We start from the raw sequence: 57,671 nt of genomic DNA on the forward strand, positions 1-57,671 counted from the left end.
CATGATATTAATACACCCTTAACAGCGGTCAGATTACAATTATATTATTTAGAAGGTGAGTACAAGGAACAAGCACCAGTACTTGAATCAATGTATGAGCAGATACAATATATAAGTGATTTAACTAACGAATTTAATATTCAATCTACAGAGACCTTAGAGAATACTTATATTGTGAATGATGAAGTTAATATACAAAATTTAATAGAAAATATGATTAAAAAATGGAGCTATTTGTATAGCATTCATAAAATTGAATTAGTATATAATCCACAAGATAAAGAGTTGATATGGAATAGTAATGAGTTATGGATTCAAAGGTTATTTGATAATATTTTTCAAAATGTCCTTAAACATTCAAAAGCTAAAAAACTCAAAATTATTATAGATGAAGATATTGTTTCCTTTAGAGATGATGGGATTGGGTTTGATATAAATAGTAAAGGTACAGGACTTGGTTTGAAAAATATTGAAGATATATCAAAGATGTTCGATATAAAATACACTTTACAATCAAATAGTGGGGGTACTATGTTTTCATTTGAAAATACAAAAGTTTAGAGCAAATTACATAAAACCAACACCTCCCAACCATACTAAAAAATGTGTTGGAGGTGAATGTTATGGACAATAAAGACTTTGAAAAAGTTTATAATGATTACATACATCAAGGAGAAGAGCAAGCTCAATTTGAAGTAGACAATGAAGTCAATTCAGGAGCAGAACAAATTGTTGCTGTTCGTAAAAATGATGATGGTGATTTAATAGCGTTTAAAACAAGTAGCGGGAGAGAGTTAGATTATATGACTGCTCTTAGTGAAGCAAAATCAGGGAAGTTAGCTCATGTGGATGTATTTCATAAGTATGGCAGAGATATTATACGTAGTGAACCTGATGGAATAAAAGAAAATAATTTAGATAATTTACCTTCATTTTAAACGGGTAAACCTCAAGAAGAGAATGTTCATTTGGAGATTCTCTTCTTTGTTTTGCGAAGTTTTCCTTGCAAATAGACGATTCATTTTTAAAGTGCGATCATACTTTTAAAGAGCGCTCTAAATTTCTCTTTATCTTCTGCTGTAAATGGTTTCGGTCCCTTTGTACGTTTACCACTTTTTCGAACCATTGCACTTAAATATCGTGTTTGTAACAATTGTTCAATGTTATCATTCGTATACTTATAGCCTTTATGGTGTAGTACGATACAGCCTTTTGCTAAAGCGAGTGAAGCAAGACCATAATCTTGTGTTACGATTAAATCTTCTTTTTTTGCTAATTGCATAATTCGGTAATCTGCAGCATCTGCTCCAGAATCAACATAAATTGTTTCCACACCTTTTGGCTGCTCTGCATTAGAATAATGAGAAAAGCTAGTAACGAGTGTAACAGGAATTTCTGCCTTCGTAGCTTCAAAAATAATCACATCTTTTACAGGACAAGCATCTGCATCAACGTAAATTTTCATTGGTATCACTCCTATAAATAGGTTCGTGTTGATAATAATGGTAGATTTAGGTTTTGTCAAACGAGAAAGCTCTATCCTGCATTAACGAGCAGTATGATTCTAACCTCAAAAATAAGTGATTACGAGGAAGTTAGGTGGGAGATCAACTGCACATAAAGTCTGATTGGTGAAGGCTAATTATCAGTGAGTGATGGACAGAACCCTCGCTGATTAAAGTTATTTTTCACAAACTAAAATAGCTTCACGCAAACGAGAAATCCCTTCCTCAATTTGATTGATATTTACCTTCCCATAGGATAAACGTATATAACCATCTTTCGCACCGAAAATACTGCCTGGCATAAAGGCGATTTCTTGTTTTAAGCTTTGCATAATGAGTTGTTTTTCGTTTATCGGTTCGTTTAATTTTCCCCATATGTATATACCGCCGGTCGGGTTTGAAAAAGAGATTTTGTCGTGAAGTTGCTCATTTAAGGCGCGAACGATAACGTCTCTTTTTTCCGCTAATTGTTTTCGTAACGGTACGATATGAGACTGAAATGGTACAGTTTCGAAAAATTGTTGCATAAGCCACTGCGGGAAAATGCTCATACCTAATTCCATTTGATGCCTTGCGTCGGATAACCTTTCTACTACAGACTGCGGGGCGACGAGCCAGCCGACTCGTAATCCTGGTGCAATCATCTTTGATAAGGAATGTACATAAATGACTGTTCCATTTTCATCAATCGATTTCAAAGTAGGGCAAGGTTGTTTCTTTTCTAACGTAAGCAAGCTGGATGGATCATCTTCAACGATTGCAATTCGTAAATCTGCGCAAAGTGATAATAGTTTTTTTCTACGGTTTGGATGAAGCATCGTTCCCGTAGGGTTTTGGAAATTTGGATTTAAAAAGATCATTTTAATACGGTGTTTTCTATATAACTCCTGTACATCATCTGGGTTAATCCCATGTTCATCGACAGGTAATGGAAAAATACGAATACCTGCTGATTGGAATAGAGGTAGGGAATAACAGTGTGAAGGACTTTCGAAAGCAACCGCATCACCTGGATTTAATAAACATTGTACGATAAGATGAAGTGCTTGTTGAGCGCCGGATGTAATCATAATGGATTGTTCAGTCGCTTCCACTTTTAAATATTCCTTCATATATTTTACTACCGCTTGTCTTAATGGGAGATAACCTTGCGGGTGATCATAACTTAATGAATGCGTTAACGGTTGTTCTCGCAAAATCGCTTGTAGTTGATCATGAGGATAGAGATTACAACCGAGTTCTCCGTTTGCAAAATCTATAATATTTTCATTTTGTTGTACTTCTGCCCGAATATGGCGAAGTAACGGTAAGTTTGGTAAAAACGTACCACCTTCTACGAAGTTTCTCCAGTTTGGTGTTAATGTTGGAGAAACACCCCACATATGTGTACTTACACGTGTACCTTTACCAGTTGTACTTTCTACAATTCCCATAGCACGTAGTTCATTATAAGCAGTCGTTACTGTACTTCGGTTTACATTTAACTGTGTAGCTAATTTCCGTTCGGAAGGGAGGAAGCTACCTGGAGGAAGTTCTCCATATGTAATACGTTTTTCAATAAAGTCAACAACTTGCTGATAAATAGGGATTTTACTGTCACTATCTAGCTTCCATTCCATAAAAATGCCTCCGTATCTTTTATATAAACCCAGTATAGCAAATTGGCTGGGTAAAAAAACAGCCAATTGGACGGTGTTATATCCAGCCAATTTTACTATGCTAAATATGGAGGGGGAGATTCGGATGAAAAGATGGCAAATGGAATGGCTCCTAGTATCAGTAGCATTAGTATGGGGAGCAAATTATACAATTGGAAAGTATGGCGTGGCATTTATGTCATCCATTCAATTTAATAGTTTACGATTTTTAGTAGCATCACCGGTATTATTACTTATTACATTTTTAATGGAACGCTCATTACGTATTGAAAGAAATGATTGGTTACGATTAGTAGCAGTCGGCATCGTTGGAACGACAATGTATCAAACGATGTTTATGTTATCTGTGAAATATACTTCAGCAACGAACGCCTCATTATTAATTGCGATGTCACCTATTTTTACAGGGATATTAGCGGTATTACACAAACAAGAACGTTTTTCGATGAAAGTACAAATTGGTTCAATAGTAGCGTTTATTGGTGCAGCATTCGTTTTATTAACAGGGCATACAGGAGGAGCTACTTACGAGTATGCGTGGCTTGGAAATATAATTGGATTAGTCGCAGCAATTGCGTGGGGATGGTATCCAATTTTAGCACAACCTCTTATTACAAAATACTCTGCAATGAGAGTTACATCATGGTCTACATTAATTGGAATTGTACCTCTTGTTATATATTGTTTATTCAACGTAAACACATTAACGTGGCCAGTAGACATGCCAAGCTGGGGTTCACTAGCATATTCAATCATCTTTGCGACAATCTTCGGACTTGCGATGTGGTATGTCGGCATTAGTAAAATAGGCTCAACAAAAGTAATGGTTTATATGTATCTCGTACCATTATTCGCAGTGATCTTTGCAGCTGTAACAATTGGAGAGCAAATCAATATGATGCAACTAGTTGGCGGACTTATAATCTTTGTTGGTTTATATGTTGTAAAAAAAGGTGGAATCAAAAAGTCAGCTCTCAATTTGAAAAAGGTAAGCTAACAGTAAAAATGATCTCTTTCATATAGAAGGAGATCATTTTTTGTTTCGTACTAAAAGCGCTTGTTCAACAGCCCAATTTTGATGATCATGAAGTAAATATTCTATAGCAAGTAGTGGAGGTAACCACTTTAAAACATGATCTTTTTCAGAGGTTTCAGTATGTTTATGTACCATGTTCGCAATGTAAAAGAACCCATCGTTTAAATAATATGTCCCTTCTTTTTCTGCATAAAAATATCGCACTGCATTACCGATATATTGATCAATTTCAATTGCCCATCCTAATTCCTCTAGTATTTCACGCAAACATTCTTCTTTTGTTTCATTACCTTCCATACCGCCACCTGGTAAAAAATAACGGTCTCCTTTTTCGATGATAGCTATTTTTGAGCAAGTATTGTTAAAAATAACCGCATAGCAACTAGGCTGTAATACATAATGAACAGTGGGATTTTTAGAACCAAATGTAAGCTTTGAAATCATAAAACACGACCTTTCTCTATAAAATACATAAAAGGGATAATAAGGTAAATGACGAATTGTATTAAGGTAATCCTTGTTGATTGGAGTGATATCAAAATGATAAATCGAAAATGTTCAAGGTGTAAAGAAATAACGGGTACAATACATGGGGGTAAAAAAATTAAGGAAGAATTTTTGTGTGAAGATTGTCTTCAAAAAGGAATTGCGAGCGGGGAAATCGAATTATCACAAGTGGAGAAAGGACAAAATTCTTATCTTTCTATAAAAATATTAAAAATAATGAGTGTTATTTATTTAATCGTATCTATTATAACAGCTTTTTCTGCCGGAGGACTTATACAGGATCCAGGACTTGGCGGAATAACATTTTCAATAACAGGTGCAGTTGGTGTTATGATAATTGGATCGATATTCCAGTCTGTTCTTGTATTTTGCGGGATATGGGTATTCATCCTTTTAGTAGAAACAGTCATTAAAATTTATGAAAAAATGAAGTGAGTGAGAGGGAGAAACATATGCGAGTAAGAAACATCCAAGGGGAAGATTATATAAAGATTCATTTTGTTTTAAATGATTGGTGGGGCGGGAGAGATATGGCTGCCATGTTACCAAAATTGTTTTTCGTTCACTTTCAAGAAACGAGTTTTATTATTGAAGAAGAGGGAGAAACGTTAGGTTTCTTATGCGGATTCTTCTCACAAACGCATAAAGAGGAAGCGTACGTTCATTTTATTGGAGTAAATCCGAAGTATAGAAGAAGAGGAATTGCATCGACATTGTATTCTTATTTCTTTGATGCCGCTCGTGCAAATAACCGTAAAATTGTAAAAGCAATTACGTCACCAATTAATAAAAACTCGATACAGTTTCATCAAGAAATCGGTTTTCGAATCGAGGCTGGGGATGATGAAATAGAAGGTGTATCCGTACATACAAATTATGATGGGAATGGCGGGAGTAGAGTTTTATTTTTAAAACATGTGTAAAGTAGGCTAGCGCGAAGTTAGCCTTTTTGTTGTGAGGAGGAAAGTATATGGAGAGTGTTCAAAGTAAAGATGAGTACTTACATCGCATCTATAAAGTGCAAGATTATATAGAATTACATATAAATGATGCACTTTCAATTGAAGCGTTAGCCGATGTAGCAGGATTTTCAAAGTTTCATTTTCATAGAATTTTTAAAGGGATAGTAGATGAGCCGTTATCTCGGTATGTAAATCGCTTGAAACTAGAAAGGGCAACTCACCTTATTACATATCGTCCGGATATGACGATCACAGACATTGCGTATCACTTCGGTTTCACAGATTCAGCAGTTTTCTCCCGTACATTTAAAAATTATTACGGAGTAAGTCCATCTCAATATCGAAACTACAATAGCAAGAATTGCAAAGACGTAAGTGAACCTTCTCAATACAATGAATGTAAGAAGGTTCGAGGAAATGTTGAAATTGTAACAGCGGACGATAGAAACGTCGCATACATAAGACATATCGGTACATATGAAGAGTTAACTATAGTTTTTCCAAAAATGATAGAGAAATTATTTCGTTATGCAACGGAGCAAAACTATCATATATTTGGGGATACGAAAGTATTAACAATTTACCATGACCATCATGAATTTACTGAGGACTATCATTTAAGAACAAGTTTATGTATAACAATTCCAGATGAATCCGCAGTAGGAACGAGTGATATTGGAATAATGGTAATACCTTCAGGGAAATATGCGGTAGGCCATTTTGAAATACGTCAAGATGAATATAAAGGTGCATGGGACTTTTTATACGGCGAATGGCTCCCAAATAGCGGATATAAACCGAGAGATGCGTATCCTTTTGAAGTATATAGAAATGATCCAAGAAAGCATCCAGAACATAAACATATAGTGGATATATATGTACCGATCGAACCTTTTTAATCATAGATTAAGGGGGAAGAATGATGAAAACTTTTGAAGAGTTGGATTACAAGATAAAAGAAGACTATAAAAATATAAACGGTATGTTAGTAGTGCATAAAGGTAATGTTGTTTTTGAAAACTATTATAATGGTTACGGTCCAGATGATGCATACCATGTAGCGTCTGTCACAAAAACGGTAATCTCTGCGCTCATTGGGATATGTATAGATAAAGGCTATATAAAAAGTGTTTATCAAAAAGTAATAGAGTTTTTTCCTGAATATAACGTTAAGTCATCAGAAGTAACAGTGCGACACCTACTTACAATGACAGCTCCATATCCTTTTGTAGACTGGCAGGAACCGTTAGAAGAACTATGCACACAACAGAATTGGGTACAGTATACACTTAATAGAATGGGGAACGGCGGAGAAATTGGATCTTTTAAATATTCTTCTGCAGGAGCACATGTACTATCAGCAATTATTTCGAGTGCAACAGGAAAAAGTGCGCGTGAATTTGCGAATGAACAGCTATTTCAGCCACTCGGTATGAGAGAAATTCCAAACTACAATATGAAAGCATTTGGATTTGATGACTTATTCGGAAAAGATGTAAAAGGATGGGTTCACGATCCAAACGATATTACAACTGGCGGATGGGGACTGACGTTAACGGTTAGGGATATGGTTAAGTTTGGACGTTTGTATTTGAATGAAGGTACTTATAATAGAAAGCAAATTCTTTCAAAGTCGTGGATACAAGAATCAACGGCGATGAATCCAAATCGATATGGTTACTTATGGTGGTTACGAGAAGAGGGTGGTATCTTTTCATACTGTGCCATGGGCGATGGTGGAAATGTGATTTGTTGTGTACCGGAGAAGGAATTGGTTGTGGTGATTGCTTCTGAAGTCATACCGAATGCAGAGGATAGATGGAAGTTAATTAAAGAGTCCATATTTCCTTATTTAAAAGATTAATATGGTTATTTTTATAAAAATAAGAATAAAAGGTTAAGTTATACTTGTTATATTCTCCATGATTGAAATAAGTGTTGTGAGAACAAAGTTGTTCAACTATAGTTAGAAAACTTCAACACCTATACGATTATTGAATAATTGCAAGGTGTTGAAGTGCTTTATAATTTGTTTAGGTACTTTTAACTATTTTTTAACTTTTCGATGTATTAGATAAATCATGCAAAACACAATTGCCAGCAAGCTAAATTTAACTAATTCCATTAGGCTAATATCGCATTTTGTTTCTACTCCATCTGTTAAATAAAATACATTGAACATGCCATGTAAAATTGCAGGTGTTATCACAGAATGGCTATACTCTCTCGTATACGTCAAAATTATAGATAAAATAAATAATAACGAGAGATAGCTTAATATTCCTACAAACCATAATTCATAGTTTTTATAAAAGATTGATACTGGTAAATGCCATAAAGACCAAAGCGATGCAGTAATGATTGCTGTTTGTTTTAATGAATATTTTTTTCGTAAATGGTAATGAAAATTTCCGCGCCATATGATTTCTTCTAAAAATGCAGACAAAGCAGCAATTGTAAGACCAATGAGTAGGAGAAATCCCAATTCATTACAATGATTAAATAAGAATTTTATATTATAAATATAAAAATAGAAATGTAGACATAGCCCTAGAAGTAGTGGCAATAATATGGAGAAAATTAATGGTTTTATTTTTGGACGTGAAATTCCAAATGTATGAACCATTTTTTGTTTCTTATATAATTTCTGATATAAAATAGCAGCTAAAAGCGGAATAACCATCGTAAACCCTAAATAATTACGACCATTTTCTATGTTCAGTAAGATGATATATACAAACGATGTAAGAAAATAAATACATAGAGTTGAATGATAAACTATATTTCTATTTATATTTTTCACCTACTTACATGTATAAGTGATTAATCAAATATCCGATATTTTAATTATATATGAAATGGAAATTACATATGTTGAACTTGTGGGAAAAGTTAGACCAACCCCGTAACTTTTCACAACAAAAAATCGTTAAACAAAAGAATAGATTTTTAATCATGAATGGGGGAGAACCATGAAAATTCTAATACTAGGCGGTACACGATTTTTAGGAAGAGCATTTGTAGAAGAGGCGTTGAAAAGAGGGCATGAAGTTACATTATTTAATCGCGGATCAAATAAAGAACTATTTCCTGAAGTGAAACAGTTAATCGGTGACAGAAATAACGATGTATCAAGTTTAGAAAATCGAAAATGGGACGTTGTCATAGATACATGTGGATTTTCTCCGCACCATATTCGGAATGTTGGCGAAGTATTAAAAGATAATATAAAACATTATATATTCATCTCAAGCCTTTCCGTATATAAAGATTGGATCCCGCATGACATAAAAGAAGACTATATGTTACAACTTGAACCGACGGAAGAGCAAATAAAGGCTGTAGAGAATGGTGAAATATCACCTTATGAGCATTATGGTGCGCTGAAAGTATTATGTGAAAAAGAAGCAGAGAAGTATTGGCCGGGGCGTGTTTTACACGTAAGAGCGGGACTTCTTTCAGGAATGTTTGATTATACAGATCGACTTCCATACTGGATTCAGCGTGTAGCAAAAGGAGGAGAAGTGTTAGTTCCAGGAAGAAAAAAACGTCCAGTGCAGATAGTTGATATAAAAGACGTCGCAAACTGGGGACTAAACATGGCAGAAAACAATAAAGCAGGTATATTCAATGTAACAGGTCCAAATTATGAATTGACGATGGAAGAGCTATTAAATACGTGTAAAAAGGTTACGAATAGTGATGCTGAATTTATTTGGGTAGATGAAGCGTTTATGAAGGAACATAAAGTGCAGCCTTGGACAGAGATGCCTTTATGGCTTCCAGAAACTTTTTCATTAGAAGGTGAAACGAAGCCGTGGAAAGGTGGATTTTCTATTAGTATTGATAATGCTGTTGAAGCAGAGCTTGCTTTTAGAAGATTAGAAGATACTGTTATAGAAGTGCATGACTGGATGAAGAGTATGGACGAATGGGAATTAAAAGCAGGTATTTCAGTTGAAAGGGAGAAGAAGTTGTTAGAAAAGTGGAATGGATAGTTTTTATAGATAATAGGGATGGAGAGAAATATGATAGATCAATTAAAATGGGTTAGAAAAAGGACGATAATTTTAACGGTTATAATCCTCTTGCTAACAGTCATTCTCGTAAGAAATAGTACGTGGTATATCTCCCGTTCCTTTTCTTCTGAATTTTTCCGATTAGCGATGCCTTTGGATAGTAAGGTAATTAAAGATTATGAAGCGGATGAGAAAAATTGGATTGAAATAGGGAATGGTGGATATTGGGAAGTGGTAGCGAATCGAATTATAGAAACGAAGCAATCGAAGGCAGAAGTAATCTCATTTTATCAAAAAATAGGGAAGTTAAAGTATCCCAATTCTAACGTGACCGGTGTAGAAATTCAGCTCTATTTTAAAGATGATAGTAAGGTAGTAGAAAACGAAAAGGGGAATTATTACCGAGATAAGATGGGAGATATTCGTTATGTAAATGAATATGCTATTGAAGATATAAAGAAAGAAAAACAACCTAGTGATTCAGAGATGATAACATATGTGATACAAGTACATACCCAATTTGATTATTGGTATAAACTTGATTGAACATGAAGAACTATAGGAAGGATAAAAAGTTATGTGGAAAAACACTATTCACAGTATCTCATCAAACTTAAGCTTAAAAAATCCGGCTACGAAGGATGAGCTTACTGATATACAAAAATGTTTACATGTGGAATTACCAAATGTTTTATATCAATTATTACAAGAAACAAACGGTATAGCAGGGGAATACGGGGACTTTATATGGTCTGTTTCAAAAATTAAAACTGAAAATATGAATATGAGAAATATAGTTGATTTTAAGGATTTATACATGCCTTTTGACTGTTTATTATTTTTTGCTGATGGGGGAAATGGTGATTTGTTTGGCTATTCCATTTTGAATGGAAAAGTACAAAGAGATGATATATATGTATGGAACCATGAAAATGATAGTAGAACGTGGGTTGCTCCTTCTTTAAAGACTTTTATGGAGTGGTGGGAGAGTGGAAAGATAATAATTTAAATATAGTATCAAAAAAAGTGCCTTGTTACTAAAGAAACAAGGTACTTTTTCACGAATAATTAATCTACCACTCAATTGGTTCTTCCCCATACATCTCCCATAGCTTAGGAAATATCTTCTTCAAACCTTCTTCGTCATCTTCATTCCAGTCTAACTCGATGTCAACTTCCTCAAACTCTTCATTTGTTAAGACATGGTATAGTGTAAAGTATGTATCATCTTCATCCCCAGTCTTCTCCATGTAAACTTCTTGCCCGAAATATAGAGTAAGTTCTTCAATCTCTGGAACGTCATACTCACTCAAATTTTCTAATACAGGAATTAACCGTTCTGGATCTTCAATACACGCTTCGTAAGTTTCTTTTCCTTGATATAATAACCACCCGCGGAAGTAATCAAAACAATCATCCGAACAACCGCCTAAAATAATATAGGCTGCTGCCCATAAGCGAGATGTATAGAAAGCTTTTAATATATGATGCATATGCGTATCAAAAGCTACAATTTCATGTACTGTACGTTTAGCAAGGTGAGAAGTAAGCCATTCTATTTGTTCTTCTTGGTCCTCACCTTTCGTTTTTGCACGATTAAGTAGTTCCCAAAATTCTTCTTCTGTTATCGTTTTTTCTTTTATGTAATCTTCTCCAGGGCACGGGTCAGTATATCCTTTTTTACGTTTGGAAGCAACTAGTTTGTTTGCTTCTTTCATACATTCTTCTTCAGTTTCAAACTCTTTCGCTTTTATACTACCAGCTGTGCCAATTTTTCCGTAAAATACAACGTAGTCTTTTTCTTTCACAACGATTTTCCAAAACTTATTCGATTTCTCATTTTACTGGATTGATAACGTTTCCATTCGTACCCCAATCATGCTTTTCTAGTGTGCACTGTGATTGTAACATATGTATATACACTTGTAATGATGAAAAATAAGAGTTTAGAAAATTCAAAAACGATTGAATGAAGTGAATAAATTTAGTAACCTTATTTGTACAGTAATTACATAATTGTTTTGTAATAATTGGATATTTATATAAAGGGGCGTTACGGATGGATCTTACGTTTAAAGTAGAGGAAACATGTTTTAATTACCGCGTTGGAGCAATTTGTAAACAGGATAATAAAATACTTATTCTTCAAAACAAAGGGGAAGATTATTGGTATGTACCAGGCGGAAGAGTGAAAATGCTAGAAAATAGTGAAGATGCGTTAAAACGAGAACTTGCAGAAGAACTAGGCGTTCCTATTAAAGGGAAGAGATTAATATGGTCAGTAGAAAATTTCTTTACACTTTCTGGACGGAAGTTTCATGAGATTAGTTTTTATTACGAAGTAGAATTGCATGAATTACCCGCGAATGGAGTGGATCAATATATTTTGGAAGAAGAGGGTAGAACGTATTTGTTTAAGTGGGTGCCAGTAGAAGAATTACATGCATATAACGTACAGCCAGCGTTTATAAAAGAGAAAGTAAAGGATATAGCAGTTCATACAGAGCATATTGTTTTACAAAAATAAACCGTATTCGGAGGGGAAAACAGTGAAGGGGACTAAAAAAGAGATACATATAGACGGAACAGTAATTCCATATACACACATTGAAAACGGTTCTAATACAATGTGCTTTATGTTATCAGGCTCAGGTTACAATTATGATAAACCGTTATTTTATTATGCAACGATGCTTATGCTTGAAAATAAAATAGATGTAGTACATATTCATTATTCCTACGATGGACAATTATTGGAAAAACCAATGGAAGAAATAACGAAAGTAATGATGGATGATATAAATCCCGTAATAATTGAAGTGTTAAGAAGTGGGCAATATAGTAATTCAATGTTTTTAGGAAAGTCACTCGGAACAATTCCAATTGCAAATGATTTAATGAGGAGAGAAGAATTTTCACAGTCAAAAATGGTACTACTTACACCTTTACTAACTTTTGATTTCGTTTTTGATTCTATTTTACATAGTCGTCACGAAGGGCTTTTAGTAATTGGGGATAAAGATCACCAATACAATGCGGAGCAAATTGATCAGTTACAAAAAACGAATTTAACGATTGATGTTGTTAAAAACGCAAATCATTCTGTAAATGTTGGGGAATATGAAACAAAGAATTCAATTGAAGCGATAGCAAATATAATAGAAAAGCTTAAAGAAGTTGTTAGGAAAAACTAACTTATCAATACATGCAAAAAGAGGTGCGAATTGCACCTCTTTTACTTTAATAAGCCTTCAACACATGAAGTAAATAATCCTTACGATGCAGCGGATTATAATCAACACGTTTTCGAGTAGGGAAGGGAGCCATAAGCTTTGTGAAACCAGCTGGCTTCGTTGTAAATATGCCTTCTCCTTCTGTAAATGAATGTAGTATTCGTTTGAAACTCTCTGTTTTCGCAACAGGTAATGATCCTGTTAACTGATAAGAATTACTATTGAATATAGGCTCTGCAAAAGTTGCTGGAACGGCAGCGAGTTTATACATTGCAGTACTAATTGCGTACTCCGGTACAGTTAATTCAAACTCATTTACTGGTTCATATACATATGTTTCAGCTTTCTTTAAAGCGTCCATTAATACGAGTGGTGTTAAGTTTCTAAAGTCACTCGCTGTTGTAACAGGACTAGCATAACCAGTATGTGTTAACGTGACGATAATATCTGTAACTTCCCATCCATATAATCCTTGTTTTAACGTTTGAAATACCGTATCCTCAATCGCTTTATGAAATGCTAAAGGTAGTGAGCCGAGTTCAACGCCTAATGTATATGTTATGCCAGAATTAAGTTCACCACGTTCAACTTTGAATCCGACTGTTGCGTAAAATGGATTCGCTTTTTCATCCATTACTTCGACGGAATTTCCAATGCCAATTGGTTTTTCAATACATACAACTCGCGTATTTGAAAAAGTAACCTGCAAATTATATTTCTCATAAAGTGTTGTTTCAATTACTTCTTTTTGTACCTCACCGAAAAGGCGAATGTATAGTTCATTATGAACATCATCTTTCCACACTTTAATAAGTGGATCTTCTTCACATAGTTCCATAAGTGCAGTGTATAAATCATGAATTCTTTCTTTTGATACTGCATCAATGGCCGCTTCCATTTGTGGTTCGGCAAAGTGAATATCTTTTATATAATCCGTACGTTCACCAATAATATCACCAATTTTAATATCATTCAGTCCCCACACTTTACAAAATTCACCGCTAGGAACGGTAGAAGTTTGAACGGCATCTCCATTATGAAACAGGCACATTTTTTTTATCTTTTCTTTATGGGATAGAGACTTACTGCGCCGTATATCAACATATTTTCTAACATGTAAGCTACCTGAAAAAACTCTTATATAAGCAACCTTTTCTCCAGAAGGTTCACGTTCAATTTTAAAAACAACACCGGATAATAGTTCCTCTTGTGCCGATGTAAGAGCTGGCATTAGGGCCGGAAGTTTTTCAAGTAGTTCAGTTACTCCTATACCTGTCATTGCTGAACCGAAAAAGATTGGATACACATTTGCTTGCTGTATTTGCTGTTCTAGTTTTTCTCTTAATAGTGCGTCCGGTATTATTTCGTTATTTACATATGATTCAAGTAATGATTCATTAAATGGTGCTAACAGTTCCATACAATCGTCATATGATTTGTATTCAATGATCCGGGCTTCTTTCGTTCCTTCGTTTAGAACAGAGTAGAAGGGGAATGCTTCATTTGAAAGAACCTCTTTTATTTGTTTCATAACTTTTTCAGTGTTTGCGCCACTACGATCAATTTTATTAACGAATAAAATAGTCGGTATGTTTAGTTTCTGTAATGTTCGCATTAAAATTTTTGTTTGTGCTTGCACACCTTCAACGGCAGAGATAACTAAAATCGCACCGTCTAGAACGCGGAATGATCGCTCCACTTCAGCGATAAAATCAGCGTGTCCAGGTGTATCAATGACATTTACTTTTACATCATCAATAAAGAAAGAAACGACAGATGCTTTAATCGTAATTCCGCGTTGTCTTTCTAATTCCATTGAGTCAGTTTGTGTATTACCACTATCTACTCGGCCAATTTCTTTAATCACATTCGTTTCATAAAGAATACGCTCAGTCAAACTCGTCTTGCCAGCGTCTACGTGCGCGACAATCCCTATATTTATTGTTGTCATTTGTGAATATCCTCATTTCATTTTCCATTTTCATTTCCTCATTTCTATTTGTGTATTGCCGCATTACAATCACTCTCCAGTCATTTAAATTATTACTATTATAATGTAATTTACATTTTTTGTAACGCTACAAAGCGCCTTAATTTGGAAAAAATAAAATGAAAACAAAATGCTTGCATTCTAAATCGATATAGATTATATTAATTGACATATCAACTATTGATACATCAAATGTTTATATTTTGATTGTAAAGGAGGGTTAATTTGACAAGTTCATGCTCAAAAGAAGCGATTATTTTATATAAATTACACTTTCTAAATAAAGAAGTAAGTTCGAAATTTGAAGGGTGTACGGGTATGAGCCAGTCTCGATTAGAGCTTATACTTCAATTATTTGAAGTAGGTGAAATTAGTCAAAAAGCACTTCAGCAAGAAGTGAATATTGATAATGCTGCGATAACAAGGCATTTAAAGCAGCTTGAGGCCAATGAAATGATTGTAAGACGTAAAAATCCAGATGATAACAGAATTACGTTAGTTTCTCTTACTGAAGAGGGACGAAATAAAATTCAGGCGTTTCAAGAGGAAAAAGAACGTTTTGCAGCATCTGCATTTAAAGGATTAAGTGAGGAAGAACGCGATAATCTTTTAAATATGTTAAATCACATCCAAGAAAATATAAAAGAATTATAAAAAAGGGAGAATACAACTATGACTAACTCAGTAAAAACAAATGATTTTAACGAAATTTTAACAGGACGTCGTTCAATTCGTAAGTACGACCCTTCAGTGAAAATTAGCAAAGAAGAAATGACAGAAATTCTTACAGAAGCAACACTTGCACCATCTTCAGTAAACATGCAACCATGGAGATTTGTAGTGATTGAAAGTGACGAAGCGAAAGCAACACTTGCGCCACTTGCGAAATTTAATCAATCTCAAGTAGAAACGTCTTCAGCAATGATCGCTTTATTTGGTGACTTAAACAACTTTGATAACGCAGAAGAAATTTACGGTACAGCAGTAGAGCGTGGACTTATGCCAGCAGAAGTAAAAGAAGACCAAATGAAAAAACTTTCAGCTTATTTCTCAATGGTTACACCAGAAGTAATGAAAGATACAGTATTAATTGACGGTGGTCTTGTAGCGATGCAATTTATGCTAGCTGCTCGTGCTCACGGTTATGATACTTGTCCAATTGGTGGATTTGAAAAAGACCAAATTGCAGAAGCATTTGGACTAGATAAAGAACGCTACGTACCAGTAATGCTAATTTCAATCGGGAAAGCTGCTGACAGTGGTTACCAATCAGTACGTCTTCCAATTGAAAAAGTTGCTGAGTGGAAGTAAATTTAAAGAAATAAGTGGAATATGAGAGGGGAAGCACCATGATTATTATTCACGCAATATTTCAAGTAGATCCAGCAAAACAACAATCATTTTTAAAAGAAATTCAGCCACTCATTCACGGTTCAAGAGAAGAAAGTGGAAATGTATCTTATGACTTATATAAAGATACAGAAAAAGAAAGTGTTTATACGATGGTAGAAGTATGGAAAGATGAAGCAGCAGTTGCGAGCCATAATACGAGTGAACACTTCACATCTTTCGTTAGTAAAGCAGCACAATTTTTAACTGCTCCGCTTAATATAAAAGCTTATAATGGAGAATTAGTAAAATAAAAAGGTAGAAAAAGATGACTTTAGCATATGGCTGAAGTCATCTTTTTTGTATAAGTAGAATCCATTTTGGACTCAGTTATGTTGATAGATAAGTATTGCTCGTATCCTCAGTAACTGTGGTGAATTGTATGTTAAATTCGAACATTCGGCTTATTGGGATATTTTTCCGTGGTATAATTTTTTTGTAAATAAAAGGTAGAGGGGAGTAATTAATGGGAGAATTTCAAAGTAATTTGCATACGGCAACACAACTTGCAACGAAAATGAGAACTGCTTCAGATAGAATGCAAAGTGCTGCTAGTCGCTCTATAAATAAGGCAACGCGTACTACACTATCTGTGAACTTTAAAGCACAAGAAGCAAATCAACAAAATTTACAGATCACGAAACAATTTTGTACTGCTTTTCAACAAACAATTGATAATATCCATTCCGTAGCAAATGAATTTGAGAAAATGGATACAGGACTTCAAAAGACTTTTCAATAATGTAACAGCCTACGTAAAGGGGAAAAGGTAGGGAGAAAAGATGAGTCAAGAAATTGAAACGAGAATCAGTCAATGTAATAAAAAATTACGAATTATATTTGAAGAACAAAATAAAAACCGAATTGCGCTGCAAAATCAAGAACGAGCTGAGGCTAGTTTTCATGAATGGAAAAATAGAAGCAATCGTTTATTTAAGCGAATACTAGAAATTTGGCACGGCGACAAAGAAGTGTTTCACCTTTTTACGAATATGCGGCAAGAAATCGGACAGTATGAAAGAAAACTTACATTCGAATTAGAAAATGAAAAAGAGACGTTGCTTAAAGAAAAACGGCATCTCAGTGAGAAAGAAAACGACCTTTCCTATGAACAGCAGCAACTACAAAGGGAGGCCAATACATGAGTTTAAACATGTATTTGGGAGAAGTACAAAGTCAAACTCAAAGTATGAACGCTATATGTAATGCTACGATTGAAAGTATGGAACAAGCCATTCAATCTATCGATGCCTTTGCGGTAGATACAGTATTACAAGGACAAACATACAGTAGTGCAAAAGCCTACCTTGTCCAAACATTTCGACCATTAGCGCAAGGAATCATATGCTTATGTGAAGAATTAATTCGCCAAAACGAAGCATTTCCAAACGAGTTCCAAGCGAAAGTTGCTTCGACAGATGTGATTGAACAAGAAATAAGAGAACAAATAAGGGGAATTAATCAATCGATTACAAGTATAGAAGCAATAGAAGTACTAACACCAATGCCTGGAGTAGGTGCAATTGTAACGGTATTAGGTGCAATGAGAAAAAAACTGGAAGAAAAACTAGAGCATTTATATGAATTCAATCATTCATCCAGCAACAACTACAGCACCGCTCTCCAATTAGCAGCTAACATCACAGCCGGACTCGCTGAAGTGCAAAGCGGGAAAGGATTTAATCCTGTGAGTGGGACGTTTCATAGTGAAAAGTTAAATATGGAATGGGCAAAGCAAATTCAAATAATTATAGAAGAGAAAATACGGAAATCTGACAATGGTATTGGAAAAAGCGTAGACTTAGAGCACAATGTGTATAACGACATGGAAGGAATAAGTATCGAAAATATATCTATCAACAATAGATTTACAAAAGAAGAGATACAAGCGACACAAAAATATATTGAAGGAATTAAAAATGGTACAATAAAAGGGAATATAGGTGAGGATTTCCAAGTTGAAACCGATGATTATGAAATGGAGCATAACATTTTTGGCCAGCCAGTCGGTGGTAGAAGGCCAGTACTCGATCCTTTTTTAATCGGTGTGGCGAAGTTTGGATTCGATTTTCTCTTTGGTGATCTTTTCACACTTTTTGACTCAGAAGCTACCTATGGTGAAAAACTCCTAGCAGCTGGAATGATGTCCCCATATGGCAAGAGTGTAAAAATAGTTGATAAACTTCATGATTTAAAAAAGGTTGGAGATGTGAAGAAAGCAACGTCTGGGAGTGCGGGGGTTGCTAAGGGTACAGCTAACGGTAAACCTAGCAGTAGTAAAAATACAACTGTAGATAATTTTGATGCAAAAACAGCTACAAATAAGCAAAAAGGTAATTATGGTGAAATAAAATCAAGTGACAATTTATTGAATAATCAAAGTTTAAAAGATGCTGGATTTGATTTAAAGCCAGTCGGAAAAAGTGCACCATCAGGCATAAATGATAAAATAGTAAAAGGAATTGATGGATTATACGAAAATACAAATGCAGAATCAAAGATCAAATATGTTATTGATGAAGCTAAATTTGGCAGTTCACAATTAGGGAAAACTAAAGATGGACGACAAATGTCGGATGATTGGTTGACAGGTGTGAAGACTGAAAAAAGTAGAATATTGAAAGCTGTTGATGGAGATAAAAGATTAGCAGATAAGATTACGAAAGCATTGGAGAGAGATAAGGTAGAAAGAGTATTATCAAAAGTCGATAGTAGTGGAAAGGTTAAAACATTTAAGATAGATGCAAAGGGTAACATCGTTGGAGAGTGGCCATAATTTAGAAGCGAGGAGGAATTGAATGATATGAGAAATTATTTATGTATAGAAGAAAAATGTAGAGAAGGAATTAAATATAATAAAGAGTTTATAGAGGAAAATAGAGAAGATATTAAAAGTTTAGAAGAAGATACTAAAAATGGAATTCAAAGATATTCTAAAGATAATAAGAGTATTATAGAAGGGACCTATCTAGCCAATTTTAGATATGAGATGGAGGATATTAGGGCAAAGTATTCTTTAGGGGAAGAAATTAGTGTAATAGAAGAAGATTTTCATAATGCAATTTATGATTTAGAGAATACAGGGAGTAGGGAAATTGGATATTTAAGTCTAATTTGGATGATTTCCTTAGGAATTTTGTTAGAAACGGATAAAAAGAATATAGAAAGATTAAAAAAGATAGTTGATAAAAAAAATGTGAATGATGCAGTAATTGATTTCCTCTTATGCGCTAGTGATATCGGATACACAAAAATGACGAACAGATATTATAAAGAAAATCCATATGCAAAAACGAGAGAGATTATAGAACTTGCACAAACAGATAAAAAAGAAGCGTCTAAAAGATTACAAACGTATATGGGGAAAGAATGGTTTAAAGGCCATTATGATTATGAATGGAAAAATGCACATAAAGAACCTGGATATGTAGGGTACTGGAGCTTTGAGACAGCTGCACTAGTAAAGATACTCGAACTTGATGATACAAGTTTAAAAGATAATAACCATTATCCATATGATTTGGCACATTATAAAAATGAAATGAAATACAAGCATATAGACCTAAGTGAATATCACTATGAAGATGAGATAGAAGAAATCGAGGATATAGTAGAAGGAATTGAAAATAATCCTGCATTGGAAAACATTATTCCTCCAAAATGGCATTCATTGGTCAATGAATTGATCCATGACTATGAGAATATGGGTGATAGTAGTTTTTATGAAAAATACAAAAAAACGATAGGAATAGGTCAAGTGTGGTTCTTACCACAAGAGTATGAAGAAGAAAACGAGCAAAAAAATCTATTAGGAAGTTTAATTGTGTTTGCCCTGACATTAAGAGATTATATATTACAATTGGACTATAAAGAAGATTTAGAGGACTACATTGATAATCTTAAAAATTTCTGGAATGTTTCAGAAACAAAGTTAGTTCAATTTATGTTAGAAAATGATCAAAATTATTATGCATGGGTACCAAAAGAAGCAAACATCCCAAATATGTATGAAGTAAAGATAGAGAGTGTCGATGTAGAGGAAGTTCTATAACGATAAAATAGAAATGGTTTTCATTATATGTAATATTAGAATGCATTTTACTAGTTAATTGAAAACAATGCATGCGTGGGAGAAAAAAGGATGTATTGTTACTAAAAATTAGAGGGAAAGAAAGCTGTTGGATTGAGTTAAGCACCTCATTGTCAATATACGACAATAGGTGCTTTTTTGCGTGCAATGAAGAAAAAATAAAAGATTCATTTTCACTCTATTTCATCTTTGAAATACATGTTATAATTTGGGAAAAATATATTCTTAATTTTTAGATAATTAAAAGGTGGTAGATTACTATATGAGTACATTAAAGAAAATTACTAACAATATTTCGAAAGTTATTATAGGAAAAGACGAATCGATAGAACTAGCAGCCATTGCTCTAATAGCAAGAGGACACATTTTATTAGAAGATGTACCTGGGACAGGAAAAACAACGTTAGCGAAAAGTTTGGCTAAAAGTGTGAACGTTAAATTCCAAAGAATACAATTTACAGCGGATACTTTGCCTGGAGATGTTATTGGCCTTGAATATTTTGATGTGAAGGAATCGGATTTTAAAACGAGGTTAGGACCCATTTTTGCAAATATCGTATTAGTGGATGAAATTAATCGAGCCGTACCGAGAACACAATCTTCGTTACTTGAGGTTATGGAAGAGCGTACTGTTACAATTGCGAAACAGACACATTCATTACCAGAACCTTTTTTAGTTATAGCAACGCAAAATCCACTCGAATCAGCGGGCACATTTCCGTTACCAGATGCTCAGTTAGACCGGTTTTTACTCACAATACGCCAAGGTTATCCTACGAGAGAAGCTGAAAAGGAAATGATGAATCGGTTTCAAATGAATGATCCATTAGAAACGTTACATTCTATTATTTCAAGTGAAGAAATTATTACGATGCAAAAGCGTGCAAGAGAAGTGTTAGTAGGGAATGATGTGCAAGATTATCTCCTTGAAATTATTGAAGCAACTCGTAACCATGAGTTAATTGAAATTGGTGTAAGCCCTCGGGGAACGTTGGCATTTATGAGAGCAATTCAAGCACGGGCAATATTAAATGAAAGAGATTACTGTACGCCAGATGATATTAAGACGCTCGCTGCATCAGTTTGTGCTCATCGTTTAACGTTAACGATTGAGGGAGAGATGAAAACGACGAAAGAACAAATTATGAAAGAAATTCTTCATACGATTAGTGTGCCAGTGGAGAATGTACGATGAATCAACAGCTTGTGTATACACCTTTAGCGGAGCCTTTCGTAATGGGGGTTATGTCAGTTGTAGCCGTTATTTTAAGTATATTTTCAAGTAATCTACTGTTTTTATCTCTCGTATTTTTATATGTAATTTTAATAGGTGCTATGCATGTATATATACGTAAATTATCTCGTGTTGAATGGGAATACAGTCAAGGGAATTCGAACGTTTTTATAGGTGAAACGAATATGTGCAAAATGAAAATTTCAAACAAGTCGATATTTCCTATTCTTAATATCGTATTTCGATTTAAATGTGAAAATAAGCTAACTTGGAATCATGATGAAATAAACAAAAATCATAGTACAGGTTCAAATTATTATATGAATTTTAATTTAAAAGGAAAGGAGTCAGTTTCATTTGATTTGCAAGCTGTAGCGTTAAAAAGAGGCATCGCGAAATGGGAAGAAGTTGAAATTGTGATTACTGATCTCTTTGGATTTATAACGAACCATATAACATATAAACAAGTTGATACGCCGTCTTATTTAGTCTTACCAGCTGTTCCGAAAATACAAGTTCCTGAATTACAAGAATGGTCACGAGGATTTCGAAAAGCGATGTCTTCACCCTTATATGATGAAACGAAAGTAATGGGAGTAAAGTCTTATGAAAATGAAGATTTTCGTTCCATCCACTGGAGTGCAACCGCGAAAACAGGGACGATAACTGCGAAAAAGTATGAGCGAACACAATGTGATAAATACGCGATTTATCTCAACTTGCAAAATAAAAGTGGTGTTTCTTTGCGAAATGATACAGAGGAACTAATCGAATTAACGGCGGGTATATGTAAACAATTGCTCATACAAAACTGTTCATTTGAAGTATGGATCAATAGTGAAAAAGATAACGGTTTGCTACATATAAAAAATGGGGATAATCGGAAACATTTGCAAAATGTATTAAGGGTACTTGCCTCGATATCAGACCAAGATACGCCTATATCTTCTTCTTATTTTTACACAGCTGGTTTTCGTCGAAAGGAACTGGATGCGGTTCCTTTAATTATTGGTACTTCACCAAAGAAATACAGTAGAACGAATAAATGGATTGTAATGAAAGAATAAGAAGGGGCTTATGTCATGGTAAATAAAAAGCGGCATATGAAAGTGAAGTTATGGAGTGTAAGAACCTTAATCATACTTTTCTTTGCGATTAGTGCGATAACGTTATCACAAGGTGTTGTGTATGTACAAGATATAGTAAAAGAGCGTTTTTTTAGTGAAAAGAAACCTGAAAAAATTTATAAGGAAACTATAAACTACGGTGATACTGAAGGTTATGGAACACCTTTAGAAGAGAAAAAAGTAGGAGATAATGGTGAGAGAACGACAACGGGTAAAAAATTTAAAGGTTTTGAAAAGGAAAGTTCATGGAGAAACGTATTTTCGGTGCTTTCAAATTCATGGATTAGTATAGTTTTTTATATAGTTATTGCAGTGGTAATTATATATTTTCTCTACAAATCTATTAGGAAAAAGTTAACGAAATCAGAAATAGAACAGGAGAAACAATCGGTAACAAAAGAAGATACGGTAAGAACCGTAAAGAATGAAAAAGTCATTCATCGGTCAGAGCATTCGTTACCTACAGATAAAATAAGGAAAAGCTTAGTTAAATGGGAAAGAACTTTACCATTTCATGAACAGAGAAGGTCCTATGAAACGATGCAACAATGGCTAGAGAGAATTTGTAGATCGAGAGATATTATTCCGTTATATGAGTCAGTTCGGTATGGGGAAAAGGCGTATACGGAGTTAGATATAGAGAAGACTATACAGTGGATAGAACGGGATGGAAAAGGGCGGTATGAATAGCAGAATGTACTATTTCAAAATAAAAAAGATGGCGTAATTAATCTAAATATAACAATTATATAAGTAAATAAAATTAATTGTAAATTAATTTTATTTACTTATATTTAATTGCATGTTAATGTATACTTAATTTTTTATATCTCTACCAATGGAAGAATATATAAGCTATATGTAACTCTTTGTATAGTATTGCTTCTTAAATTATTTATGAGTGTATCTTTGTTTTATTAATATAAAATGAAAAAAAGATGCACTAAAACTAAACAATTAATGGGTAGCATGTTAATAAAAAATTACATGAGTTTAGTAAAAACTTACAATTTATTTTTAAGGATGTGAAAATATAATGAAACTGGTATTAAAAAGCATACTTATTTCCTTTATTTTTTCTGCAGTAGGTATGTGTTGGTTGATGTTCTTGTTATTTAGAGGTGGCGGGGACTGGTTATTGTCTTGGGTAGGTGTATTAATGGCATATTTATCTTTATTCACTTTAATAGATTTATATTGTAAAAATACATATGAAAAAACATTAAATAAATTGCTTATAAAATCAACAGTTACTACCTTTAGTTTTGGGGTATTAGGAATCATATTTGGTATAATACACGAGCTATTAACACCATGGAGTCTCAGTTTAATGGTTTGGTATTGGTTGCTAATTCTATTTTTATTTTTAACGACCATAATATTATTATTTATTATAGTATTGGTAAATCGTAAAAATAATAATTTTACCGTGGGATATAGAATACTTATACTTCTAAATATATTTCTTACGTTAGGGCCAGTACTGTGGCCATTATTTCTTACTATTATCGGAAATGGTATGAACGCCAGTGCAGGATGGTAAAAGTGAAAAAAGATTAGTTGTTTAAAGAATAGAATAAAAAGTTGATATAGAATTTTAAATAAAAAGAGAACGTGTTTACATGAAAAATGAAAATACGTTCTCTTTTTATTTGCATGCATAACTCTTCCTCAGTTTACCGTATTTAAATTTAAACGTAAGTATTTCGTAAGGAATGGATAAGAAAAAAGAGAGATTTATCATATAGGATGAAAGTATAGCTTGAATCAATCCGATATTAATGGAGGAGAGAAAGCCTTATGAAAAAATGTAATTCAATTAAGGTAGCAAGTTTTGCAGTTTTATTAGCGGGTACTACTCTATTCACGCCAGGTTTTACTGTGAAGGCAGAGTCAGCCCAAAATATTTCTAATGCGTCACAAGTACATGATCAAAAGAATCGGAATACATGGAAACAAGTAATGCAGGAAACAGTACAGCTTGGCGCTGTAGGAATATTAGCTAAGGCGTATAATAACGGAAAAACGAGTAGTTATACTGCTGGCGTAGCAGATTTAAGTACAAAGAAACCGGTGAAATCAGATTATCGATTTCGGATTGGTAGTGTGACGAAAACGTTTACTGCCACGACTGTTCTGCAATTAGTTGGAGAAAATCGCGTACAACTTGACGATTCAATTGAAAAGTGGCTACCGGGCCTCATTCAAGGAAATGGGTATGATGGTAATCAAATTACGATACGCCAACTTTTGAATCATACGAGTGGTATAGCTGAATATTTAAAGTCAAAAGATGCTGACATAATGAATTCGAAAAAAACGTATACAGCAGAAGAAATAGTGAAAATAGGACTTGCGCTGCCTCCGGATTTTTCGCCAGGTAAAGGCTGGTCGTATTCAAACACAGGATACGTAATACTAGGAATGCTTATTGAAAAAATAACTGGTAATAGTTATGCGGAAGAAATCGAAAAGCGAATTATTGAACCTTTGGACTTGTCAAATACGTTTTTACCAGGTAATTCACCTGTCATCCCAGGAAAGAATCATGCTCGTGGGTATGTGAAAACCGAAGGAACGAGCGAGTTGAAAGACATTACGTATTATAATCCGAGTTTAGCTAATTCAGCTGGAGATATGATTTCTAATGCGGATGATTTAAATAAATTCTTTTCATCTTTACTCAGTGGTAAGTTATTGAAGGAACGAGAGCTAAAAGAAATGCTTACTACAGTTCCTGTAGAAGGAAAAGCGGTTGGTGATGGGTATGGTCTTGGAATCTATGAGACTAAACTTCCGAATGGTGTTTCAGTTTGGGGTCACGGAGGAGGAATTCCCGGATTTACAACTTTTGCTGGCGGAGTAATTGGTGGTAAGCATACATTGGCTGTCAGTATTAACTCTTTAGATGAGGTCGATATTGTTTCGCAGTTTAATAAAATGATGCAAATTGAATTTAATAAATAGATGAAAAGAAAATGAATGGAATTTTGTTATAGTTGTATATAAAAGAGGTACTTTGTAAAATGCGCAACTATGGACAGTAGTAGCATTTATGATAGGGCATCAAGTGTATTTCAAAGTGAAAATCAATCATATAGCTTACGATAAAAATAAAAAGGATGTCAGTTACCTGATATTCTTTTTATTTTGGATAAAAGAGATATGTGTATGATTCTGAAAATTGTTATTTTTGGAATCATTCCATATAATGAAGGGTATAGGGGCATCAATAGGGGAGTTATGCATAGAAAATACTTTAGTTAGTTAAGTATTTCTCGTTTTAATCAAAATAATTATGAGTTGATTTGGAGTTGAATACAATGGAACAAAATCATTTTAAATGGACTAACAAGCAATTACGAGAACATGTTGAAGTATTAGATGGTAAAAGAAGTCCACACATTTTATTAAGGAATGCAACATATTTAAATTCGTATATGCGTGAGTGGATGAAAGCGAATATTTGGATCTATGATGACCGCATTGTATATGTAGGAGAAAAATTGCCAGAGCAACTAAGTGAATGTGAAGTGATTGATTGCGATGGAAAGCATGTAGTTCCTAGTTACATCGAACCGCATGCACATCCATATCAATTGTATAATCCAGAGACGTTAGCGAATCATGCGATGCAATTTGGGACGACAACTTTTATTAATGATAATTTAACTTTATTTTTCACATTACAACGTGAAGAAGCATTTCGTTTATTAGATGAATTTAAAAAGGTTCCGGCAAGTATGTATTGGTGGTGTCGTTTTGATGGGCAAACTGAGCTGCAAAATGGGGAATCTTTATTTAATAGTGAAGAAATAGTAGAGTGGCTAAAGCATGACGCAGTTCTTCAAGGCGGCGAGTTAACAGCATGGCCGAAACTATTACATGGCGATGATGAAATGTTAAATTGGGTGCAGGAAACGAAGCGGTTACAGAAAAAAGTAGAAGGACATTTTCCGGGGGCATCTGAAACGACTTTAGCGAAGTTAAAACTGTTAGGTACAGATTGTGATCATGAAGCGATGACAGGACAGGAAGCTTTCACGCGCCTTATGCAAGGCTACACTGTTTCTCTTAGAAATTCTTCGATTCGTCCAGATTTAGAAGTTTTATTGAAAGAATTACTAGAATTAGGTGTTAAGCAATTTGATAGATTCATTTTTACAACAGATGGTTCACATCCTTCGTTTTATGAAGATGGAATGACAAACGTTATGATTTCTACCGCGATAAAACAAGGAGTGCCAGTAATAGATGCATACGATATGGCAAGTTATAATATTGCTCGCTATTATAATATGGAACATGTACAGGGTTCAATTGCGACAGGTAGAATTGCTAATATCAATATTTTAGAAAGTAAAGAAAACCCAGTACCAATTAGTGTCCTTGCAAAGGGGAAATGGGTGAAGCGTGATGGTGTAAATACACATGAAGCATTACATATAGACTGGAGTAAATATAAAGTAACTCCATTATCATTAGATTGGTCAATAGAAAAAGAGGATATGATTTTCTCTAATAAAACGGGGATACACTTATTAAATAACGTTATTACAAAACCATATACTAGTGAAATCAATATAGACTGTGATGAATTATCCACAGATCATGATGAATGTTTCCTTATGATGATTGCTCGTGATGGCAGTTGGCGAGTGAATACAGCGGTGAAAGGTTTTGCGAAAGAACTAGGAGGTCTTGCAAGTTCTTATTCTGGTACAGGTGACATCATTCTTATCGGAAAAAGGAAAGAAGATATGCTTACAGCTTTTCGTAGAGTAAAAGAGCTCGGTGGTGGAATGGTCATAGCAGAAAACAATGAAGTGTTACACGAAATAGCATTACCATTGCTCGGGATTATGTCTAATTTAAAAATGAGTGAATTAATACAGGAAGAGAAAAAGATGGTGAAATTACTACAAGAGCGAGGCTATGCTTATAACGATCCGGCATTTACCATTTTATTCTTTTCTGCGACGCACTTGCCGTTTATACGAGTAACACCTATAGGATTATATGATGTGAAAAGTAGTAAGGTAGTTGCCCCGCCCGTGAATTTGATAAAGCAATATTAAAAGGAAAGATCCTATAAAAATTTTATTTTATAGGATTTTTCTTATTATTAGCATAAGAATATTGTAAGCCTCAAATGATATAGTATCTAAATCATTTGAGGTGATATGTAAATATGAAAAAAATATTTTACATTTTAAGCATATTTATTCTGTGTGTATCGATACAACACGTTGTACATTCCCAATCAGATGCACCAAGGTTATCTTCGGATTGTCTTGAAGAAAGAAAAGTTCGAGATGAAAAGTATGTGAAGAATATAATACAGGACATTAAATCCACATTTAATTTAAATATTAATGAACATAGTTTTTGGGAAGTAAGTAAAAGAGACTTGGAGGCTGCCCATTTGATGTATGGTGGAAAGGAAAATGATTCTTATTATAATTCGCTAACTAAAATTTATGATAGTGGTGGATTTAGCGAGCAGCCGAGCTTATTTGTAAGGGCGCAAGAGGCATTTTTACTTTATAAAGAAAACGATAATATCAATGTAATGAAACGCCTAAAACTAGACGTTGAAAAAGGGGAATGGCTCGTTATAAAAACGAAAAAGAAGAAAGGGAAAAAAGTGAAATTCAAACCGTTACAATGTGAAAAGGATTATATGAAAAAGAGAAATGAATAACAAAATACGTATTAATGCTGCTTTTATTCAACGATATCTTGCTGTTGATTTGAAATTGGAAAAGGTAAACAAACATATTAGCTTTATGGAATATGTTTGTTTACCTTTTTTGAGAGATTTAAAAATTTGCGATGTTGTTAGTTGAAAATTATGTATTTGCTAATGAACTTATAACATTCAATGAATTTGTTCTTCATAAAAATTAGATTTTGTGTCAAATGATTTATACATTGTCGAACCACCTATGTATATTTTATTCTACAGTATTTATAAAAGAATGTTGGCTATTCATAAGAAATATGATTGGCACAGTTTTTGCTTGTATTACATGTAAGGAAGGGAGATTGTATGTAAGGAATCTGTACTCGTAATAGTATAAAACAAGCTACTATTGCATTATTGATCATAGTTGTATTTATAGCGGAACTGTAAATACATACAAATAAGTGTTTTTTTGATTTTAAAATTCAGAATTTTCTTTTAAATTATTAGGGGGCAATGGTATGGTTAAATATTCGAAAATTTCTAAGTGGATTCTTGGTGTTGGACTAGTGACAATAACATGTAATGGTTTGCAAATTCAAGCAGAGACAAAAGAGAAAAATGTGAAGAACGTATTACAAATGGAGCCGGTAGGAATACAGAAATCTGTTGATGAATTGGCGCACCCTTCAAAAGTACAAGAAAATGCATCTTTTACAAAACGGTTAAAATTAGCGGATTTATCGCAGCGTCCACTAGCACCAACCGATAATATTAAACCGTTAGCTGAAGAAAAAAAATATTCGATGGCTGAGTTAAATCAATTAAATAACAAACAATTAACTGATCTTCTTGTGACAATTAAATGGTATCAAATTCCAGAATTATTTCAGTTTAATAGTGATAGTCTTAAATTCTATCAAGATGATAGTCGAATGCAAGCGATTATTAATAAACTAGTAGAACAAGGACAAGCTTATACGAAAGATGATTCAAAAGGGATTGAAACATTAGTAGAAGCTCTACGTGCAGCATTTTATTTAGGTTTTTACCATGATGAATTAAGCAAACTAAATGAGCGTAGCTACCATGATAAATGTTTACCGGCTTTAAAAACAATTGCAAAAAATCCAAATTTTAAACTTGGTACATCGGAACAAAATAAAGTTATTTCATCATATGGAAAATTAATTGGAAATGCATCGGCTGATGTTGAAACGGTTTTATATGCAGGTGAAATTTTTAAACAATATAACGATAATCTTGCAACTTTCATTGAAGACCGAACAAAAGGAGACGCAATATATGAGTTGATGAAGGGAATTGACTTTGATATTCAGACGGATATGTACACGACTGGAAAAGAGCCGAAAGATACGATGTGGTATCGAAATATCGATAACTTTATTAATGAAGTAAGTCGTTTCGCACTAATTGGTACTGTAACAGATAAAAATGGATGGTTAATTAATAACGGAATTTACTATGCTGGCCGATTGGGCAAGCTTCATAGTACGCCGACAAAAGGACAGCAAGTTGTTACAGACGCAATGCGAATTTATCCATATTTAGGAGAGCAATACTTTGTTGCGGCAGAACAAATTACTACAAATTACGGAGGAGTAGATGCGAACGGAAAAACAATAAATTTAGATCAAATTCGAGACGATGGTAAAAAGAAATATTTACCGAAAACATATACGTTTGATGATGGAGCAATTGTCTTTAAAGCTGGGGATAAGGTTAGTGAAGAGAAAATTAAGCGACTATACTGGGCAGCGAAAGAAGTACGTTCTCAATTTTATCGTACAGTTGGTAGCGATAAACCACTTGAAAATGGACATGCGGATGATGTGCTAACGATGGTTATTTATAATAGTCCAGATGAGTATCAATTTAATCGTCAACTGTACGGATATGAAACGAATAATGGTGGAATTTATATTGAAGGAACGGGAACTTTCTTTACATATGAACGTACACCAGAGCAAAGTATTTATAGTTTGGAAGAATTGTTCCGCCATGAATTTACACACTACTTACAAGGAAGGTACGAGGTTCAGGGATTATGGGGCCAAGGGGAAATGTATCAAAATGAACGTTTAACATGGTTTGAAGAAGGAAATGCAGAGTTCTTTGCAGGTTCAACGCGATTATATAGTGTAGTACCGCGAAAAAGTATAATTGGTGGGTTATCTAATGATCCTGCAAAACGCTATACAGCATCACAAACATTAAATGCGAAATATGGAACGTGGGATTTTTATAACTATTCGTTTGCATTGCAATCATATATGTATAATAAACGTCCTGAAATGTTCGATAAAGTGCATGATTTAATTCGTGCAAATGATGTTTCAAGTTACGACGCATACCGTTCTGCATTAAGCAAAGATAATAACTTAAATGAAGAATATCAATCTTATATGCAAATGCTTATAGATAATCGCGATAAGTATACAATCCCACAAGTATCAGATGAGTACTTAGCGCAGCATGATCCAAAATCGCTTTCGGACATTACTTCAGATATTACGAATGAAGCAAAGTTAAAAGATGTGAAAGTAACAAAGAATAAATCACAATTCTTTAATACATTTACACTACAGGGGACATATACTGGAAGTTCAGCAAAAGGAGAGATTGAGGATTGGAAAGTAATGAATGAAGCAACAAATGAAATATTGAAACGTATTTCAGGAAAAGAGTGGACTGGATATAAAACATTGACTGCTTATTTTATAAATTACCGTGTTAATCATGCTGGACAATTTGAATATGATGTTGTGTTTAGCGGAGTAAATACGGAAGAAGGTACGGCTGTAGAAAAAGAACCAAATAATTCATTTGAAACAGCAAACCCACTATCTTTGAATATTTTGTTAAGAGGAACCTTGAGCGATCAAGATCAGGGAGATAAATTTGTCATTGATGTAAAGGATCAAAAAGATTTACAAATTTCTGTTACGAACGAACAAAATCTTGGACTGAACTGGGTATTATATTCTGAATCAGATCTAAACAATTATGTAGCTTATGCAACAAAACGTGATGGAAACAAATTGCTTGGAAATTATAATGCAAAGCCAGGGAAATATTACTTAAGTGTATATAAGTATGGTGGTGGAACAGGGAATTATACGGTACAAGTAAAGTAGTTTACTATAGTTTGTTTTGAAAGGCTACTTATTGCATTTTTTAGCGAAATAAAGTATTTAATGTTAAACATTAAACTACTTCAATATATCCCTGTTCTAATTATAGAACAGGGATATATTGGCTTTACATTTTTTAATTAAATAAACTCATTGGATTTTGACAAGAAAATAATTAATATAGATTTGAATTCTCATTCGGAAAGTATGTTTTAATCTTCTTAATGCTCTTTCATTTTTGTCTCAATTTTTGTTTTCAAATCAGTGGATACTCGATTGAAATACTCCAAAACGATCTTCCTAATATCATCAGATATACCTTTCAAATCATTAGCTAAATTTTCAGCAAGATATTCTTTTTCTATTGGTTTTAACTGCGTATAAAATTCACCAGCCTGCGTAAAGTCATTCTGTTTCGTTATAGGAGCTCTTTCAAGTTTACCTTCAACATACCTTCCATCACCGCTTGTTATTTGATTAGCAGGTGTCCAATTTTGCTGTTGGTTAATCGCTAATTTTCGAAATTCGGGTCCAATTCTTCTTCTTTGAGAATCGCTATAAATGTTAGCACGCCCTTGCAACATTTTATCATCAGATAGTTCTGCACCATCTAGTAAATTAGAAGGGGAGAAGGCGACTTTTTCTACTTGTTCCATATAATTTTCAGGGTTTTTATTTAATACCATTTTACCGACTGGTATAAGAGGGTACATCTTTTCATCCCATACTTTTGTATCATCTAGCGGATCATAAGAAAGATGTACTTCATCTTTTGGATCCATGAGCTGGACATATAAACCATACTCCACTGATTTACCAGCCTCAATTGCATCATATAAATCTTTCCCACTATAATCTGGATTTTCAGCAGCTAGTTTAGTAGCTTCCTTACTAGTAATGAATTGTACACCTTCAAAAGGATACCAATGATACTTTACGTACTTTCGATTGCCTTCAGCATTTCTCCAAACGTATGTATTTACACTATGTCCTGGGATGTGACGAAGACTTTTTACCGTACCGACATTAGAGTATAAACGGACAACAAAATGAATGGATTCGGGTGCTCTAGCGACAAAATTCCAAAATCTATCCGGATCTATTAAGTTATTTTTAGGTGAAGGTAACAACGCTTTAATCGTTTCAGGGAAACGCATCGGATCACGAACGGAAAAGACAGGAATGTGATTACATAAAAGATCGAAAACGCCTTCTTTTGTATAAAATTTTGTGGAAAAGCCGCGTACATTTCTAGAAGTATCTGGTGTTCCTTTCGTACTAACAGCTAACGAAAACCGTACCATAACAGGAACTTTCTCATTAGAATGTTGTAAAAAAATTAGCTTTGTATGTTCAGACATCGGATAGATCGTTTGAAAATAACCGAATGCTCCAAAACCTTTTACATGAACAGGTCTTTCTACAATTTTTTCATGTATAAATTCTTGTAACGTTTCATGCAGTACACTATCTTGCTCTAGTACGGGTTCACGTGAACCAACTGTTTGAGAGTGAAGTTTAGCTGGTTCAGTAAGTTCTCGATGTTTATTAAAGTCTTCTTCTAATAATTCTTTCCTATGTTTATCATATTTTTCATTCATCGATATAGCCTCCAAATTTTTCGTCGATTGTTACTAAATATGATTCTATAGTCCTAATTATGTATGACATGCAAAGTAACATACCGCTAGATGAAAAAAACACATATGTAGTGGACCTGTTGAAATAGAAGAAATTATGGAAAAATGAATATCGGGAAGAGAAAGCATACGTTTTACTAAAAAGATGGAAGAAAACCACTATTAAAATTTCAATCTTAAAACTTAATTTATAAACGATTATATAGAGAATGAACGTTAAAAAAGGAAAAATAACTAGGAGGAATTTAACATGTCGGATTGGTTTCAATTAGATAAAGAATATATGATGTCTACATATTGTCGTACAGAGGTTGCAATGGAAAGAGGAGAAGGATGTAATCTATATGATGTAGATGGTAAAGAGTATTTAGATTTATTTTCTGGCGTAGGAGTAAATGTATTAGGATACAATCATCCTAAAATTGTGCAAACGACAATGGAGCAAGTTACGAAATCGTTGCATCTTCCATTTCACTTTTTAAACCCAGTTGCGATTGAGTATGCAAAGAAATTAGTTGAGTACTCTTTAAAAAACGGCAAAGTATTTTTTACAAACTCTGGTACGGAAGCGACAGAAACAACGTTGAAATTAATTGATAAATATAGATCTATTACGAATGAAGAGCGAGAAGGTGTCGTTGTGCTCAAAGGTAGTTTCCACGGGCGAACGTTAGGGGCACTTCATTTTACGAGACAAGAAAATGTATATCAAAGTTTCCCTAAAACATCTATTCCTGTATACGAAGTAGAGCGTGAGAATATAGAGCAATTAGAAGAAACAATTTTAAATGAAAAGCCTATTGCAATTATGTTAGAGCCTGTATTAGGAAGTGGCGGGATATATCCTTTATCAAGTGAATATTTATATGGTGTTCAACATCTTTGTGATAAGTATAATGTACTGCTTATCGTTGATGAAGTACAAAGTGGTATGGGTAGAACGGGGAAATTGTTCGCTTATCAAAATTCTAATATTACACCGGATATTATTCAAATTGGTAAAGGCGCAGGAGGAGGGATACCGCTAGGGGGAATTATTGTAGGTGAAAAGCTATGCGATGTATTTTCACCAGGAGATCATGGCACAACATTTGCTCATTCATCAATGGGAACAGCTTTAGGTTTAACGGTATTAAATACATTACTTGATGATGGGTTAATGCAAGAAGCTTATGAAACGTCACTATATTTGAATGATAAACTGCAAGACATTCAGAAAGAAAATTCTTATTATATTCAGGAAGTGCGTCATGCGGGGATGATGTTTGGGATAAGTGTGAATGACACGAATGAAAATGTGAAGAAATTACAGATTGAGCTAATGAATAAAGGAATGTTAGTCGATGTAACACAAGGGAATATTATTCGATTACTTCCGCCGTATATTATTACGAAAGAGGAAATTGACACATTCACTTATGAGTTTATTTCCTGTGTTCATAGCATAGCAGCTACAGCAAGTATTTAAAAAAATATAAAAAAAATATAAAAAGCTGAAGAAGGCGCTAAAATAGCGCCTTCTTCAGCTTTTTAAAATAGTAAATTACTTAACATAGAGAGCATCTCATTGGACAAATAATTAATTATGTGAAACAATAATAACAGATAAGGAGACATTAATTTTCCTTAAGTGCTTCGAATTAATTTTATTCAATAAGAGAAGGTGTGCTTAAAGAAGTTAAATTAAACAAGGAGCTGTTTTATTATATGCAACAAAATAATGATTTAAATTTTGAACCTCAAGACGTTAATATTGTCAATCCTAAACAAGCCAGGAAAGCAGTGGTTGCTACTGGTATAGGAAATGCAATGGAGTGGTTTGACTTCGGATTATACGCGTATTTAGCGGTAATTTTAAGTCAATTATTCTTCTCAGGTGTTAATAATAGTGGTTTGCAGCTTGTACTTACATTTGGTACATTTGCAGCGGCCTTTCTCGTTCGACCAATCGGAGGTGTATTCTTTGGTAGAATAGGAGATAAGTATGGCCGAAAAATCGTATTAAGTACTACTATTATTTTAATGGCACTTTCTACATTATTCATCGCATTACTACCAACCTATGAACAAATTGGTGTATGGGCACCAATACTACTTTTAGTTGCCCGAATGATTCAAGGCTTCTCTACAGGCGGCGAATATTCAGGAGCAATGGTTTATATCGCAGAATCTTCTCCAGATAAAAAGCGTGGTATACTCGGTAGTGGTCTTGAAATTGGAACACTCTCAGGTTACATTGCTGCTTCGGTAATTGTTACCATTTTAACGTTATTGTTAACAGATGAGCAAATGCTCAGCTGGGGCTGGCGTATTCCTTTCTTAATAGCTGCACCAATAGGCTTGGTCGGTTTATATTTACGCCGTCATTTAGATGAATCTCCCATCTTTGAAGAGATGGAAAAAACACAAGAGGAATCTGAAGACAATGAACAATTTTCATTTATGGATATTATTAAATATCACAAAAAAGACTTCTTATTAAGCACAGTAATTGTCGCCTTCTTTAATATTACGAATTATATGATTCTTTCGTATATTCCTTCTTATTTAACTCAAGTACTTAAAGTCAAAGAAACAACTGGCTTATTAATTATTTCGATTACGATGGCACTTATGATTCCATTGGCACTTTATTTCGGTAAATTAAGTGATAAAATTGGTAATAAACGCGTCGTGCAAATTGGTTTACTTGGTTTAAGCGTATTTGCAATTCCAGCATTTTTACTAATAGGTAACGGACATATTGCAGCTATATTTGCAGGTATTTTCGTATTAGGTTTCTTCCTAAGTGTGTATGAAGGAACACTACCTTCGTTATTACCATCACTCTTTTTCACCGATGTACGTTATCGAGCACTCTCGATCTCCTTTAATATTTCTGTATCTATATTCGGTGGAACAACACCGCTCGTATGTTCATACTTAGTTCATGCAACCGGTAATCCGCTCGCACCAGCATTTTATTTAGCAGGTGTAAGTATAATTGGATTAGTCGTATTTAGTGTACTATTCGTTACAACATCAGGACGTGCGCTAAAAGGTTCATATCCTACAGTAGAATCGAAAAAAGAAGCACGCCAAATCGCTAAAGAGGATCCGGAAGAAACACTTTGGTGGCATGAAGAATCTTTAGAAATTGAAGCAGGAAAAAAAGCATAATTTGTGAAAAGCAACGTGGACTTTTACAAAAAGACTCCTAGTTTAATAGGAGTCTTTTTGTATACATCATTTTCTCTTTTTCTTCAAACTCTTCTCATATGCATAAAGCTTATAAACCTCTTCCTTAAATTCATTCAGAAGTACAGTGTTTTCACCATTTGAATAACGTACTGCATTATACGCATCTATAATAATATGCCTCTGAATATGTATACCTTCATCATCATGAATTCTTTCTAACCATGCTTCAACTGTTTCTCCTCGTTCCCGGTTTAAAGGAGGGGATAATTTACTTTCCAGTTTGAAAATTTCTTTTCGAATTTCATTATGTGGTGGTTTGTATCGCTTCATTCGTTTTTGGCCTATTCCTTCTTTATCAGTAATAATTGTAGATTCAAAGACAGGAATATTAGGTAAACTTAAATGTTTTCGATGTTTTATTATTTTCCAAACGATGTAAATGGCGATGGCGGTACAGACTATTATGGTAATGCTATTTATAAGAATTGGATCAAAAGGAAGGGGCTCCAAGTCATCTTTAATAGTAGGATCTTTTAGATTCCCTTTATTCGACCAAAAATCATCTGTTTCTTTTAATGCAGCTGCCGAAAATAACGGATTGATAGCGTATCCGAATCCTAACGCAACAACTTGAACGATATAAGAAAAAACAAGACGAATATAAGGGAATACCGGAATAAGTAAAGCACTAATTGTTCCAATAGCAATAATAGAAGTAAAACGTAATAGCTGTTGATTACGATTTGAACCTGTTTGCCAAAATGTAATCATAATGTGTAAAACTAATAATAATAATTTCCATAACGGTGGAAAAGGGGCATGAAATATAGCTGTAAAGACAAACCATAAAATACCGCCTAACGACTTTTGCACCGGATACCCAGGTCCGATTGCATGTACGATAAAGAAGAAAAGTGGTAACATAATTGTGCCAAAAAGAGAAAAAGGTAGAGTGAAAGAGCAACCGATGATTTGAATAATTAATAGTATTACAAACCCTGTCGTTCGTTTCTTCATGAATTTATGAATAAGAAGTACTCCAATATAGCCTGTTGCTAAAAATAGAGCAATAGCAACAAATTCATCTCTTTCTGTTAATAACGAAAGGAGGAGAAGCAGAATAAAGTCATTAACGTGATAGAGCCAAGTTTTCAACTGTTTCCACCATCCCTTCATTATTTATGAGAAATGTAGGTTGCGTTAGAAGAGGGAGGTCATTCTTCTGTATACCGATGTAAATCAGCGTAGACGAGCGTTCTCTTTTTCTCGTTACATAGTGAAGAAATCCTTGTTTTGGAAGAAGTGTACTATCATCTGAAATACGTGCCAATTCCTCTAATGCTTTCCCGTAATGCATTTGTCCTTCGTTTAATGGTAAGTGCAGAGGGCCACCTTCTGCTAATACACTAATAAACAATTCAAACGGAATTTGCTGCTTCGTTGCGTACTGGCAAATATATGTTGCATATGAAATAAGTTCTTCTACATTATCTCTCCAACCAAACCCGCGATTAGCAGCTAAAGATAGACAAATCGTCCAGCTATAATTTTTTACTGGTTCATATTGCTTTGCTTGTAATTCCTGCATTTTAGCAGATGCTTTCCAATGAATAGAGCGGAATGATTCACGCTCATATCGTTTCACACCGATAATAGATGTTTCATCATTGTAAAAAGAAAAATTCGTTCGATATGAACCATTTAATAGTTGCTGAAGTTCTTGCAAACCTGCTACTTCTTTAGGAGAAGGATACACAATAATTTCGGTCTTTAATTTATCAAAAACAGGTAAATGTACATTCAATTGATGAAATGGATCTTTTAATACACATTCGAACTGTTCAATTTGAAACACACCACGCTTCGTCGCAGTTAATGTTAAATCCCATTTTTGCGCTGAATGTGCAGGTTGTGAAAATGGAAAGGAGAATAATGTCTTTGAAATTTGTTCAATTCCTTGATCTTTATGCGGTATAAGAGATGAATGTAAATGAAAATAACAAACCCCATTCACGAGTGGTATGCTTGCTCCATTTTTTAAATGAATAAAAAATTGTCCAGTTTCATCAGGAAATAGCCGAGTCGTCTGTTTCTCATTTATAACTTGAAACTTTTTCTCTATGAAAGCGACGTATTTATAAATGAAAATCGCAAATAAATAATAGAAGAAAAAGAGAAACATAAACATTCGTTGCGGGAAAAAGAATGTGAAAAGTAACGCGACTGGCACAGTTAATTGAATAATATGAAGCTGGAAAAATAAAGGTACAGTTACAACGCGTTGACCATTCATGCTTGTTCAATCTCCACAGGTACATCAACTTCTTTTAAAATCCTTTGCATAATTTCATTTTTTGTCGTGCGTAATGCACCTTCCATTGATAAGACGATACGGTGATTCCAAACAGAAGGAACTAAAAATTGAATATCTTCAGGCGTACAATATTCTCTGCCACGTAAAAAGGCTAATGCTTGAACTGCGCGCACTAAAGCTAAAGTGGCACGTGGGCTTACACCGTTAGCAATGTAATCGTGATTTCGAGTAGCTTGCGCAAGTTTAATTATGTAATGTTCTAACGGTTCTGATACGAAAATTTCTTTTACTTGTTTCTGCGCTTCTAAAATGTCTTCTAAAGAGATAACAGATGTAACACTTTCTAATGGTGTATCGTTACGAAAACGTCGCATCATTTGTAACTCATCTTCTGGGGCCGGATAACCAATTGCAATTGTCATTAAAAAGCGATCGAGCTGTGCATCAGGAAGAGGGAAAGTTCCTTGTGATTCAATCGGATTTTGCGTCGCAATAACAAAGAACGGTTTCGGAAGAGGAGTAGACTGTTTTTCAAGCGTTACTTGTCGTTCTTCCATTGATTCTAACAAACTAGACTGTGTTCTCGGCATTGCACGGTTAATTTCATCTGCTAGTAAAATGTTCGTCATAACTGGTCCGAGTCTTAATTCGAATTCGCTTGTTTTTGGATTGAAATATTCAATACCTGTTACATCACTCGGAAGTACATCAGGGGTAAATTGAATACGAGAGAAATTACCACCAATACTTTTTGAAATTGTTTTCGCCAGCAACGTTTTCCCGGTACCAGGCACGTCTTCAAGCAGTACATGTCCATCAGCAAGTAGAGAAACGAGTAGTAGATCAATAACATTTTCTTTACCAACAAACACACACCCTATATTTTCATTTAATGTATGAATCATATGTATCATTCCTTTCATTATAAAAGAGTTAATGTTTCTATATTTTAACAAATTATTCTGAAAATAGGTATGATTTTTCAATTTAAAGAAATGGATATTTAATTATTAAATTATACTTGTATATTTTGGAATATGATTATACAATATCGTTATACGATGTATCGTTAGTCGATATATCATAAGACGATGTATCGGAGGTAGGTATAATGAATGTAAAAGCACAAAAATATATTCCGTTAACAGAGGCGACGTATTACATACTTTTGTCATTAGTGAAACCAATGCACGGATATGGAATTATGCAAATGGTGGAAGAGATGACAAAAGGGGAAGTAAGGCTCGGTCCTGGTACTTTATATGGGAATACGACGAAGTTACTAAAAGAGAAGTTAATTGTTGAAGTGGCCTCTACAGATAGAAAGAAGTGCTATGAGTTAACGTCGTTTGGGAGAGAAGTGTTAGAGCTAGAATATAACAGGTTACAGAGATCTGTAAGAAATGGAAACAGGATATTAGGGGAGTGAATGGAAGATGGGGATAAAGAGGATATTCAAACCTTTCGCGGTATGGAGTTTAGAAAAAGAAGAAGACTTTTTAAGAAAAATGCATCAAAAAGGTTGGGCTTTACAAAAGTATAATGTAATGTATACGTTTAAGAAAACTGAGCCGAAAGATGTAGTATATAAAGCGGATTTTAGATTGGATTATAAAGACTCAAAAGAAAAACAACAAGAATATATTGATATATATGAAATGTGTGGATGGAAACATGTAACGAGTTTTGCAAAATGGAATTATTTTTGTAAAGAAGTAGAAGAAGAAAATGAGTTGCCTGATATATATTCAGAAAAGGATACGAGGATACAAAAACTAAATGAGTTATTACTATTCTTTGTAATTGTGTTTGTAACGATAATGCCAACGTTTTACTTATGTTTTCTTGGACCATCAGAATCTAGAATTCCTTATATATTTAAAGGTATGGTAGGGTTTATAGGTTGTATGTATTTATATATATTTATTAATATAACTTGGAAGATTAAACAGTTGAAAAAGGAAATATTGTAACAAAGAGTGGAATTATTAAAGAAGGGGGATATGGGAATTATCTTCTTTAATTCTTATATATTTTTATTTTTGTTCGCTATTTTTTACACAATAAAAATATGTGTATTCAAGGTATAGAAAGAACAATTGTAGATGGGAGAGGAGATATCCCGTAACAATACCTAAAAAATCATAAATAAGGAACTACTGATTAACAATATTTTATCCCGCATTAACGGGCAGTAAGACCCCCAACTCAAAATTCAGCGAAAGCAAAAAAGTTAGGTGGGGGATCAACTACCCGTAAAATCCCGATTGGTGAAGGCTAATAATCAGTGGGGGATGAACAAAACCTCCACTGATTAAAGTTTCACTTTATGAGAAAGACTGATTTTGAGCAGGTTTAATAAATTGTTCAGGGTTTTCAACAAGTCCGCATACAGCGCATTGGACTCGGTATGTAGGTCCTTGATAAGCCATATGAAAAGCATTCATCGTTTCATTAGTATACTCTTCTTCTACTTGACCAGTTTGAGGATTTAACTTTACTGGTTTTACTTGTTGCTCAAGAATGTTAAAGCGAGTACGATTTGTTTTACAGCTTGGACAAAGCATTGGTTCCATATGTATACACCTCCATTTGTAGCATTTCTTAAACAGTATAATTTTATGCAAGTAAAAAAACTTTCTCAATATAAATAGGTGTTTAAAGTATTTAAAATTCAGAAAAAATAAAATATAATAAAAGTACGAACTGGTTATGTCCAAACCAAATCTCCTGTTTTATGCCAATAAGCTGGGAGGCCGAGAAATCGGCCTCATTTTTTTATGTTCATTTGTAGGAAGAACAAGGTTTTTTTGTAGTTTTTGTCGAATTTTTAGGGATGAATACAAAAGGGGGATGTAACATGAATTTAAAAATGAAATACATCATTTTATATGTAGAAAAGTTTGAAGAATGTTTAAGATTCTATAAAGATACTTTACAGTTACCTATAAAAGCTGAGCATGGTACATATATTGAATTTAATACTGGATCTACAATATTAGCGATGAATACACGAGAAGACGTGAAAGAATTAACAGGACTACCGCTTACAGAAGGTGAATTACAATCTTCTCACTTCGAATTAGGATTCGTAGTTGAGAATGTACAAGAAACAATTGAGCAATTCAGAGAGCAAGGCATTAAAGTTTTAGTTGAGCCAATTGTGAAACCGTGGGGACAAACAATTGCCTACATTGCTGATCCAGATGGAAATTATATTGAAATTTGCAGTTCATTAGAATAGAGGGAGAAAAAGAGATGGAATTTCCGAAACTAGAAACTGAACGTTTACTTTTAAGAGAACTTACACTATTAGATGCAGAAATGATGTTCCAATATTTTTCGAAAGAATCTGTTATACGATATTTCGGAATGGATTCTTTCGAAAATATTGAGCAAGCGAAAACAACGATTCAAACGTTTAAAAATCGTTATGAAGAAGGCAATGTGTTTCGCTGGGGAATAGAGAAAAAAGGGACGGACCAATTAATCGGAACGTGCGGATTTCATTTAATTAACAATCATCATAAACGAGCTGAAATTGGTTATGAATTAGATGATATATATTGGGGAAAGGGATATGCATCCGAAGCATTACAAGCCATCTTAACTTACGGATTTGAAAAGCTGCAACTTATAAGAATCGCAGCTGTCGTATATGTAGAAAATAAGGCATCTCAAAAATTGCTAAAAAAAGCAGGGTTTCAAGAAGAGGGATTACTTCGAAAACATATGATTCAAAATGGAGTTGCTCATGATACCATTTTATTTTCTTTATTAAAAGAAGAGTGGAAGAAGCAATGAGTACGAGTGAAATTATAAGTATAATGAAGAAACATAAAGAAAACCGATTCATTATCGGAATAGATGGTTTAAGTCGTTCAGGAAAAACAACATTCGCAACAAAATTAAAAGAAAATATGAAACAAGAAGGCATTCCGTTTCATATTTTCCATATTGATGATCATATAGTGGAGCGTAATAAACGCTATCATACAGGATATGAAGAATGGTATGAGTACTATTATTTACAGTGGGATATTGCATACTTGCGGCAGAAATTTTTTCAAAAGTTACAACATGAAACGAAATTGAAATTGCCTTTCTATTATGATGATACCGATTCATGTGAAATGAAAAAAGTCCAGATCCCTATTGTAGGTGTAATTGTAATTGAAGGAGTTTTTCTACAGCGAAAAGAATGGAGAGATTTCTTTCATTATATGGTGTATTTGGACTGTCCAAGGGAAACAAGGTTTCAGCGTGAAAACGAAGAGACACAAAAGAAACTTTCAAAGTTTCAAAACAGGTATTGGAAAGCAGAGGAGTATTATTTAGAAATGGAATTGCCGAAGGATAGGGCGGATTTAGTCATACAATGATTCGAAAATAGAAGGGTGAATACAATGAATATTTTGTGGGATTTTGATGGGACGTTATTTGATACGTATCCTGCATATACGAAGATGCTTTCTGAAATATTAGGTGATACAGTAGATGAACAAGAAATATACAAAAACTTGAAAATATCATATTCTCACGCAATTCATTATTATAATATTTCATGTGAGCAGGAAGAAAAGATTAAAATTTTGAAGAAGAAATTCACTCCAATAGATATGAAGCCTTTTGCTGGCGTCGAAGAGGTTTTGAAATTTGCAGATAAAAATGTAATCATGACCCATAAACATAAAGCAGGGGTTATGGAAATTTTAAAATATTACGGATGGGACAAATACTTCGTCGATATGGTTACAATTGACGATGGTTTCCCTCGAAAACCGAATTCTTTAGCGTATAATTATTTACATAAAAAGTACAATATTGATTTAGCTATTGGAGATAGAGAGTTAGATTTATTACCGGCAAAGGAATTAGGTATTTCAACATGCATGTATCAAGGGATTTGTGATGTAGCGGATTATTCTTTGGCACATTACTCGGAATTTTTTAAGGTAGTGGTTGATAGAGAGGTTTCTTTATAAATGGTTTGAAAATAACCTCTACTTTTCATACAAAAAGTAGAGGTTATTTTCTATGTTTTGTATGTAGTAGGTTAATTATTTCAGAAGCTTTTTCAAGAGCTTTATTAGTTTCTTTAAAAAGATTGGCTGTATAGGTTATTCATGGTACACCTGCATATACATTAGTAGAAGAAAATTTATTTTCGTTAGTTTCAAATTAAAATAAGATTTTTAATAATGGAGAGGGGTTAAGATATGGACTTTCAAAAAATGTTTAAAAAATATCGAGACGACCATCAACATCCAATGAATAAATTTTTTCACTTTATTGGTATTCCTACGATTATCATTTCTATATTCATTTTATTCGTGAATTGGAAATTAGGGCTATCACTATTTATATTAGGATGGATTTTTCAATTTGTAGGTCATGCAATTGAAGGTAAGAAGCCGACTTTCTTATCAAACCCAGCATATTTGGTAGTAGGTCCAATATACTTTTTTAAAAAAGTATTAAAAAGAAATTAACTCAATAAAAGCACTATAGGCGGTAAAATAAAACTAAATTATGGTTATTCGTGCTAGTATGAAATCATAGCTATACAGAAGGGGGGGGTATGATGAAAATCGAAATAGTCTCCAAAAAGAAGTACAGTATAATAAGCTATATATCTTTACTTATCGGAATTTTATGTCTTTTATTCGTTTTTATAACGCCAACGAGGATAGCGAATGTGGGTAATATAGTGGGAGATTATATTACCATTGCTCTTACAGGTGTAGGTATCATACTTTCCATAATTATAATGAAGAAAAAAACAGAGAAGAAGGGGATAGGCATTCTTTCATTCATACTGTCCTCATCATTTTTTATATTTTGGATCATCACGATTATCTTATTGTTTACTGGTCAAATTAATTTCGCACCGTAATATGCAATAAAAAGAGTCCTTCATGTGAGAAGGACTCTTTTTATTCGGTATCTTCAGGTTGATATTCTAAAATATCCCCTGGTTGGCATTCTAATGCTTTACAAATTGCTTCTAAAGTTGAAAATCGAATCGCTTTTGCTTTTCCGTTTTTCAAAATAGAAAGGTTAGCCATTGTAATTCCAACCTTCTCCGAAAGCTCTGTTACACTCATTTTTCTTTTCGCTAACATTACATCAATATTAATTATTATTGCCATATTATTCACCTCAGACCGTTAAATCATTTTCTGATTTTATATTAATAGCATCTTTTAATAGTCTTTGGAGAACGGCAGCAAAGACAGCGATAACCAATGAAGCAAAAATCATAATCATTCCAATAATAATAATGCCCGGGGCGTCATCTCTCTCTGCCACGAGATAGAAAAGTGGCATGCCTAATACATATAATACACTAATTGTTAATGCACTGTTCTTAATATTTTTCAACGATTTTACAGACAATTTTGAGAATGCGTTGTTTTTGTCAATATAGTTTAACAGCTTAAACGTTTGGTACAGTGCGAAATAGTAAGGTATTGCTGTTGCGTATAAGTTGATAAATACAAGATATTTAATATATGCAATATCAGGATATAATTCTGCAGCGAAATTCCCTATTTTAGGAACTAAAAAAATGCACATAGCAAGAACAGGAATTCCCATAAGAATAACAGCCGTCTTTAAAAAGAGTGTTGATCCTTGTTTCATAAAAAGCACCTCATTTAATTATTATCTATATAATTTAACATGTAATTTATTGTTTAACAATAAATTTTTATTTCATTTAATCGTGTTTTTATTGATAAACAAATTTTTATATGATGAAGAGAATAATGACACTTTAATAGTAGAGAATATAGGGCTGTGACATATAACATTAGTTAATTAATGAACGAAAGTGACGGTAATTGTTGTTAGCTTTATGACAATAGGGAACTAATAAAAAAGAACATATATAAGTTTTGTATAAACGTAATGGGAAATTGGATCTTGTATATAAATGAATGTAAAGTTTATGGAGGAACAAAAATGATGAAATTGAGTAAAAAAGTGAAGGGGATATTATTAGTATCAACTGTAACATTAAGTGTATTAAGTACTGAAAGCATGATGAATGATCAGGCGGCCGAAGCTAAGGTGGAACAAGTAGAGCATCAACCAAAAAATATAATTATGATGGTTATGGATGGAACGAGCTCTTCAGCAACAACGTTAGCTCGCTTGTATAAAGGGGCACCGCTTGCATTAGATGAAATCATAACAGGAGGTGTTCGCACATATTCAGCAGAATCCGCTATTACAGACTCAGCCCCAGCAGCTACAGCTTTAGCAACAGGGAATAAATCAAATTCAGGATATGTAGGTGTATTGCCATCTATTGTGAATTCACCTAGCTTAAAACCAATTAAAGAAGAGGAGAAGCTGCGGCCAGTTGCGAACGTTCTAGAAGGTGCAAAGCGCTCTGGTCGCGCAACTGGAATTGTTGCTACATCTGAAATTCAACATGCTACACCTGCTGGGTTCTCTGCCCATCATGCTAACCGCAAGCATTTTGACATAATTGCGAAGCAGCAAGTGTATCAAAATATAGATGTCGTATTAGGCGGGGGAAAAGCAGCACTACAGTCTGTGAAAAGAAATGGAATCCGTAAAGATGGTGAAGATTTAGTTAAAGTGATTCAAGATAAAGGATACGACTTAGTTGAAACAAAAGATGCATTATTGAACTCTAAATCTGATAAAATTTGGGGCTCTTTCTCACATAATGCCCTTGCGTTCGATATGGATCGTGAAGTAACAAATCCAGAGCAACCAACACTTTCTCAAATGACGGAAAAAGCAATTCAAACATTATCAAAAGATAAAGATGGCTTCTTTTTATTTGTAGAAGGAAGTAAGCCAGATTGGGCAGCCCATGCGAATGATCCAATTGGGATTATTAGTGATGTATTGGCATTTGATAATGCGGTTGCAAAAGCATTAAAATTTGCGAAGAAAGACGGTAATACGATGCTCATTGCTGTAGCTGACCATGGCAACAGTGGTATCTCTATTGGCAATAGGAATACGACAAAGGGATATAATACTAAACCTGTATCTGCATACATTGACCCATTGAAAAAGGCGAAAATGACACTTGAAGGGACTACAAATAAACTGAAATCTGATTTATCAAATGTAGAAGGTGTAGCTAAACTATACGGTTTGGATAATCTAACTCATGATGAAAAAGAAAAATTAAAAGCGGCAAAAAAGAAAATGGATGTAGGTCGAATCCTTACTACGATATTGGCCAACCGTGCAAATATTGGTTTCACGACAGGAGGACATACAGGTGAGGATGTATTCTTATACTCTTATGGACCACAAAAGCCATCAGGTTTAATCCAAAATACAGACATTGCGAAGACGATGGCGAAAGCAATGGGCTTTAACTTAGAAGAAGTAACAAATAAAATATTTTTAGAGAGTGAACAAGCCTTTAAGAGCATTGGTGCCACTGTATCAATTGACAAAACGGATATAGCAAACCCAGTGCTTGTAGTAAATTATAATAAAGTGGAAGCTCAATTAAGTGTTAATAAAAATATAATTCGTATTAATGATAAAGAGTATGAATTAGGAAGTATTATTGTAGAGAGTAATGGGAAGTTCTATGTATCGGAAGAAGCAATTCAATTATTTGTAAAGCATTCTCGTTAAAAAATTGCCAACTAGTTAACCTTGCTAAGCGAACTGGTTGGCAATTTTATTGTGTTTTGTCCTGTAAATAGTGATGTTTGGATGCTGCCGTAAAATTTTCCGGATGAGACTTATATAAATGCAAAAGGGAAATTTTATTTTTTTCTTAAAATAAAGAATTTCGTTTGTGGAACAGTCTATCCGCAACTTTATCAATATGAAGTTTATGAAAAAGAACACGCCATTCAACCTGTATACTGGGGTGATTATATACGACATAATGTGATTCAACGCAGAGTATATAATCAACAGAAGCAGTTTATAGAAGATCAATGTGTAACGGAGAATCACGCTATAATGATGTACGAACCATTTTTAGTTTGTAAAAATGAAAATAGTGAGTAATATGGTAAACGCATAGATTATATAGTATAGAATGTATGTAATTCTTATTTTTATCAAAAAAGTATAAATCCTAAATTTACTTGGTTTTCATTGGAATGAAAATAAGAAACACAGATGTGAAAAAGCACTGTGTTTTTTTATGTATTTATTGGAAAAAAACTCGAATTCTCGGCACAAATGCTCCTTCTTTCTTATTATAGAAGCTATTTTGGACGTAAGAAATTTGTAAGAAATGAGTAAGAAAAAAGAGATGTGCATTGTATAAAATATTTATTATATCTACACATAACACCTGATACTAATAGTATGCTATAATATAATTAGCAACATACAGGAAAGGAATTAGAAAAATGACCTTACAAAATACTAAAAATTTAAAAAAACAAGTTGCTCCTTTTGAAAAATCAACGATAAAAAAAAGTGTTTGGCAACTTATCAACACCATAGTTCCATTTATTATTTTATGGTACCTTGCTTATAAAAGTTTGTCAGTTTCTTATTGGTTAACATTAGTTCCATCTTTGTTAGCCGCTGGATTTATGACACGAATTTTCATTATTTTTCATGATTGCACCCATTATTCCTTTTTTAAAAGTCGACGTGCAAATAGAATAGTTGGGACATGTATGGGTGTTTTAACTTTATTCCCATTTGATCAATGGGGGCATGAGCACTCCATTCATCACGCTACAAGTGGTAATTTGGATAAGCGAGGTACAGGAGATATTTGGACGCTTACAGTAAATGAATATGTAGCAGCGCCATTTAGAATCCGTTTAGCATATCGTTTATACCGCAACCCATTTGTTATGTTTGGATTAGGTCCGATTTATGTTTTCTTGCTTAAAAATAGATTTAACCGAAATGGTGCAAGACAGAAAGAACGTATGAATACTTATTTGACGAATATATTAATCGTTGCTTTAATAGGGGTACTTTGCTGGGCAATCGGATGGCAATCGTTCCTTTTCGTACATGGTACTATATTCTTAATAGCAGGCTCAATAGGTATTTGGCTGTTTTACGTACAGCACACATTTGAGGATTCTTATTTTGAAGAGGATAAAGATTGGGAATATGTGAAAGCGGCAGTGGAAGGAAGTTCTTTTTATAAGCTTCCAAAAATTTTACAATTCTTAACTGGTAATATTGGATTCCATCATGTTCACCATTTAAGCCCAAGAGTACCTAACTATAAACTAGAAGAGGCACACAATAATACGCTTCCGTTAAAAAATGTACCAACGATTACGCTTGCTACAAGCTTACAATCACTACGTTTCCGTCTTTGGGATGAGAAAAGTAACAATTTTGTTAGCTTTAAAGATGTCAAAAATATAATTAAAAATAATGTTTCTGTTCGAGTGAAATCTGAACTATAACTTCATCGCATATGAAAAACTCCCCTTAATCATTTTTGATTTAAGGGGAGTTTTTGTTTAAATAATAGATGATTGATGAGGAGGGGATTGCAAATTGTAATTACGAAAGATTAGGAAATGTCGTTAAGGATAATTGATTCTCGTTTAAATGAAAATGATGAAGTGAAAATAGAGCCTGCTACAAATTTGCAACAGGAATCTATTATGGATAGCCGAAGACATCGGCTGAACGAAATTATCCGTTATCTTAATAGCGAATGATTACAATCGACTATTTCTCCCAAAGCTCGATGAGTCGTCCTTCAGGATCTTTAATCCAAATAAACTTTCCAAATTCACTAACCTCTTCTTTCTTTTCAAGAGGTATACCAATTTGTTCAAGATGCTGAATAGTCTCATGTAGATTATGTACTTGGAAATTTAACATCACTTGTTGTTCTGTTGGAAAATAGCTGTCATTTTCGGTAAAGAAAGAAAAGATAGTCTCAGTGCCTAATTGGGGTTTAATTCTAGTCCCATTCCAATTTTCTATTTCAATCTTCAATACTTCGCTGTACCATTTTTTTATAACATCAATATTTTTAGTTCTCCAAAATATTCCTCCGAATCCTTTGATCATCTTATATAACTCCTGTCTATTTTAAAATTTTTAATGTGACGTAGTATAAATTTAATATATCAAAACAAAGTGGTAATAGTAAGGAAAAGCATCAACTTATGAACAATAAAAAATAATAATTGCTAACAGCATTTCCTACATTAATTATACCGACATCATCTTTGAAACCAAAGTAAAGGAATGTAGCAATACTGACCCGTTTGAGGATAACACTTGAACGCAAAAACCTCCTGAACAATTCAAAACACGAAGTGCTATAAATAATCATTTCAATAGTATAGAAGAAATAGGGGAATTGTTCCTGAGAAAATGAAAGAACGATAAAAGACAGCACATGAAGTAAAATCCATGTGCTGTCTTCTCTGTATCGTACAGTATTACAAAGTTTCGCTAATTTTAGTTTCGTTATGAGTATTAGTGGCGATTTTTTTCTTAATCTTAAAGTGATAGTACGTGTAGCAAAAGATGATAAATGGTACAGTACAGTAGATTCCTAGTCTTTGATCGGGGATAAAGATAAGACTTACTAATATAATGCCATACAATCCAAAACCAAGAATGGGTACAAGTGGATAAAGTGGAGTTTTGAATTTTAAGTCTTCTAATTTTCCACCTTCAGCTAAATAGCGTTTACGGAAAAAGAATTGAGAAACACAAATTGACATCCAAACAATGATTGTAATGACTCCAGAAATTGAAATAAGCCATAAATAAACCGTTTCAGCAGCTACCACGCTTGTCAAAAGAGAAAAAGCAGAAATAGCTATCGTCATGATTAAAGCGTTTAGTGGTATTCCTCGTGATGATAATTTCTTTAAAAAGGCTGGCGCCATTTCATTTTTTGATAATGACCAAAGCATGCGAGTTGCGGCGTACAGTCCTGAATTTGCGACAGAAAGAACAGCAGTAAGAATGACAAAGTTCATAATATCAGCTGCATACGGAATACCGATATTATCAAAAACAGCAACGAATGGGCTCTTTGTTAATCCTGCTTCTTCCCAAGGAATTAAAGCTACGAGAACAAAAATTGCTAAAACGAAGAAAAACATCGTGCGCCATATAATATTTCTAATAGAACGAGGCAAAGTCTTTGCTGGATCTTCACTTTCACCAGCTGCGATTCCGACAAGTTCTGTACCTTGGAAGGAATAATTGACTGTAACCATTGTTAATAGGATAGCGGCAAGTCCATTTGGGAATAAACCACCGTGATTTATGAAATTTGAAAATAGCGGGGCTGGTTCGTTTCCTTTTAAATCAATAAAACCGAACATAGCGGCGCCGCCAAGAATAATGAAAGCGATAATGGCAGATACTTTAATGCTTGAAAACCAAAACTCTGTTTCTGCATAACTACGAGCAGATAATGCGTTTATAGTGAATATGGTAACACCAAATATTAAACACCAAACCCAGACAGGAATATCAGGAAACCAGCGCTGCATCGTAATTCCGGCAGTTGTAAATTCAAGACCGGTCGTATTCGCCCAGCTTAACCAATACAACCATCCGATTGTAAACCCAGTTGCAGGATTAATGAACTTGGTGGCATATTCCTGGAAAGAACCTGAAACAGGCATGGCTACAGCAAGCTCACCAAGACATAGCATAACGAGATACATTAATAATCCACCGGCCATAAAGGCAAGTACGGATCCGCCAGGTCCAGCTTTACTTATAATAAAACCAGATCCGTTAAATAACCCCGTTCCAATCACACCACCGAGTGCAATCATGAATAAATGTCTACTTTTCATTGTGCGCTTTAATTCATTGTTTGTATTGTTTACTTGCGTCATTGTTTTCCTCACTTTCAAAATTGGTAGTATGAAAATTGATGTTTTTCCGTATTATGGAATGTATTCCGTGATGTGAAATATTGTTCTAATTTTCAGATAATTAAAAAGAAAAGTCAATATTTTTTTGTTTGCGTTTTCAAAATGTTGATAGCGTATCTTTTGTTTATTTTGAAAATTAAATAAATTGATTGATTTCAGTTTGAATTTTTGATAAATTGATAGTTAATTAGGCTAAACATACTACAAGTAAAGTTGAGGCGAATTATGGTACAGTCCATTGATCGAGCGATAAGTATTATTAAGCTATTAAATTCTACAAATGAAAAAGAGTATTGGGCTATTTCTGATATAGCTGATGGAACACATCTTCCGGTTAGTACAGTACATAGATTACTTAATTCTCTAATGGAGCATGGGTTAGTTACACAAATTTCAGAAACAAAGCAGTACAAGATTGGGCCAATGTGGATGGAAATAGGATTACGTCAATTGGAGAAGGTAGACTATAGATCTGTTGCAAGGGAAGTGATGAAGCGATTGGCCGCTGAAGTGGAAGAAAGTGTCTATTTGAACATTCCAAATGGAACTCATTCTATTATTATTGAAAGAATTGATAGCCCTTTAAAAATTCGGGTTATCGATAACTTAGGGGAACAGATTCCACTTTCGATTGGCGCCGCAAATAAAACGATGCTTGCCAATATGAAAACGAATGAAATGGAATACATTGTAGAACAATTACTTTCTTCTTTACCAGAACAAAAGCAAATTCTTCTTAATCAAATAAAACAAATAGAAAATGAAGGATATGCTGTAAGTTATGGTGAAAAAACAGAAGGGACAGCTTCAGTAGCTGCACCTATTATCGGATTCAATCATAAAGTAGTAGGAGCATTAAGTGTTGGGTTAATTAGTCATCGTATTAATGATGATCGACTATCTTTTCTTATTAGTAAGGTAAAAGAAGCAGCTCATGAAATTTCAATAAAAATCGGCAGTACATCAGAATTATAATTTTGATAACTGTCGTTATTTTTTATTCATATATTGGAATTGATTTTCATAATGCGGAAAAATAGGGGGTTACTATGTCAAAGTGGCAATCAAAAGAACAATTGATTCAGTTATTAAGCAATCTTGTTGAAATTCCTAGTATTACAGGTTCAGAAGCTGAAGTTATATTACCAGACTTTGTTGTAGAACAATTATCTGACTTACAGTATTTCAAACAAAATCCGCATCATTTGCAAAAAAATCCGACGGGGGATGGACGATATTTTGTTACCGCCCTAGTAAAGAAAAGTGATAGTACGAAAAATACTGTAATTCTTGTTAGTCATTTTGATGTTGTAGATGTACAAGATTATGGAGTGTGGAAAGAAGATGCATTTCATCCTAAAAAGTTAACATCTATGTTTTACTCTCATAAAGATGAACTACCAGATCATGTACGTGAAGATATAGAACAGGGAGATTGGCTATTTGGTAGAGGGACAATGGATATGAAATGTGGTCTAGCTTTACAAATGGCAATGGTTGAGCAAGCTTGTGAAGGAAGATTTGATGGGAATGTTCTTTTATTAGCTGTTCCAGATGAAGAAGTGAACTCCGTAGGGATGAGAGCAGCTGTTCCGAGATTATTAGATTTAGCAAGAGAACATGATTTAGAATTTAAAACGGTTCTAAATTCAGAGCCTATGTTTTCAAGGCATCCTGGGGACCAAAATAAGTATATTTATACTGGTTCTATTGGGAAGGTGTTACCTGGTTTCCTTTGCTATGGAAAAGAGACACATGTAGGTGAACCTTTTGCAGGCTTAAATGGGAGTTATATGGCTGCATTATTAACAGCAGAATTAGAGTTGAATACGGACCTTTGTGATATTGTAGATGGTGAAGCGAGTCCTCCACCAACTAACTTGCTTCAAAGAGACTTAAAAGAGGACTATTCTGTACAAATTCCGCATCGTGCAGTCACACTATTTAATTTGTTTTTACTAGAAAAATCGATGACAGATGTCGTTTCGTTGCTGCGTCAAAAAGTAACGAAAGTAGCAGAGAAAATCGAAGAGTCTTACGAGAAGCAAGCATATCGTTTTTCTAAATATAATCCGTTCATACCTCCTAATCTTAAAGTAAATGTATTAACGTATGAAGAGCTTATCGCGTATGCAATTGAACAACATGGAAAAGAGACAATAAATGATATTCAATCTAATATTATAAAAAATAGAGAAGATAAAGATGATCGTGCAGTAACAATCGATTTAGTTGATAAATTAGCTATATTATGTAAAGAAAAAGCGCCGATGATTGTACTTTTCTTCGCTCCGCCGTACTATCCAGCTGTGAGTTCACGCAACAATCCTTTCATTAAAGAGGTAGTTGTAGAAATGGAAAAGTATGCCCAATACAATCATAGCATTACATTTGAAAATCAAAATTATTTTGGAGGAATTTCAGATTTAAGCTATGTGGGCTTACAGAACCCATTGGATTCAATGAGTTCTCTTGTAGACAATATGCCATTATGGGATAAAGGTTATTCAATTCCACTTCAGGAATTAGAAGAGTTTGACGTTCCAGTATTAAATATGGGGCCGGTAGGAAAAGATGCACATCAATGGACAGAGCGTCTAGACGTAAATTACGCATTTGAAACGCTATTCGATATGTTACCGATATGTATTGAAAAATTACTTGTATCTAATAAAATTACACAGTCATAGTTAGGTGTGTATAAAAGTGAATGAATGGAAAACATAACATTCTTAGAGAAGGTATAGAAATAGAAACCAATAAGAGGATTTGAATATAATTATTTTAATATAATAAAAACAAAACGGGCAAACTCAATCATCTATGAATTTGTCCGTTTATCTTTTGGCGAAAATAGGGGTATGTAAACTACATGTGTATATAGTCAAAAACAGTTTGTAATTAGTGTTTACTTTTTAGTTTGATTAGATAATTCAATAGACTTTTGCGTGCAACGTTGCATAGCTGAAATGATGGCTGTTCGCAAGCCTTTTTCTTCTAATGTTGCTACAGCCTCTATTGTCGTTCCGCCTGGGGAACAAACCATATCTTTCAATGCACCTGGATGTATTCCTGTTTCCAATACCATTTTTGCAGAACCTAACACAGCTTGAGCTGCGAATTTATATGCTTGATTTCTTGGCATACCATCTAGTACAGCAGCATCTGCCATCGCTTCTATAATCATATATACGTATGCTGGCGAAGAACCACTTACAGATGTTACAACATCCATTAATTTTTCGCTTACAATCTCTGTTTGACCAAAACTATTGAAAATGTTTAGTACATCTTCTAAATCTTTTTCTGTAACCATTTCGTTAGGGCATAAAGCAGACATTCCTTCTCCAACAAGAGCAGGAGTATTAGGCATTACTCTCACAACCTTTAATTTTTTATCAAAGGCATCTTCAGTACTATTAATGCTTTTCCCTGCAGCGATTGTTACGACGATAACGTCGTTTTTGATCACTTCTTTTATTTCATTAATTACGGAGGAGTATAAGTCTGGTTTGATTGATAAAATTAAAATATCAGCATTTTTAGCTACTTCATTGTTGTCAGTAGTTGTAGTTATCCCGTATTTTTCACTAGCATTTTTTAAATTCATAGTGTTCAAATCTGAACACATGATTTTATTTGAAGAAACTATATTATTGTTTATCATACCGCCAATTATAGCCATTCCCATATTTCCGCATCCGATGAATCCAATTTGTTTGTTCATAATAACTCGATCTTGCTCCTTTTATAATTAATTATATCGGTTTGATATTATTATCTTAGAATAAGAATAACATCCCTGTGCAATATAAAGAAACATTCTAAGAGAATATATTCCTTTTTGCAACACTAAAAGATAAAAATTAACTATATTCGACATTATGTAAATATATACACTATAATTTAAGGTTTTATGCTTATGAATATGAGTTAAACTTATATCAATTTTTATTTTCATTCAGTAGGGCGATAATTTCATACAAGTAACTTGCGGCTCTATTTATTTTTAAAAATACCTCTTGACACCGAATCGAACTATATCGCATAATATAAAAAAATCAGATTGAAAATCGTTGAAGGGAATTAGTACATATGTCTTCTTACGAAAGAGAGTGGAATTCACCGGCTGAAAGATTCCTCGTATAGAATGTATCGAACCTATCCCTGAGTCTTAAATGAAAGTTTAGGCGTTCGCCTGCGTTATAGGCGTCAAGTGGATATCTATGTATATCAATCAAGGTGGTACCGCGGAACAATGACCGTTTCGTCCTTATTATTTTATTAAGGGCGAAGCGGTCATTTTTATTTTGCTCTTTCATACTACAGGGCAGCATGGATGAGAATAAATATAGCTGCAAACTGAATGAATAGAAGTGTAATGTATAAAAACTTTGATTTTAGACTTGGGGGTTACAAAAGTGAAAAAACAACGAATTGTTGTAAAGATAGGGAGTAGTTCCTTGGCAGATAGTCATGGAGGCATTTCTAAAGAACAACTTTCAGATCACGTTGCCGCATTGGCACGACTGAAACAGGAAGGGCATGAAGTTTTGTTAATTACATCTGGAGCCGTCGCAGCAGGTTTTTCTGCTCTTGGGTATCCTAGCAGACCAGTGACAACTAAAGGGAAACAGGCTGCAGCAGCTGTCGGACAAAGTTTATTAATGCAGGCGTACACAGAGGAGTTCCGTAAATATGATATTGTTACTGCACAACTTTTATTAACGAGAAGTGATTTTTCTAGAAAAGAACAATACAGTAATGCTTACGCTACTTTAGGAGAGCTACTAAACCGTTCCGCTCTTCCTATCATCAATGAAAATGATTCCATTTCTTTAGAGGAGCTGACGTTCGGTGATAATGATATGCTGTCAGCTTTAGTAAGCGGACTTTTGTCGGCAGATATGCTTATGATTTTTACGGATGTGAACGGTTTATATGACAAAAATCCTCAAAAAAATACGGATGCGAAAAAATATTATTTTCTTCCTGAAGTTACGGAAGAAATCGCTTCTCTTGCTGGAGATGCTGGTTCAAAACTTGGAACTGGCGGTATGAAATCAAAAATCGATGCTGCAAAGACGGCACTATCTCTTGGAGTGAGTGTATTTATCGGAACAGGACGTGGACAGGAAAAGTTTTTAGATGTTTTGAAGGGCAAAGGTGATGGAACGTATATCGGTAATGCTCCTCAAAAAGTAATTAAAATGAACAAGCAATGGATCGCCTTGCATTCGCTTGTTAGCGGTCAAATTGAAGTAGATGCCGGGGCAGCTACTGCTATCATTCAACATGGAAAGAGCCTTCTTCCTGCTGGTGTTACAAATGTGTCAGGATTTTTCCAAGTGGGTGAAGTCGTGGAAGTAATTACGCAACAAGGGCGCGTAATAGGAAAAGGACAATGCACATATAGCGCGGAGGAACTAAGGAATTTAAAAGGTATGCAAAGCCAAGATATTCAAGCAAGAGGCGAAAGGCATAATTATGAAGTCATCCATAGAGATCATTGGGTTTCATTTTAAGAAAAGAGAGCACGCAAATTTGAATGGGCAGGTAAGTTTTAGATACTCGTGTTAAATGGTTCTCAAATAATATACTGATTAACCTTTAAAAAGGAGGAAATAAAAATGAATGAAGTGTTGGCAAAGGGGAAAAAAGCGAAAGAGGTTGCTAGAGAACTTGTGCTTACATCTACAAATCAAAAAAATGAAGCACTTACCGCAATTGCTGATCAGTTGATAGTAGAAACAGCTTATATTGTAGAGGAAAACAAACGGGATATTGAAGAAGGTAAGGCAAAAGGATTTTCTGAGTCACTCCTTGATCGTCTTATGCTGAATGAACAACGTATCATTGATATGACTGAGGGAATTAAGCAGCTAATTGATTTACGTGATCCTGTTGGGGAATGTGTAAGTGCATGGGAAAGACCAAATGGACTATCTATTCAGGAGATGCGAGTACCACTTGGTGTTGTCGGGATGATTTACGAGGCAAGGCCGAATGTGACAGTAGATGCTGCTACAATTTGTTTGAAAACAGGAAATGCAGTCATATTGCGTGGTAGTTCTTCCGCT

At 34.0% G+C, this 57,671-nt stretch carries 60 protein-coding genes, 1 pseudogene and 1 other annotated feature (2 of these 62 only partly in view); of the genes and pseudogenes, 45 read left to right on the forward strand and 16 right to left on the reverse strand.

From position 1 onward, the window contains the following. Positions 1-561, forward strand: the 3' portion of a protein-coding gene (locus tag JDS81_RS07335; protein ID WP_097954321.1) for a sensor histidine kinase. It extends 435 nt beyond the left edge of the window; 561 of the gene's 996 nt are visible here — the last part of the coding sequence; its start codon lies off the left edge, out of view; the stop codon is at positions 559-561. A gap of 62 nt (positions 562-623) precedes the next feature. Beyond that, on the forward strand, positions 624-938 hold the full coding sequence (locus tag JDS81_RS07340; RefSeq protein WP_097954320.1) for a DUF3892 domain-containing protein: 315 nt from the start codon (positions 624-626) through the stop codon (positions 936-938). 86 nt (positions 939-1,024) lie between these two features. Here JDS81_RS07340 and JDS81_RS07345 read toward each other — a convergent pair whose 3' ends face one another. Both JDS81_RS07345 and pdxR read right to left on the reverse strand, forming a co-directional pair. Continuing rightward, positions 1,025-1,465: a YaiI/YqxD family protein gene (locus JDS81_RS07345; RefSeq protein ID WP_000708747.1), complete on the reverse strand. Its 441-nt coding sequence runs from the start codon at positions 1,463-1,465 to the stop codon at positions 1,025-1,027. 216 nt (positions 1,466-1,681) lie between these two features. Further along, entirely contained in the window at positions 1,682-3,124 is a 1,443-nt protein-coding gene (gene pdxR, locus JDS81_RS07350) for a MocR-like pyridoxine biosynthesis transcription factor PdxR (protein WP_097954319.1), read from the reverse strand. A 124-nt stretch (positions 3,125-3,248) separates the two neighbouring features. On the opposite strand from pdxR, the gene JDS81_RS07355 reads away from it, so the two are divergent. Continuing rightward, entirely contained in the window at positions 3,249-4,160 is a 912-nt protein-coding gene (locus tag JDS81_RS07355) for a DMT family transporter (protein ID WP_097954318.1), read from the forward strand. Between the two features lie 33 nt (positions 4,161-4,193). Here the strand turns inward: JDS81_RS07355 and JDS81_RS07360 are convergent, their stop codons facing one another. Next, positions 4,194-4,643 (reverse strand): NUDIX hydrolase, encoded by a 450-nt coding sequence (locus JDS81_RS07360; protein ID WP_097954317.1) that lies wholly within the window; start codon positions 4,641-4,643, stop codon positions 4,194-4,196. A 96-nt stretch (positions 4,644-4,739) separates the two neighbouring features. Here JDS81_RS07360 and JDS81_RS07365 point away from each other — a divergent pair, with 96 nt between their 5' ends. The 4 genes from JDS81_RS07365 to JDS81_RS07380 are packed head-to-tail and all read left to right on the forward strand — an operon-like array spanning position 4,740 to position 7,532. Next, positions 4,740-5,141, forward strand: coding sequence for a DUF3980 domain-containing protein (locus JDS81_RS07365; protein WP_097954384.1), 402 nt, complete (start codon positions 4,740-4,742; stop codon positions 5,139-5,141). Between the two features lie 17 nt (positions 5,142-5,158). Next, positions 5,159-5,629, forward strand: coding sequence for a GNAT family N-acetyltransferase (locus JDS81_RS07370; protein WP_097954316.1), 471 nt, complete (start codon positions 5,159-5,161; stop codon positions 5,627-5,629). Positions 5,630-5,676: 47 nt separating this feature from the next. Beyond that, a complete protein-coding gene (locus tag JDS81_RS07375; RefSeq protein ID WP_097954315.1) occupies positions 5,677-6,567 on the forward strand; it encodes an AraC family transcriptional regulator in 891 nt (296 codons plus the stop codon). Between the two features lie 23 nt (positions 6,568-6,590). Next, the gene (locus JDS81_RS07380) at positions 6,591-7,532 is read left to right on the forward strand and encodes a serine hydrolase domain-containing protein (protein WP_097954314.1); all 942 of its coding nucleotides are present in this window, start codon (positions 6,591-6,593) and stop codon (positions 7,530-7,532) included. 183 nt (positions 7,533-7,715) lie between these two features. Here the strand turns inward: JDS81_RS07380 and JDS81_RS07385 are convergent, their stop codons facing one another. Continuing rightward, a complete protein-coding gene (locus JDS81_RS07385) occupies positions 7,716-8,471 on the reverse strand; it encodes a CPBP family intramembrane glutamic endopeptidase (protein WP_015000654.1) in 756 nt (251 codons plus the stop codon). 169 nt (positions 8,472-8,640) lie between these two features. On the opposite strand from JDS81_RS07385, the gene JDS81_RS07390 reads away from it, so the two are divergent. Genes JDS81_RS07390 through JDS81_RS07400 form a run of 3 tightly spaced genes read left to right on the forward strand, consistent with a single transcriptional unit; the run spans position 8,641 to position 10,696 of the window. Next, positions 8,641-9,666 (forward strand): SDR family oxidoreductase, encoded by a 1,026-nt coding sequence (locus JDS81_RS07390; protein WP_097954313.1) that lies wholly within the window; start codon positions 8,641-8,643, stop codon positions 9,664-9,666. A gap of 30 nt (positions 9,667-9,696) precedes the next feature. Beyond that, on the forward strand, positions 9,697-10,233 hold the full coding sequence (locus JDS81_RS07395) for a hypothetical protein (protein WP_097954312.1): 537 nt from the start codon (positions 9,697-9,699) through the stop codon (positions 10,231-10,233). Between the two features lie 31 nt (positions 10,234-10,264). Further along, positions 10,265-10,696: an SMI1/KNR4 family protein gene (locus JDS81_RS07400; protein WP_097954311.1), complete on the forward strand. Its 432-nt coding sequence runs from the start codon at positions 10,265-10,267 to the stop codon at positions 10,694-10,696. Between the two features lie 64 nt (positions 10,697-10,760). On the opposite strand, the gene JDS81_RS07405 is transcribed toward JDS81_RS07400, so the two are convergent. Further along, positions 10,761-11,501: a DUF4240 domain-containing protein gene (locus JDS81_RS07405; RefSeq protein ID WP_252199181.1), complete on the reverse strand. Its 741-nt coding sequence runs from the start codon at positions 11,499-11,501 to the stop codon at positions 10,761-10,763. A gap of 245 nt (positions 11,502-11,746) precedes the next feature. On the opposite strand from JDS81_RS07405, the gene JDS81_RS07410 reads away from it, so the two are divergent. Further along, positions 11,747-12,214: an NUDIX hydrolase gene (locus JDS81_RS07410; RefSeq protein WP_097954310.1), complete on the forward strand. Its 468-nt coding sequence runs from the start codon at positions 11,747-11,749 to the stop codon at positions 12,212-12,214. 22 nt (positions 12,215-12,236) lie between these two features. Continuing rightward, positions 12,237-12,881: an alpha/beta hydrolase gene (locus tag JDS81_RS07415; RefSeq protein WP_097954309.1), complete on the forward strand. Its 645-nt coding sequence runs from the start codon at positions 12,237-12,239 to the stop codon at positions 12,879-12,881. Between the two features lie 46 nt (positions 12,882-12,927). On the opposite strand, the gene JDS81_RS07420 is transcribed toward JDS81_RS07415, so the two are convergent. Further along, positions 12,928-14,871 (reverse strand): elongation factor G, encoded by a 1,944-nt coding sequence (locus JDS81_RS07420; protein ID WP_097954308.1) that lies wholly within the window; start codon positions 14,869-14,871, stop codon positions 12,928-12,930. 264 nt (positions 14,872-15,135) lie between these two features. Here JDS81_RS07420 and JDS81_RS07425 point away from each other — a divergent pair, with 264 nt between their 5' ends. The 15 genes from JDS81_RS07425 (at position 15,136) to colA (ending at position 31,594) form a co-directional block, all read left to right on the forward strand. Beyond that, positions 15,136-15,564 carry a MarR family winged helix-turn-helix transcriptional regulator gene (locus JDS81_RS07425; RefSeq protein WP_000204162.1) on the forward strand — a complete coding sequence of 143 codons (429 nt, stop codon included), beginning with the start codon at positions 15,136-15,138 and terminating at the stop codon, positions 15,562-15,564. Between the two features lie 18 nt (positions 15,565-15,582). Beyond that, positions 15,583-16,221, forward strand: a complete 639-nt coding sequence (locus JDS81_RS07430) for a nitroreductase family protein (RefSeq protein ID WP_000185391.1) — start codon at positions 15,583-15,585, stop codon at positions 16,219-16,221. A gap of 38 nt (positions 16,222-16,259) precedes the next feature. Continuing rightward, positions 16,260-16,553, forward strand: a complete 294-nt coding sequence (locus JDS81_RS07435) for a putative quinol monooxygenase (RefSeq protein ID WP_097954307.1) — start codon at positions 16,260-16,262, stop codon at positions 16,551-16,553. A gap of 212 nt (positions 16,554-16,765) precedes the next feature. Beyond that, positions 16,766-17,041 carry a TIGR04197 family type VII secretion effector gene (locus tag JDS81_RS07440; protein WP_097954306.1) on the forward strand — a complete coding sequence of 92 codons (276 nt, stop codon included), beginning with the start codon at positions 16,766-16,768 and terminating at the stop codon, positions 17,039-17,041. A 40-nt stretch (positions 17,042-17,081) separates the two neighbouring features. Next, positions 17,082-17,444, forward strand: coding sequence for a DUF3958 family protein (locus JDS81_RS07445; protein WP_097954305.1), 363 nt, complete (start codon positions 17,082-17,084; stop codon positions 17,442-17,444). Further along, positions 17,441-19,075, forward strand: coding sequence for a T7SS effector LXG polymorphic toxin (locus tag JDS81_RS07450; RefSeq protein ID WP_097954304.1), 1,635 nt, complete (start codon positions 17,441-17,443; stop codon positions 19,073-19,075). The genes JDS81_RS07445 and JDS81_RS07450 overlap by 4 nt, the downstream gene beginning before the upstream one ends. Positions 19,076-19,102: 27 nt before the next feature. Continuing rightward, positions 19,103-20,350: a PoNi-like cognate immunity protein gene (locus JDS81_RS07455; protein ID WP_097954303.1), complete on the forward strand. Its 1,248-nt coding sequence runs from the start codon at positions 19,103-19,105 to the stop codon at positions 20,348-20,350. A 301-nt stretch (positions 20,351-20,651) separates the two neighbouring features. Beyond that, positions 20,652-21,584, forward strand: a complete 933-nt coding sequence (locus JDS81_RS07460) for an AAA family ATPase (protein WP_000105672.1) — start codon at positions 20,652-20,654, stop codon at positions 21,582-21,584. Beyond that, positions 21,581-22,690 (forward strand): DUF58 domain-containing protein, encoded by a 1,110-nt coding sequence (locus JDS81_RS07465; RefSeq protein ID WP_097954301.1) that lies wholly within the window; start codon positions 21,581-21,583, stop codon positions 22,688-22,690. Before JDS81_RS07460 ends, JDS81_RS07465 begins: the two co-directional genes overlap by 4 nt. Before the next feature lie 15 nt (positions 22,691-22,705). Further along, positions 22,706-23,440, forward strand: coding sequence for a hypothetical protein (locus JDS81_RS07470; RefSeq protein ID WP_097954300.1), 735 nt, complete (start codon positions 22,706-22,708; stop codon positions 23,438-23,440). 346 nt (positions 23,441-23,786) lie between these two features. After that, positions 23,787-24,293 carry a DUF3902 family protein gene (locus JDS81_RS07475; protein ID WP_097954299.1) on the forward strand — a complete coding sequence of 169 codons (507 nt, stop codon included), beginning with the start codon at positions 23,787-23,789 and terminating at the stop codon, positions 24,291-24,293. Between the two features lie 257 nt (positions 24,294-24,550). Continuing rightward, positions 24,551-25,717 carry a serine hydrolase domain-containing protein gene (locus JDS81_RS07480; RefSeq protein WP_098157929.1) on the forward strand — a complete coding sequence of 389 codons (1,167 nt, stop codon included), beginning with the start codon at positions 24,551-24,553 and terminating at the stop codon, positions 25,715-25,717. Between the two features lie 356 nt (positions 25,718-26,073). Then, on the forward strand, positions 26,074-27,828 hold the full coding sequence (locus JDS81_RS07485; protein WP_097954297.1) for an adenine deaminase C-terminal domain-containing protein: 1,755 nt from the start codon (positions 26,074-26,076) through the stop codon (positions 27,826-27,828). A gap of 113 nt (positions 27,829-27,941) precedes the next feature. Then, positions 27,942-28,454 (forward strand): hypothetical protein, encoded by a 513-nt coding sequence (locus tag JDS81_RS07490; protein ID WP_097954296.1) that lies wholly within the window; start codon positions 27,942-27,944, stop codon positions 28,452-28,454. A 503-nt stretch (positions 28,455-28,957) separates the two neighbouring features. Continuing rightward, on the forward strand, positions 28,958-31,594 hold the full coding sequence (gene colA, locus JDS81_RS07495) for a collagenase ColA (protein WP_097954295.1): 2,637 nt from the start codon (positions 28,958-28,960) through the stop codon (positions 31,592-31,594). Positions 31,595-31,812: 218 nt separating this feature from the next. On the opposite strand, the gene JDS81_RS07500 is transcribed toward colA, so the two are convergent. Further along, positions 31,813-33,192, reverse strand: coding sequence for a catalase (locus tag JDS81_RS07500; RefSeq protein WP_097954294.1), 1,380 nt, complete (start codon positions 33,190-33,192; stop codon positions 31,813-31,815). Positions 33,193-33,481: 289 nt separating this feature from the next. On the opposite strand from JDS81_RS07500, the gene JDS81_RS07505 reads away from it, so the two are divergent. Both JDS81_RS07505 and JDS81_RS07510 read left to right on the forward strand, forming a co-directional pair. Next, the gene (locus JDS81_RS07505; RefSeq protein ID WP_097954293.1) at positions 33,482-34,699 is read left to right on the forward strand and encodes an aspartate aminotransferase family protein; all 1,218 of its coding nucleotides are present in this window, start codon (positions 33,482-33,484) and stop codon (positions 34,697-34,699) included. Positions 34,700-34,938: 239 nt separating this feature from the next. Continuing rightward, positions 34,939-36,390 (forward strand): MFS transporter, encoded by a 1,452-nt coding sequence (locus JDS81_RS07510; RefSeq protein ID WP_097955118.1) that lies wholly within the window; start codon positions 34,939-34,941, stop codon positions 36,388-36,390. 66 nt (positions 36,391-36,456) lie between these two features. Here the strand turns inward: JDS81_RS07510 and JDS81_RS07515 are convergent, their stop codons facing one another. The 3 genes from JDS81_RS07515 to JDS81_RS07525 are packed head-to-tail and all read right to left on the reverse strand — an operon-like array spanning position 36,457 to position 39,630. Then, positions 36,457-37,566 carry a DUF4018 domain-containing protein gene (locus JDS81_RS07515; protein ID WP_097954628.1) on the reverse strand — a complete coding sequence of 370 codons (1,110 nt, stop codon included), beginning with the start codon at positions 37,564-37,566 and terminating at the stop codon, positions 36,457-36,459. Continuing rightward, complete coding sequence (locus tag JDS81_RS07520) at positions 37,541-38,704, reverse strand: DUF58 domain-containing protein (RefSeq protein ID WP_001014404.1); 1,164 nt, start codon at positions 38,702-38,704, stop codon at positions 37,541-37,543. The genes JDS81_RS07515 and JDS81_RS07520 overlap by 26 nt, the downstream gene beginning before the upstream one ends. After that, positions 38,701-39,630 (reverse strand): AAA family ATPase, encoded by a 930-nt coding sequence (locus JDS81_RS07525; protein ID WP_097954629.1) that lies wholly within the window; start codon positions 39,628-39,630, stop codon positions 38,701-38,703. The genes JDS81_RS07520 and JDS81_RS07525 overlap by 4 nt, the downstream gene beginning before the upstream one ends. 206 nt (positions 39,631-39,836) lie before the next feature. Here JDS81_RS07525 and JDS81_RS07530 point away from each other — a divergent pair, with 206 nt between their 5' ends. Then, positions 39,837-40,154, forward strand: a complete 318-nt coding sequence (locus tag JDS81_RS07530; protein ID WP_097954630.1) for a PadR family transcriptional regulator — start codon at positions 39,837-39,839, stop codon at positions 40,152-40,154. A 7-nt stretch (positions 40,155-40,161) separates the two neighbouring features. Continuing rightward, complete coding sequence (locus JDS81_RS07535) at positions 40,162-40,698, forward strand: DUF2812 domain-containing protein (RefSeq protein ID WP_097954631.1); 537 nt, start codon at positions 40,162-40,164, stop codon at positions 40,696-40,698. Between the two features lie 354 nt (positions 40,699-41,052). Here the strand turns inward: JDS81_RS07535 and JDS81_RS07540 are convergent, their stop codons facing one another. Continuing rightward, positions 41,053-41,301 carry a hypothetical protein gene (locus JDS81_RS07540; RefSeq protein ID WP_000433610.1) on the reverse strand — a complete coding sequence of 83 codons (249 nt, stop codon included), beginning with the start codon at positions 41,299-41,301 and terminating at the stop codon, positions 41,053-41,055. 284 nt (positions 41,302-41,585) lie between these two features. On the opposite strand from JDS81_RS07540, the gene JDS81_RS07545 reads away from it, so the two are divergent. From JDS81_RS07545 to JDS81_RS07570, 6 genes are all read left to right on the forward strand, one after another. Then, positions 41,586-41,969 carry a VOC family protein gene (locus JDS81_RS07545; protein WP_001049858.1) on the forward strand — a complete coding sequence of 128 codons (384 nt, stop codon included), beginning with the start codon at positions 41,586-41,588 and terminating at the stop codon, positions 41,967-41,969. A gap of 14 nt (positions 41,970-41,983) precedes the next feature. Beyond that, positions 41,984-42,529 (forward strand): GNAT family N-acetyltransferase, encoded by a 546-nt coding sequence (locus JDS81_RS07550; RefSeq protein WP_000395622.1) that lies wholly within the window; start codon positions 41,984-41,986, stop codon positions 42,527-42,529. Continuing rightward, positions 42,526-43,107, forward strand: coding sequence for a kinase (locus tag JDS81_RS07555; RefSeq protein ID WP_097954632.1), 582 nt, complete (start codon positions 42,526-42,528; stop codon positions 43,105-43,107). The genes JDS81_RS07550 and JDS81_RS07555 overlap by 4 nt, the downstream gene beginning before the upstream one ends. A gap of 24 nt (positions 43,108-43,131) precedes the next feature. Next, positions 43,132-43,710: an HAD-IA family hydrolase gene (locus JDS81_RS07560; RefSeq protein ID WP_097954633.1), complete on the forward strand. Its 579-nt coding sequence runs from the start codon at positions 43,132-43,134 to the stop codon at positions 43,708-43,710. Between the two features lie 234 nt (positions 43,711-43,944). Then, positions 43,945-44,217 carry an Mpo1-like protein gene (locus tag JDS81_RS07565; RefSeq protein ID WP_000347329.1) on the forward strand — a complete coding sequence of 91 codons (273 nt, stop codon included), beginning with the start codon at positions 43,945-43,947 and terminating at the stop codon, positions 44,215-44,217. Positions 44,218-44,309: 92 nt separating this feature from the next. Beyond that, the gene (locus JDS81_RS07570) at positions 44,310-44,621 is read left to right on the forward strand and encodes a hypothetical protein (RefSeq protein WP_097954634.1); all 312 of its coding nucleotides are present in this window, start codon (positions 44,310-44,312) and stop codon (positions 44,619-44,621) included. 40 nt (positions 44,622-44,661) lie between these two features. On the opposite strand, the gene JDS81_RS07575 is transcribed toward JDS81_RS07570, so the two are convergent. Both JDS81_RS07575 and JDS81_RS07580 read right to left on the reverse strand, forming a co-directional pair. After that, positions 44,662-44,877, reverse strand: coding sequence for a helix-turn-helix domain-containing protein (locus tag JDS81_RS07575; protein WP_000974611.1), 216 nt, complete (start codon positions 44,875-44,877; stop codon positions 44,662-44,664). Positions 44,878-44,887: 10 nt separating this feature from the next. Beyond that, positions 44,888-45,370, reverse strand: coding sequence for a DUF2975 domain-containing protein (locus JDS81_RS07580; protein ID WP_016108654.1), 483 nt, complete (start codon positions 45,368-45,370; stop codon positions 44,888-44,890). A gap of 321 nt (positions 45,371-45,691) precedes the next feature. Here JDS81_RS07580 and JDS81_RS07585 point away from each other — a divergent pair, with 321 nt between their 5' ends. The 4 genes and pseudogenes from JDS81_RS07585 to JDS81_RS07600 all read left to right on the forward strand — a co-directional run bounded on the left by JDS81_RS07585 (position 45,692) and on the right by JDS81_RS07600 (position 49,392). After that, on the forward strand, positions 45,692-47,365 hold the full coding sequence (locus JDS81_RS07585; RefSeq protein WP_097954635.1) for an alkaline phosphatase: 1,674 nt from the start codon (positions 45,692-45,694) through the stop codon (positions 47,363-47,365). A gap of 171 nt (positions 47,366-47,536) precedes the next feature. Next, positions 47,537-47,749 (forward strand): annotated as a pseudogene (locus JDS81_RS07590) (VanW family protein); the annotation flags it as partial. A gap of 350 nt (positions 47,750-48,099) precedes the next feature. Next, positions 48,100-49,131 carry a Delta(5) desaturase DesA gene (gene desA / locus JDS81_RS07595; protein WP_097954636.1) on the forward strand — a complete coding sequence of 344 codons (1,032 nt, stop codon included), beginning with the start codon at positions 48,100-48,102 and terminating at the stop codon, positions 49,129-49,131. A gap of 117 nt (positions 49,132-49,248) precedes the next feature. Beyond that, positions 49,249-49,392 (forward strand): hypothetical protein, encoded by a 144-nt coding sequence (locus JDS81_RS07600; protein WP_000058621.1) that lies wholly within the window; start codon positions 49,249-49,251, stop codon positions 49,390-49,392. 10 nt (positions 49,393-49,402) lie between these two features. Here the strand turns inward: JDS81_RS07600 and JDS81_RS07605 are convergent, their stop codons facing one another. Together JDS81_RS07605 and JDS81_RS07610 are read right to left on the reverse strand one after the other, a co-directional pair. Next, positions 49,403-49,750 carry a VOC family protein gene (locus JDS81_RS07605; protein WP_097954637.1) on the reverse strand — a complete coding sequence of 116 codons (348 nt, stop codon included), beginning with the start codon at positions 49,748-49,750 and terminating at the stop codon, positions 49,403-49,405. 377 nt (positions 49,751-50,127) lie between these two features. After that, positions 50,128-51,552 carry an amino acid permease gene (locus tag JDS81_RS07610; protein ID WP_097954638.1) on the reverse strand — a complete coding sequence of 475 codons (1,425 nt, stop codon included), beginning with the start codon at positions 51,550-51,552 and terminating at the stop codon, positions 50,128-50,130. A 264-nt stretch (positions 51,553-51,816) separates the two neighbouring features. Between JDS81_RS07610 and JDS81_RS07615 the strand changes: the two genes are divergently transcribed. Next, positions 51,817-52,566 carry an IclR family transcriptional regulator gene (locus tag JDS81_RS07615; RefSeq protein WP_000250754.1) on the forward strand — a complete coding sequence of 250 codons (750 nt, stop codon included), beginning with the start codon at positions 51,817-51,819 and terminating at the stop codon, positions 52,564-52,566. A gap of 74 nt (positions 52,567-52,640) precedes the next feature. Further along, positions 52,641-54,281 carry a M20/M25/M40 family metallo-hydrolase gene (locus JDS81_RS07620; protein WP_000049536.1) on the forward strand — a complete coding sequence of 547 codons (1,641 nt, stop codon included), beginning with the start codon at positions 52,641-52,643 and terminating at the stop codon, positions 54,279-54,281. Between the two features lie 218 nt (positions 54,282-54,499). On the opposite strand, the gene proC is transcribed toward JDS81_RS07620, so the two are convergent. Further along, positions 54,500-55,318, reverse strand: coding sequence for a pyrroline-5-carboxylate reductase (gene proC, locus JDS81_RS07625; RefSeq protein ID WP_001041316.1), 819 nt, complete (start codon positions 55,316-55,318; stop codon positions 54,500-54,502). A 340-nt stretch (positions 55,319-55,658) separates the two neighbouring features. Next, positions 55,659-55,869: a binding site (T-box leader), on the forward strand. A 143-nt stretch (positions 55,870-56,012) separates the two neighbouring features. Here proC and proB point away from each other — a divergent pair. Further along, on the forward strand, positions 56,013-57,116 hold the full coding sequence (proB, locus tag JDS81_RS07630; RefSeq protein WP_097954640.1) for a glutamate 5-kinase: 1,104 nt from the start codon (positions 56,013-56,015) through the stop codon (positions 57,114-57,116). 105 nt (positions 57,117-57,221) lie between these two features. Continuing rightward, positions 57,222-57,671, forward strand: the beginning of a protein-coding gene (locus JDS81_RS07635) for a glutamate-5-semialdehyde dehydrogenase (protein WP_097954641.1). Its footprint extends 798 nt past the window's final position; only the first 450 of its 1,248 coding nucleotides appear in the window; its start codon is at positions 57,222-57,224; its stop codon lies off the right edge, out of view.

Source organism: Bacillus cereus group sp. N31, assembly GCF_016483245.1.
Taxonomy (GTDB): domain Bacteria; phylum Bacillota; class Bacilli; order Bacillales; family Bacillaceae_G; genus Bacillus_A; species Bacillus_A toyonensis.

Coding starts and splice junctions, on each gene's coding strand:
- JDS81_RS07340 (WP_097954320.1), top strand. CDS start 624: ATGGACAATAAAGACTTTGAAAAAGTTTATAATGATTACATACATCAA.
- JDS81_RS07345 (WP_000708747.1), bottom strand. CDS start 1,465: ATGAAAATTTACGTTGATGCAGATGCTTGTCCTGTAAAAGATGTGATT.
- pdxR (WP_097954319.1), bottom strand. CDS start 3,124: ATGGAATGGAAGCTAGATAGTGACAGTAAAATCCCTATTTATCAGCAA.
- JDS81_RS07355 (WP_097954318.1), top strand. CDS start 3,249: ATGAAAAGATGGCAAATGGAATGGCTCCTAGTATCAGTAGCATTAGTA.
- JDS81_RS07360 (WP_097954317.1), bottom strand. CDS start 4,643: ATGATTTCAAAGCTTACATTTGGTTCTAAAAATCCCACTGTTCATTAT.
- JDS81_RS07365 (WP_097954384.1), top strand. CDS start 4,740: ATGATAAATCGAAAATGTTCAAGGTGTAAAGAAATAACGGGTACAATA.
- JDS81_RS07370 (WP_097954316.1), top strand. CDS start 5,159: ATGCGAGTAAGAAACATCCAAGGGGAAGATTATATAAAGATTCATTTT.
- JDS81_RS07375 (WP_097954315.1), top strand. CDS start 5,677: ATGGAGAGTGTTCAAAGTAAAGATGAGTACTTACATCGCATCTATAAA.
- JDS81_RS07380 (WP_097954314.1), top strand. CDS start 6,591: ATGAAAACTTTTGAAGAGTTGGATTACAAGATAAAAGAAGACTATAAA.
- JDS81_RS07390 (WP_097954313.1), top strand. CDS start 8,641: ATGAAAATTCTAATACTAGGCGGTACACGATTTTTAGGAAGAGCATTT.
- JDS81_RS07395 (WP_097954312.1), top strand. CDS start 9,697: ATGATAGATCAATTAAAATGGGTTAGAAAAAGGACGATAATTTTAACG.
- JDS81_RS07400 (WP_097954311.1), top strand. CDS start 10,265: ATGTGGAAAAACACTATTCACAGTATCTCATCAAACTTAAGCTTAAAA.
- JDS81_RS07410 (WP_097954310.1), top strand. CDS start 11,747: ATGGATCTTACGTTTAAAGTAGAGGAAACATGTTTTAATTACCGCGTT.
- JDS81_RS07420 (WP_097954308.1), bottom strand. CDS start 14,871: ATGACAACAATAAATATAGGGATTGTCGCGCACGTAGACGCTGGCAAG.
- JDS81_RS07430 (WP_000185391.1), top strand. CDS start 15,583: ATGACTAACTCAGTAAAAACAAATGATTTTAACGAAATTTTAACAGGA.
- JDS81_RS07435 (WP_097954307.1), top strand. CDS start 16,260: ATGATTATTATTCACGCAATATTTCAAGTAGATCCAGCAAAACAACAA.
- JDS81_RS07440 (WP_097954306.1), top strand. CDS start 16,766: ATGGGAGAATTTCAAAGTAATTTGCATACGGCAACACAACTTGCAACG.
- JDS81_RS07445 (WP_097954305.1), top strand. CDS start 17,082: ATGAGTCAAGAAATTGAAACGAGAATCAGTCAATGTAATAAAAAATTA.
- JDS81_RS07450 (WP_097954304.1), top strand. CDS start 17,441: ATGAGTTTAAACATGTATTTGGGAGAAGTACAAAGTCAAACTCAAAGT.
- JDS81_RS07455 (WP_097954303.1), top strand. CDS start 19,103: ATGAGAAATTATTTATGTATAGAAGAAAAATGTAGAGAAGGAATTAAA.
- JDS81_RS07460 (WP_000105672.1), top strand. CDS start 20,652: ATGAGTACATTAAAGAAAATTACTAACAATATTTCGAAAGTTATTATA.
- JDS81_RS07465 (WP_097954301.1), top strand. CDS start 21,581: ATGAATCAACAGCTTGTGTATACACCTTTAGCGGAGCCTTTCGTAATG.
- JDS81_RS07470 (WP_097954300.1), top strand. CDS start 22,706: ATGGTAAATAAAAAGCGGCATATGAAAGTGAAGTTATGGAGTGTAAGA.
- JDS81_RS07475 (WP_097954299.1), top strand. CDS start 23,787: ATGAAACTGGTATTAAAAAGCATACTTATTTCCTTTATTTTTTCTGCA.
- JDS81_RS07480 (WP_098157929.1), top strand. CDS start 24,551: ATGAAAAAATGTAATTCAATTAAGGTAGCAAGTTTTGCAGTTTTATTA.
- JDS81_RS07485 (WP_097954297.1), top strand. CDS start 26,074: ATGGAACAAAATCATTTTAAATGGACTAACAAGCAATTACGAGAACAT.
- JDS81_RS07490 (WP_097954296.1), top strand. CDS start 27,942: ATGAAAAAAATATTTTACATTTTAAGCATATTTATTCTGTGTGTATCG.
- colA (WP_097954295.1), top strand. CDS start 28,958: ATGGTTAAATATTCGAAAATTTCTAAGTGGATTCTTGGTGTTGGACTA.
- JDS81_RS07500 (WP_097954294.1), bottom strand. CDS start 33,192: ATGAATGAAAAATATGATAAACATAGGAAAGAATTATTAGAAGAAGAC.
- JDS81_RS07505 (WP_097954293.1), top strand. CDS start 33,482: ATGTCGGATTGGTTTCAATTAGATAAAGAATATATGATGTCTACATAT.
- JDS81_RS07510 (WP_097955118.1), top strand. CDS start 34,939: ATGCAACAAAATAATGATTTAAATTTTGAACCTCAAGACGTTAATATT.
- JDS81_RS07520 (WP_001014404.1), bottom strand. CDS start 38,704: ATGAATGGTCAACGCGTTGTAACTGTACCTTTATTTTTCCAGCTTCAT.
- JDS81_RS07525 (WP_097954629.1), bottom strand. CDS start 39,630: ATGATTCATACATTAAATGAAAATATAGGGTGTGTGTTTGTTGGTAAA.
- JDS81_RS07530 (WP_097954630.1), top strand. CDS start 39,837: ATGAATGTAAAAGCACAAAAATATATTCCGTTAACAGAGGCGACGTAT.
- JDS81_RS07535 (WP_097954631.1), top strand. CDS start 40,162: ATGGGGATAAAGAGGATATTCAAACCTTTCGCGGTATGGAGTTTAGAA.
- JDS81_RS07540 (WP_000433610.1), bottom strand. CDS start 41,301: ATGGAACCAATGCTTTGTCCAAGCTGTAAAACAAATCGTACTCGCTTT.
- JDS81_RS07545 (WP_001049858.1), top strand. CDS start 41,586: ATGAATTTAAAAATGAAATACATCATTTTATATGTAGAAAAGTTTGAA.
- JDS81_RS07550 (WP_000395622.1), top strand. CDS start 41,984: ATGGAATTTCCGAAACTAGAAACTGAACGTTTACTTTTAAGAGAACTT.
- JDS81_RS07555 (WP_097954632.1), top strand. CDS start 42,526: ATGAGTACGAGTGAAATTATAAGTATAATGAAGAAACATAAAGAAAAC.
- JDS81_RS07560 (WP_097954633.1), top strand. CDS start 43,132: ATGAATATTTTGTGGGATTTTGATGGGACGTTATTTGATACGTATCCT.
- JDS81_RS07565 (WP_000347329.1), top strand. CDS start 43,945: ATGGACTTTCAAAAAATGTTTAAAAAATATCGAGACGACCATCAACAT.
- JDS81_RS07570 (WP_097954634.1), top strand. CDS start 44,310: ATGAAAATCGAAATAGTCTCCAAAAAGAAGTACAGTATAATAAGCTAT.
- JDS81_RS07575 (WP_000974611.1), bottom strand. CDS start 44,877: ATGGCAATAATAATTAATATTGATGTAATGTTAGCGAAAAGAAAAATG.
- JDS81_RS07580 (WP_016108654.1), bottom strand. CDS start 45,370: ATGAAACAAGGATCAACACTCTTTTTAAAGACGGCTGTTATTCTTATG.
- JDS81_RS07585 (WP_097954635.1), top strand. CDS start 45,692: ATGATGAAATTGAGTAAAAAAGTGAAGGGGATATTATTAGTATCAACT.
- desA (WP_097954636.1), top strand. CDS start 48,100: ATGACCTTACAAAATACTAAAAATTTAAAAAAACAAGTTGCTCCTTTT.
- JDS81_RS07600 (WP_000058621.1), top strand. CDS start 49,249: ATGTCGTTAAGGATAATTGATTCTCGTTTAAATGAAAATGATGAAGTG.
- JDS81_RS07605 (WP_097954637.1), bottom strand. CDS start 49,750: ATGATCAAAGGATTCGGAGGAATATTTTGGAGAACTAAAAATATTGAT.
- JDS81_RS07610 (WP_097954638.1), bottom strand. CDS start 51,552: ATGACGCAAGTAAACAATACAAACAATGAATTAAAGCGCACAATGAAA.
- JDS81_RS07615 (WP_000250754.1), top strand. CDS start 51,817: ATGGTACAGTCCATTGATCGAGCGATAAGTATTATTAAGCTATTAAAT.
- JDS81_RS07620 (WP_000049536.1), top strand. CDS start 52,641: ATGTCAAAGTGGCAATCAAAAGAACAATTGATTCAGTTATTAAGCAAT.
- proC (WP_001041316.1), bottom strand. CDS start 55,318: ATGAACAAACAAATTGGATTCATCGGATGCGGAAATATGGGAATGGCT.